Source organism: Marinifilum flexuosum, from assembly GCF_003610555.1.
GTDB lineage: Bacteria > Bacteroidota > Bacteroidia > Bacteroidales > Marinifilaceae > Marinifilum > Marinifilum flexuosum.
In genome coordinates, this window is record NZ_RAPQ01000010.1 from 57672 (window position 1) to 115342 (window position 57671).

Here is a 57671-nt window from a genome sequence, read left to right on the forward strand (position 1 = left end):
TGAGCTTTGGACAAGTGGATTTTTCCCTGGTTCTTTATGGTATTTGTATGAATTAACTGGCGATAACAAATGGAAAACTGAAGCTGAGAAAGTCACTGAAACATTAGACACCGTTCAGTATCTAACCTGGCATCACGATGTAGGTTTCATGGTATACTGTAGCTATGGTAATGGTTACAGACTAACCAAAAAACCTGAATATAAAGATGTCATTGTTCAGGCAGCAAAATCACTAAGTACCAGATATCGTCCAAATGTGGGAGCAATCCAGTCTTGGAATGTTCACCGCGGATGGCAAGCCAAAAGAGGATGGCAATGTCCAGTGATTATTGACAATATGATGAACCTGGAACTGTTGTTCGAAGCTACAAAACTAAGTGGAGACAATAGCTTTAGAGATATTGCTATTAAGCATGCTGAAACAACTATGGATCACCATTTTCGTGAAGATTACAGCTCGTATCATGTGATCGACTACGATACCATCACAGGCCAAGTACGCAATAAAGTAACTGCACAAGGTTATGCTGATCATTCTGCATGGTCACGTGGACAAGGTTGGGCTATCTACGGATATACTCTTTGTTACCGTGAAACCAAAGATCCAAAGTTTTTGAAACAAGCGGAAGCTATTGCCAACTTCCTTTTCTCACACCCAAGAATGCCTAAGGATCTTGTTCCTTACTGGGATTTCGATTGTAAGGACATTCCAAATACCCCAAGAGATGCTTCAGCTGCTAGTGTAATTGCTTCTGCATTGTATGAGTTAAGCACTTATAGCCCTGAAAAATCAGCTAAATACAAGCAATTGGCCGATGAAATTGTTGTAAATCTTTCTTCACCTGCTTATCGTGCTAAATTGGGCGAGAATAACAACTTTTTATTGATGCACAGTGTAGGTAGTATCCCTCATGGGGCAGAAATTGATGTTCCTTTAAACTATGCTGATTATTACTTCCTGGAAGCTCTTTGCAGAAAAAGAGAATTGGAAAAACTAGCAGCCAAATAAATTCAAATTGTCCCCGACTTATTAGCGGGGACAAGCTTTACTTTTATTTATTGTAATGGAAAAGTATCAAATAATGATTTTGGTACACTTTACTGCTCAATCATTATCTTGCATCCGTCAGGTATTCTTTTCTTGCAACAGCAAAAGCCAATACATATTACAATGCATACAAAAAAATATACCAAATTACTTCACTGTTTAAGACAGACTTTATTAATAGCCTGTGTTCTAATTAGTGCCAAGTTATCAGCTCAGGATCTTTTTGTGCCTGAAATCATCTCCTTCGAAGGAGAGCAAGTAAACTCTCAATGGAATGCTGATTCAAAATCAGAATTACAAGTTAGCGAACGTCATTTTAAGCATGGCAAGCAAAGTTTAAAATGGACATGGGAACGCAAAGGTTTTCTGGAATTGGATGAAAATATAAATTTTACTCCCTTTAATCCTGAAGCGGTTGATAAGTCAATTCCAACCTTCTGCTTTTGGGTTTACAATGAAACTCCTAAAGATGAAAAAATCACTGTTCAGTTTGCTACTAATGAAACTGTAAACTGCGAGTTTGAATTCGGATTAAACTACAAAGGATGGAGAGCTGCCTGGGTAGCTTTCGAACGCGACATGAAAGGTACTCCAGTAACCAGCATGAACAAGATGAGAATCATCGCTCCTGAAAATACTTCTGGCAGCTTGTATTTCGATCACATCATGTTGTGTACCCCTGCCGACAGCAGATGGAATACTCCAGACTACCAGGTTCCTTTTGTGAATGCAAAAACTGAAAACCACTGGCTGGTTCTTTACAAGTCGAGCTTAAATAATCCAAGCCAAAAACTTGAATCTTTGACTGACAAACAGATCAAAGGGATTCAGATGATCAACAAAAGGTATAGTAAGTCTGTCATCAAAAAAGTAAAAGTTACTGACAAGTTGATGAAGCAAATCAGAAAAGACTATGCCAAATACAAGATTTCCAGAAATGGGAACCAAATCACTGGAGAGAACATCTGGTTCTGTCGCTTCTCGGAAATATACCGCCCTTACTCTAAGGATTGGAAAAACTATTTCAACAAGCATAACAAAGGCTTTAAGAAATATACAAAACTGATGTTTGATGTTGCCTGTGCCTACAATCAAACTGACAATAGTGAGTATAAAAACGAATTGGAGGAATTGTTCTTCAATCTATCTGATCATATTATTGACCAGGGTTGGGCAGAAGGTAGCGCCAACGGAACCCTTCATCATCTGGGATATAGCATGAGAACGTACTACTCAGCCTATTTCCTAATGCGAGAATCATTAATCAGAACCAAAAGAGCAGACCAGGCCCAAAAAGCAATGGAATGGTACTCTGGCGTAAAGGAGGTGTTTGCTCCTTTCCATGGTAAAGGCATGAGCATTGATGCTTTCAATACTTCTGTAATGGGAAGATTGGCAAGTATCCTGATGCTGGAAGATTCTCCTGAGAAAGTACGCTACTTGAAAGCATATGTAGCATGGATCGACAACGGATTGGCAATTGCTCCTGGTTTGAAAGACAGTTTCAAAGTAGATGGTTCGGTTTTCCACCACGCCAACAATTACCCTGCCTATGCTACCGGAGGATATGATGGCGCAACAAGAATGGTTTACTATTTTAGTAAAACTCCATTTCATGTTTCAGAAGAAGGGCATAGAATCTTAAAAGAATCATTGTTAAAGACACGCCTTTTCTGTAACAAAGAAACCTGGCCAACTTCAATGTCGGGACGCCATCCTAATGGGAAAGGAAAACTATCTGCTACTCATTATGAGTTGATGGCCCTGTCAGGAACTCCTGATGGAAAGAAGAAAATTGACAAGGATATGGCTGCTGCTTACCTAAGATTAATGGAAGGTAAGAAAGCAAGCGGAAGTGTTAAGAAATTCCAAAAAGCCGGAATTCAAGCTGAAGCTGATCCTAATGGTAACTGGACCATGAACTATGCTGCTCTGGGAATTCACCGCAGAGACAACTGGTCGGTTACAGCACAAGGACACAGTCGTTACCTGTGGGCAGCCGAGCACTATATAGGCGCCAATTACTATGGCCGTTATATGAAACACGGGCAAGTTCAAATTTTGGCCGGAACCGATAAGCCAAGTGTATTCACTGCCGGGTTTAACGTAAATGGTTGGGACTGGGGCCGATTTGCCGGAACCACTGCCATTCACTTGCCAATAGAACAATTGCGTGCCAACATTCTTAATGTTGATCAGGTAACTGGCTATGAGGAAATGCTTATGTCTGATGAAGCATTTGCAGGAGCCATTTCTTTGGAAGGAAAGAATGGTGCGTGGGGAATGAAACTGCATGAGCACGACAAATACAATGGATCTCACCGTGCTTTAAAATCAGTTTTCTTTTTCGACGAGAAAATCATCTGCCTGGGTAGTGATATTGAAAACATCAATGCCGATTTTGAAACGGAAACCACCCTATTCCAAAACTATTTGAAGCAAGAGTCTGATGCAGTTCAAATGAATGGCAAGGAGATTTCTAAATTTCCGTTTGCTTATGTAGGTAAAAGCAAAAAAGCGAATCTATTAACCGACAATGTTGGGAACAGCTTTTACATTCCTTCAGCCTATACTGTGGAAGTAGGCAAGCAGTTGCAACATTCAAAAGATCAGAAGAAGGAAACTCCAAACCAAGGAAACTTTGCGACAGCAGTGATTCGCCACGGCAAAGCTCCAAAAGGAGAATCATATGAATATGCCATATTGGTTCAAAGAGGACACAAAGAGTTACAGAAGTTTGCCAAGCAAATGAAGAAAAAGGCTAAAGCTCCTTACACCGTTCTTCAAAAGGACAGCAAAGCACACGTTGTTCGTGAAAATACAAGCAAAACAACTGCCTTTGTTCTGTTCGAAGCAAATGAACAAATCAACATCTCTGGAGTGAAAGCTGTTGATGCTCCGGCATTGGTAATGCTGAAAGATAAAAAAGATACCAAAGTACTTAGCCTTTGTGATCCTGATCTGCACCTGTATCAAGGTCCTGCTGATGTGGTCATTGAAAATGATAAAAGAAAGGAAAGAAGTATATATTCTCGCGAATGGAAAGACAACGAAAGTAAGATTTCGAAAGTGAGAATAACCATTGAAGGAAACTGGTCTGTTCCAAACAACAAATACTGTACATTGATTAGCAACGAAGACAATCATACGGTATTGGAATTCAGCTGTCAGCATGGCTTGACCAGAGAAGTTGAACTACAAAAAAAATAGATCATGGCTAAAGATATTTCAAGAAGAAACTTTATACGTAATACCGCCGCAATTACTGCAGGTATGACCCTGATTCCACAGGGCTTACTAAGTTCTTGTACCAGAAAAGTAAAAAAACCAAACTTGCTTTTCATCTTCCCGGATCAATACAGAAAGCAAGCCATGGGATTTATGAAGCAAGATCCTGTGTTAACACCAAATATCGACAAGCTGGCAAACGATGGTGTTGTATTTAGCAATGCTGTTAGTAACCATCCATTGTGTAGCCCATATCGAGGTATGATGCTAACAGGAAAGTATCCATTGTCGAATGGTGTATTGTCGAACTGCCACTCGGGTAGAACAGAATTTGGAAACTTCCTAAAACCAGATGATGTTTGTTTTTCAGATGTATTGTCGAACAACGGTTACGATGCTGCCTATGTAGGTAAGTGGCACCTTGACGGACCTACTGCAACCAAAAAGGGAGAAGCCAAAGTATGGGATTCCTATTGCAAACCTGGCAAACACCGCCACGGATTTAATTTCTGGTATTCTTATGGTGCTGATGACAACCACTTGACTCCTCACTATTGGATCAACGATGCAGGTGAAGATCAGGCACAGTACTTTAAGCAATGGTCTCCTGAGCATGAAGCTGAAGTTGTAGAGAAGTACCTGGAAAATGCTGGTGACAAATTTAGAAATGATGACAAGCCATTTGCCATGTTCTGGGCCATCAACCCTCCTCATCATCCTTTTAACCTGGTACCTGAAAAGTACAAGGAGCGTTTCGAAGGCAAAACAGAGAAAGATGTACTGAACCGACCAAACGTACAGTATACGGACAACAGAGAGATGGGAGACAAAGGTTTTGGAGATATGTTCGTTGAAAAACGAATCGATCAATCCATTGATTACTTCTCTATGTGTGAAGGAGTAGACCTACAAATTGGAAAGATTTTGAAAACCTTGAAAGAACAAGGTTTAGACGAAAATACCATTGTCATCTTTACTTCTGATCACGGAGAAATGCTGGGAAGCCAAGGGATGATGCACAAGAATATTTGGTTTAGCGAAGCCTATGATATTCCATTCATTATTCGTTGGCCTAAGAAGATTAAACCTGGCACCGATGATTTGTTGATGAGTGTACCTGATGTGATGCCTACCCTACTTGGTTTGATGGGTATGTCGGATGATATCCCTTCGGAAGTGGAAGGAAAAGACTACTCAGGAATTTTCAGAAATGAGAAAGTAGATCGTCCGGAAGCGGCCTTGTATTTCTTTGCCAAACCAGAAGACGATACTGAAAAACGCAGAGGTGTGAAAACACATACCCACACCTATGTGATCGCATATGATAACAAAGGAGAGAAACATCACTTCTTGTATGATGATGTAAACGATCCATATCAAATGGAAAACATTTATGGAGAGAATACGGAACTGGAACAAGATTTAACCGAAAAGCTTCGTGAAATCTTAATCCGCACAAACGATCCGTTTGTTTCCTATTTATAATACCAATTATCACACCAAATGCGCCTAATAAATCACATCTTTTCTTCTGTAGCTGTACTAAAAAATACAACGTAACCTTGCTATGTCTTAATTTTTTAGTTTTCGCTACAAAAGAAAATCTATTAATTTCTTTTAGGCTCATTTAGTATTATAATTGGAATAAGACTTAGCATATCTTGATTCAAAAAAGGGCTGAGTAGTAAATTTGCACTTTGCGTAAAAGTGCCATCCAATTGTTTCATTGAAATTATCGCTTCATATTTACTGGATGTTTACTACTGGCCCTTTTTCTAAACTTTAAAGTAATGAACAAAATTCATCTATATCTTCTCACCATAGTTCTCACTTTTCTTACGCTTCAAGTAGTGGCTCAAGAATCTCTGGAGAAGGGAAAAGAGAAGAAATTGGTATACGAATGTGACTTCAATCAAAAATCATCACTGGAGGATTGGGTGATGGAAGGCCCGGGAATTGCCAAAATCAATAAAGGTCGTCTGGAGCTTTATTCCCGTTATCACAAAAAAGTGAATCGGAAGATGAAAAAGGGTGATATTGTTTTTGAAGAAGGCACGGACAAATGGTATCAGAACTACGTAGATGGCCTTGCTTTAAAAACAGAACCGCACATGTATCCTTCCTACAAATTAGGCAATACCTTTAGAGGTGGACACCTGGTTTACTGGAACAAAACCATTACTCCTGAAAACTACGTGATCGAATTCGATTTTCAGAGTCCAATTCCCTACCCATTGCACATGATCATGTTTTCAGCAACAGGTACAAAAGGGGAAAATGTATTCCATCCTTCCCTAAAGAAGCGCTGTGGTGTAGCCGCTCAGTATACAAAGGGTGACATTTACAATTACCGAATTTCCTTTTTGGCTCCCAAACGCGCTACTGCCAATATGCGCAAATGTCCCGGCAGAAGATTGGTAACAAAAGGACCGGATCTAACGCTTAAAAACCTTACCGGAAAACATCACATAAAGGTTATTAAATGGAAAGACCAGATTGAATTCAGGATAGATGGTCAATTGGTTTTCCAGTATCATGATAAAGAATCGGATGCTGCCCTGGGAGCTGGTCAAACAGCTATTCGATTGATGGTTCCTGCAAGAGGCTACTACGACAACTACCAAATCTTTGAACTAAAATAGAAATTTAGCACATAAGTACCTTCCCCTTTTCCCTTACGGCAAAGGGGATTTTTTTGCACTCATACCTTGTATCACTTTTTAAAAAGAAAAGTGCATAAGTAAACTATGGCTCTGTATGATTTATAGTGGGTAAATATTATGAGTGACTAAAGTATTTGGAATACTTGCAGTACTTAAAGTGAAAATGTTAGAGATAAAAAGAGATCGTGAAGTAATCTACAATAAACTGCTCAATTCGAGCGGGCTTTGCGGGCATTGGAAGGTCAAGCTGATTAGACGCAGAAAACATTTAGAGAGAAGGGGAAGCTTCGAAGAATTGAGAAGATCACCCTGCCGAACTTAATGTTTTCAAGTATAAGTAGTTTGAGCTTACACGCCCTAGATCTTTTGCTTCTTTTCCAGCAATGGGAAAAGAAGAGCCTTGCGGCTTGAGCAAATAAAAATAAGCAATCATAAGCTATATGATAGAATACCTAATCTAATTAGAACTTATTTGTAGAAATGATAAAGTTTTCTAGAATTCAATTACCCAACGTATTCTATATAGCACCTAAACTATTAATCGTTTCTGATTTCAGGAAAACAAAAAAACTACTATTCCTACCACTTCTAATAAAAGAGTTACAGTATCCTTGCTAATTGAGCCTGAAAAAGCTTCCATTCTATCCCAAATCCCATTTTTGGCACTTCCCAGCACTCTAAATCCACCTGAAACACATTCTATTTCCATTTATTCGTGCTAAGCTAATTTTCAAAATATTAATTCAGGAAAAATTAAAGTATGCGTTCAAGCCTCCTATTCCTTTTTTTCGTTTGTCTGTTCTCTGCAAATATGCAAGCTCAGGACCTAAGCATTAAAGGACAAGTTTTCGATACAAAACTAAATCAATCCTTACCTTTTACACAGGTTGCCATTTCCAATATTAATTCGGAGAGTGGCATGAGTGGAACCCTCACCGATGACGAGGGAAGCTTTTCCATTACCGTACAACAGAACAGTACCTATAAAATCATTATCCAATATCTGGGATATGAGACCTACGAGAAGCTCCTGAATGTAACAACTGAAAGCATAGACCTGGGTGTTATTCCTCTCTCCCCATCGGCTCACAACCTACAGGAAGTATTTGTAACCGCCGAGAAAAAGTCAATCGGTAAGGAAAATGGAAATTGGGTGTTGTATCCCGATAAATTACCTGAAGGGGGAACCAACTCTGCCATTGAATTGCTAAGTTCCATTCCATCTGTTTCGGTTGATATGGAAGAGGCTGTCAGTATTCGAGGACGACAAGCCAGCATCTTAATCGATGGTGTCAGAATTGACGATCAATCGGAATTAGATCAGATCTCTCCCTCCTCTATTGCTAAGATTGAGGTGATTCAGAACCCCTCGGCAAAATACGATGCCGATGGAAGTGTAATTAACATTCAGCTCAAATCGCCCATACAATCACGCTCTTCAAGTAAATTCAGAGCTTCAGTTGATCACTTTGGAAATCACCAGGAGAACTTCTCAACCAACAAAAAACACAATAACTGGGGCGGATTCTTTCAGGCCAACTCCAACATCAACGAATTCAATACTACCATCAACCAGTTGCGCCAAAATCTTTTGCCAGGAAACTCTCCTTATATCAGGCAAACCAGAGACCAATGGCAAAAAAGCAACAGCCAACAAGCCAGAACCGGGATCAACTACCGACCATCGGAAAAACACCTTTTTAAAATAGATGGGCTGTGGCAAAACAACCTGGTAGATCCTGAAATCAACATCTTTAAAGAGCTATTAAATGAAGAACAAATTCTGACCAAATACACCGAACAAGAGCAAGTATTTGAGAAGGATAAATTTACCCAGCAGTATCGTGCACAATACATCGGCAAATGGGACAAACAGACTTTAAAAGTAAGTAGCAGCTATCGCAAACAAAAACAGTATGAAGACAGGCTGATGAGCAGCTTGAATTTTGATCCTGAAGGGAAGCCGATCAATACCTTTCCGGCAGAGAAAAAAGATGATATTAATTTATCGGTTGAAAAGTTTCAAGGCAAGCTGGACTACGAAAGAGAATTGAATGAGAATATGAAACTGGAAGGAGGAGCTGATTGGAGCCTGGAAAAGCAAACACAGAACTCTATTCAGGAAAAGTACAATCACAGCGAGCAGGATTGGATCATGGTTCCTTCTAAAACATTCAATTACCAATACGAAAACAGCAGTTCTGCCCTTTACGGGATTATTGATTTTAAAACCGACAAATGGTTCGTTACAGCCGGATCGAGATTACGATATGTTGACAGGTCGACCAACAATGCTCAAAATGAAATTGTGAATCAACAACACAACTCTTACCTGAGCCTTTTACCAACCTTTCATGCAGGCAGAAATTGGGAACATAGCGATATAAGTATCTCTTACAAGAAAAGCCAAAAACTACCACGTTCAGGCCAGTTGAACTCTTATAAAAACGATGCCAACCCACTGAATATCTATTTTGGCAATCCTGATCTAAAGCCAGAAAAAGAACATTCTGTTTCCGTGGATTATGCTTTGCACAAAGAGAAGTTTCAAGTGGGAATTGCCATCTTTCACCGCTTTGTCGAAGATGTAATCATGCAAGAATACTATACCAGTGGCGATACCCTTTTTAGAACTTTCGACAATTTGGCCAAGCAGTATGTGATCGGTAATGAGTATACTTTTAACTACCTGCCTGCCAAATGGTGCAGAATAAACGGAAGTGGCACCATCTTCCATCAAAAGTTCTCAGGAAAAGGCATTTCTCTGCCAAAAAAACACTTGTGGAGCTACAGCTACAAGCTTACCGGACAATTTAAATTGCCCCGAAGAATAAACATGCATGTGAACTACACCTACAATTCCAAAACCTTACAAGCAAACGGACTGAAAGGAGAACTTTATAATCTGGACATGGCATTTAGTCGCGACTTCTTCAAAAAGAAACTAAAGATATCGGTAAAAGGAGTGAATTTACTTGATAGCAAAAAGCAATGGAACGAAGCAGAAAACATACAGTTTGTTTCACGAAGTTCAAGGTATATGGATACCAGAAGACTTATTGTAGGCTTGGTGTACAAATGGCATCATTCCAATTGATTGCAACAACTAAACTACACAGACAAACATAGACTTTACAAAACAATAAGCCAATCAGCCTTGGGGTAGGCTTAGAGTTTTTTCAGTGTTTGCATTATTATTAGGTCATCGTAAGCATAGTTACTGAGACATTAGAAGCATAGTTGTAATGACTCAGTAATACTAGAATTAATTCTATTCAGGAGTCTGAAATATCATTCCGGACTCCCTCTTCCAGTTTTATGGAGATATTTAAAATATACCAGACAAGCTACTTCTCCTGCTTTTCAAGGTATTCACTAGGAGTTAAATCGGTGAACTTCTTAAAAATCCTGTAAAAGGAAGTTTTCGAGTTGAAACCACAATCTTCGGCAATTGCCAGCAGAGTGTAATCCTTATTCTGGGGATCCTGTAAACGGCTCTTTACCTCATTTACCCGATAAGTATTAATAAAATCGTTAAAACTGATTTGTAAACCATCACGCAGGGTATTTGAAAGCTGTACTTCACTCCAGGAAAGCTGAATGGCCAATTGTGACTTGGTCAATCGTTTATCGAGATAAGGCTTTTCTTCCTCCATAAATTGATTAAGTATCTTAATACTTTCCTCCCACTCCTTCTTTTTACTTGCTGGAGCTGCCTTTTTTGTAACCACCTTAGCTTTTATGGATTTTCTTTCTTCTTTCTTCCTACGATTTGCATACACTAAAGCTCCTGCCGATAAAACGGATGCAAGCACTAAGAGATAAAGCAACCATGAATATTGTTTCCAGTTCCTGTTCACAACAATCATTAAGACTGCAGGAGTTGAGCTCCAATTCATATGATTGTTGGACACCAATACTTCAAGCTGATGTTCACCAATAGCCAGTTCAGGAATTACAATTTTGTGTTCTCCCAAAGGCAAAAGTGTCCAAGTGGTATCTAATGAGGAAATACGATAGCGAATTCTGTTTTTTTCAGGTTCCCAATAAGACATGGAAGCTACCGTAACACTTAAGTTCTGATCGGTATGATACAATTCAACTTTCTGCTGCAACACATCTCCTGATTCCCCTGAATTTGAATAAGAGACAAACTCAGCCTCCGGAATGAAGGAATTCATTTTAAAGTGTGAAGGATAGAAAGAGTTTAATCCATTATTTCCTCCGAAATACATTTGTCCACTAGTATCAATGCAAGCCACTTTGTATTCAAAAATATTCCCTTGTAAGCCATCTTCCTGATAAAAATTGGCAAACTGCTTTTTCTCCACATCAAAGCAGCTTAATCCTTTATTGGTGCCAAGCCACAAACGGTTCTTTTCATCCTCCAATATACTCAACACTACGTTTCCGGGTAGTCCGTCCTTCTCATCAAAGCTGGTAAAGGTGTCTTCTTTTTCGTTGTAGAGGTTGAGTCCATTGCTGGTAGCAATCCACAAGCTTCCTTTGCTGTCTTCAAAAATATCGTACACCCTGTTGCTCGACAAACTTCCTTTTTGATTTGATGCTCTATAGCTCTGAAACCTGCTCTCTCCTCTTTTTAATCGACAGAGACCTCCCATATGGCATGACACCCAGATGTCACCATTGGTCACTTGCGAGATCACTTTTACATTTTGATTTGTCAGATCATTTTTCTCCTTGTTCAGAAGTTCTACGTTTCCCTTTTGGGGATTCCATTTCCAGATTCCCTTATCCAGTTCGGAAAACCAGTAGTTCCCTTCATCATCTTCCAGGATCTCAAATACACTCTTCTGGAAAATCAGTTTTCCCTTTGCCGTAAAGTTTTCAAATACCTTACTCCTTGCGTTGTATTTTAACACTCCTGCATCGGTACCAAAGAACACCTGCCCTTTGCCATCTACATAAGCCGTTCTAACCGTCTTATGTTTTTTCTTCCTCTTGGTAGCTTCGCTTACTTTGGCTGTCTTAAACTCTTTTTTAAGCGGATCAAAGTGGCTTATGCCATCCCTCATCATGCCAACCCAAACATTACCCAATTTATCTGAAACTACTGTACGTAAGGTATTGTCGGGTAAGGAATATTTATTTTTTGGAATATTCTGATACAATTCGAAAGGCAGGTTGTTAGGAGAAAAGTGATTGATTCCCTGCATGGTTCCCACCCAAAAACTTCCAGATTTCTCACTCATAACTGCTAGAATGTTATTGCTTGAGATACTCTCTTTCAACAGGGGGTGATGCTGGTAATTGTAGAATCTTTCTTCCTTACGATCAAAAAAATTCAATCCCTTTTTGGTTCCTATCCAAAGGTTTCCTTTTTCATCATTATTAATGGCAGTGATGTAGTTGTCAGACAAGCAATACTTATTTCCTTCCGAATGACGATAAGTAACAAAACTCTCATCTTCGTCCTGAAACAGGTTCAAACCTCCCGCTGTAGCAATCCACATGTTGCCTTCTCTATCCTTAAACAAATCCTCTACATAGTTAGAAATCAGCTCCCCCTCTTTTCTTTTTCTGGATCGACGAAAGTGCTGTTTCTTTTTCTTCTTTATATCTAAAACCGTAATTCCATTTCCTGCCGTACCAATCCACAGGTGCCCATTCTTATCGAAACACAACTCATTAATTAAGCGCTCTCCTTTCGAGTAACTTACAGTTTCACTATTAAAGGGAAAGTGCTTATATTGTTCAAACTGATCTTGTTCTCTATTGAATTTAAACAATCCATTACGTGTACCAGCCCATATTTCATCGCTTCCTGAAACGGCCAAATCATTCACATAAAGGCTTTGTGCTTTATTAACTTTATAGGGCATCAGATAGTATTTCATCTTCCCCGTTTCCCGGTTCAGAAAAACCACCCCAATTTGAGTAGCCATCCAAATATTCTGATCCTTATCCTCTATGAGAGCATTGATTCTTTGATCGGCAATTCTGGCAAAAGGAACCTGAGGTAAGGGGTAATTGACAATTTGATAACCATCGCAACGATTCAAGCCTTCTTTGGTTCCCAGCCATATCAATCCTTTTGAATCTTGCAGTATGGAGTACACAACGTTCGAATGCAAACCATCAGAAGTGGTAAACTTTTGAAAACGAATCTCCTTACCCTTTGCATTTGTATGCATAAACAGCAAACAAGCAAAAACCAAAGCCAATATGTACTTTATCAATGTCATTCCTCTATTTAAACGATTACTATATTTAAGAACAGCCTAAAAATAATATTTCAATCTCTGACAAAGAATCAAAACCATTATTATTATAAAAAAAAAGCTCTCTAAAGTAAAATACCTAAGAGAGCTTTGTACCAAATGAATGTATTCAACCTGAAGGTGTCACACATTTATTTCATAATAATTTCATATTTGTACCATCGTACCTACATCTCAATAGTCAATGCTTTTCTTCTTCTTAATGCTTCCAGGTAATAGTAGTCAGCATAAACCAGGGCCACATCAATTTCATGGCGCTGTGGTTTTGCTCCTGTACTATGCAATAGGAAAGCATCGTTCACACCTTTTGCAGAATAGTTTGGTGATGCCAAAGAGTTCAAAATGGCATCAGCAGCCTTGCAATAGCGTTCTTTCAATTCCGGTTTGGTAAGCAATGAACTAAGTTCCACCATACCTGAAGCTGCAATAGCAGCAGCCGATGCATCACGTGGTTCACCTTTTTTACCTGTCAAATCAAAATCCCAGTAAGGAATATGATCTTCTGGTAAACCAGCAATAAATCGTTCTGACATCTTCATGGCAAAGTCTAAAAACTTAGGATCTTTGGTTTCACGATAAACCATGGTGTAACCATAAACGGCCCAAGCCTGTCCTCTTGCCCAAACACTTTCGTCAGCATAGCCTTGAGAAGTGTTTTTATTTCGAACAGCTCCCGTATTTTCATCGTACTCTACCACATGATAACAACTGTAATCATTTCTAAAATGGTGCTTCATGGTAGTCTCAGCATGCTTTACCGCAATATCTCTGTAAACAGAATTCCCAGTCTCTTTCGATGCCCAAAACAAAAGCTCCAAATTCAGCATGTTATCAATAATAGTAATGTGTTGCTTCCATTGTGGATGCAGCTCATTCGACCATGACTTAATGGTTCCTACCTTAGAATTGTACCTGGTAATTAATGAGTTTGCAGATTCTATCAATACATCACGGTATTCTTTCTTTCCGGTCAATCGATAAGCCTGTCCGTAAGAGCAATACATCATAAAGCCAACATCGTGGTGTTCCTTGTTGTATTTATACGGTTCCAAAGGCAAAGTTCTCTTCAGAGCCTCCTCTTTCCAGTACTCATTTTTGGTTACATCGTACATCTGCCAAAGAATGCCGGGATAAAAGCCAACTGTCCAAACAAGGACTCCATTTTCAGGCATTTTCCAATGCTCTTCTCCACTCTCAATTAAGCGAGGATGTGTTTCAAAGTCGGTATGCAAAGCCACCGATTTCTTCAACTGTCCTTCGCAAAATTTCATCTCCTGCTCTATGTTCACATTAAGCTCTTCCTGGAAAATTGGCGACATTTCCTGTTTGCTGGTATCTTTTCCTTTTGAAGAAGCAGATTGCATGCAAGAGGAGTTTACCCCCACCAGTAATCCTAATGCGATAAAAAGTATAATCTTTTGCAACATTATTTTCTTTTAAACAGCTTGGTAAAAGAACAGGGAGAAGCTCCCTGCTCAATTTATCTTTATTTCCACAATGGATTTTGTTCCATCAACTTGTTCTCGTTCATTTCCTTCAAAGGAATTGGCATTAAATAGTGCTTCTCAGCAACATTAATCGATGAACGGTACAACCACTCTCTCGAAGAAGCAACATTAGCAGCTTCCATTTCTGTTTTCAGTTCTGTCAATTTTTCAACCAACACCCCCCAACGAATTAAATCATGCTTACGAATTCCTTCAAAACAGAATTCTCTCAATCTTTCAGTCATCAACTCCTCATGGAAATCAGCAGCAGTAGCTACCAAATCAGCTTCCACATTACCTAATCCTGCACGGTTACGAACCTGATTCATAAACGGAACAGCTTCAGCAGTTTTATCCAACTCATTCAAAGCTTCAGCTTTCATCAATAGAATATCAGAGTAACGAAGAATTGGGAAATTAATTCCAGTATAGTTCTTATCCAAATCGCCAGGTTCCAAACCATACCAGCTGTATGATCCATCAGCATTGTCCACTTTTTGAATACGACGGAACTTACCTGGAAACCACTCGTATCTGTTTTTCTGAATCTTTACAACACCTTTCTTATCCACTTTAAAGTTGGCAACATTCCAGTCGTAACGCTCATCATTATCCTGATCGTAAGCATTAATTAAAGATAATCCTGCATAAGTAAATGCATAAGCATATGGAGAATCTTTTTGCTGACACATGATTCCGTTTAGGTTACCATGCTTACCATCTTCACGAATACCTGCACTTCTTTGGTTCTCAAACTGAACTTCGAAAATAACCTCGGTATCATCATTAACACCTTTAATTTCGTTCATGAAGATATCTTCATAGTTCTCAATTAAATTGTGCTCACCACTGTTAATAATTAGGTCGCAATACTCATTCACCTTGACATAAGATTCTGCTGGCATGTGCTTTAATGGCTCCCCAGCTTTTGTCATATACACTCTTGCCAACAATCCCCAAGCAGCAGTTCTGCTAACTCTTCCGTATTCAATCTCCTCAGAAGGAAGTGGCAAGTTTGGCGCAACAGCTTCCAGTTCAGTAATAATAAACTCGTAAATATCTTCAGCCGAAGTACGTGCAATATCATTGGCAGTCGCATCGCCAACAGAAGCAGTTCTCAAAGGAACTCCACCCCACCAACGAACCAAGTCGAAATAGAAGAAAGCTCTTAGGAAACGAGTTTCAGCTTCATATCTCAATTTTCTACTTTCCTCAGTAAACTCTGCATCTGGCAAGTTCTCCAACAACAAGTTGGCACTGTTGATTCCTCTGTACAAGGTTCTCCATGTGTTTTCTAAATCAACAGTAGAAGCATTGTGAATATACAAACCTACAGTCCATGAGTTATAAGAACGTGAGAAAACAGCCTCGTCTGTTCCTACCATAAATTGAATAGGCAACTGTTCTCCATAAGTGTAACGGTTTCCAACATCACTGTAAACAGCATTTAATGCTAATCTACAATCCGCCTCATTGCGATAAAAATTATCAGGACTTATTGTTGAAAGTGGTGTCTGGTCTAACTCCGATTCACAAGAAGTAAAAAGGACAGACAGAACTGCGAATATGATTAAAAATGATCTTTGCATTTGTTAATTTTTTTAAAATGCCATTTCAAAGAATGATTCTGCTTTGAAATGGCAGTTCATAAGCTTTTAATTAAAAAGTTAAGTCAACACCAAAAGTTACTGTTGAACTTACAGGATAAGCAGAGTAGTCCAGACCTGGAGTTAAAGCACCATACTTACCTACTGATACCTCAGGATCATAACCAGAATAGTTGGTTAAAGTCCATAAGTTTTGAGCAGAAGCATATACTCTTGCTTTCGAGAAACAAGTTTTCTTCAATAGTTTCTTGCTAAAGTTGTATCCCAAAGAAACAGTCTTCAATTTCAGGTAAGAGCCATCTTCCACTACTCTATCAGAAACTTTATTTCCTTCCGGAGCATAACCTAACACAGCCTTCTCACCACGAATAATGTGAATATCATTTGTTGGGTTTGTAGGAGTGTAACGATCCGCTACAGAAGCATAAAAGTTGTGATTCTCTTTAATAGAAGGACTTTCAAATACAATTCTGTTGGCATTTAAAATATCATTACCATAAGACCATTGGAACAAGAATGAGAAATCCCAGTTCTTATATTTGAAAGAGTTATTGATACCACCGAAATGCTTAGGTTCCGGATTACCAATTACAGTTCTATCGCGCTCATCAATGGTGTTATCGTTATTCAAATCCTTGTATTTCACAGAACCTGGAACAACCGCTCCACCGTTATCTGTAATATTTTCTTTTAATACATATCCTTCACCATTCACATAGTTGAAATCATCAACCTGATACAATCCATCAGACAACAAACCGTAAATCTGCCCCACAGGGCTACCAACTTCAGTGATATACTGATATTCTGTATACTTGTAGTTCCACTCAGGATTTGTCAACATGAAAGACTCTCCATCATTCAACTTAACTGTTTTGTTTCGGTTGAAAGAGATATTAAAGTTGGTTGTCCATTTGAAATCCTCGGTATCGATGTTTCTTGAGGTAATGGCAACTTCCAGACCTTTATTTTCAATCTCTCCGATGTTGGAAACAACACTTTTGAATGATGTTGAAGGAGCCATTGAACGCATTAATAATAGATCTACAGTATTCTTTTTGTACACATCAACATTCACATTTAATCTGTTGTCGAAGAATCCCATATCCAAACCTGCATTGTACTGGTAAGTAGTTTCCCACTTCAGGTTCTTGTCAGCAAGATTGGTCATGTAAATCCCTTTTGAATACTGACCTGCGAAGTTGTAACCATTATCAGTATCCGCATTCATCTGGCTGTGTGCTGAATAAGTTGGGATTCTGTTGTTACCCGTAGCACCCCAACCAGCTCTAAATTTCAAATTCGAGAACAGGTTCAAGTCTTTAACAAACGACTCTTCAATCATTCTCCAACCAAATGAGAATGATGGGAAGTATCCCCACTTGTTCTTTCCTAAAAACTTCGAAGATCCATCCATACGGAATGAAGCAGTCAACAAGTATTTTTCACGGAACGAGTAATCAACACGTGAGAAATATGACAATAAAGTTGACTTCTCAGCATATGATTCAGGAACGATTGGTTCTTCACCCAATCCAATATTATCAACACCCAGGTTATCCAAAGGCATGTGAGTATTCTTTGCTCTAAACCAATCACTGTCTCTTGAACTGAACTCATATCCTAACATTCCAGTGAATTTGTGATCCTGAATTTTAGTCTTATAAGTCAATACATTCGAAGTAGAAAGAGTGTAGTATCTTCTGTCAGTAAGCGTAGCATTGATACCATTGGCTCCTTTGTATCCTTCCAGGGTTTCTTGTCCATAGAACAATTCCTGACGACGGTTGTCAGATACATATCCCCCTGTAAGCTTTAAGTTCAAACCTTTTGCCAACGTAAAATCAGCATAAGCATTTGCACGGAAAACATTCCAGTCAGTCTGACGATCGGTATTTTTCAATGTCTTAACAGGATTGAAACGCATGTTATTTGGATCTTCCAAATCGATACCATTCTGCAAGCCATCATCGTTTACAGGCTCTACCGGACGGAAAGTAATCGCATCAGCCAAAATACTTACTCTGTTGTTACCAGCAACTTTATCACCAGTTTGCTTCATTACAGAATAGTTCATATTCACACCTACCTTAATCTTGTCAGTTAAGTTGTGATCTAATTTTAATCTTCCGTTGTATTTTTCGTAGCCAGTTTCAATCATGGTTCCCTGCTGGTTAAGGAAATCAAAAGAAACGTAGTGCTTTGTTTTGCTGTTACCACCACTCATTGATACATTGAGGTTCTTCATGATTGCTTCACGGAAAATTTCATCCTGCCAGTTGGTTCCTTTTTTATTTCGATACAATTCAGGATCTACCCAATGTTCTTTAAATTTATCAATAGACTCACCACCTTTGGCATTAGCAACTTCCTGCTGAAGAACAACAAAGTCATAAGGGTTCATCACATCCAAACGTTTCTGAATCCACTGTACACCTACAGATGAATTAACACTTACTTTTGAAGGGCCTGACTTACCACCTTTTGTTGTAATGATGATTACACCATTGGCACCACGAGAACCATAGATAGCTGAAGCAGAAGCATCTTTCAATACATCATAGCTTTCAATATCGCGAGTTGAAATCATACCTGGATCAAAACTCTCCATAGGAATTCCATCAACCACATACAATGGTGAATTATCTCCTGTTACCGAGTTAGCACCACGAATAACAATCTGCATTCCCGAACCTGGCTGACCATCGGTACTGGTAACCTGTACCCCTGCCATACGACCTGACAATGCCTGGTCGAAATTCGCTACAGGAGCTTTTGCCAGTTCATCAGGACGAACCGATACGATTGATCCGGTAACATCCTTTACACTCTTGGTTCCATATCCAACAACTACTACTTGTTCCAATTGCTGAACATCAGAAGCCATTTCAATTTTAAAATCCGTTTGATTTCCAACAGTAATTTCCTGAGTTGCAAAACCAATAAAAGAAACAACAATGGTTGCATTCTTACCAACAGACATTTGAAATTTCCCATCAATTGATGTTACTGTACCATTGGCAGTTCCCTTTTCCAGAACACTAACACCTGGTAGTTCCAGTCCAGTATCGTCAAGTACAATCCCACTAATTTTTTTCCCTTGCGCATAAGACAGGGAGCTTGTAAATGTTAGCACCAATACCAACAAGCATTGTACTACATTTCTCATTCTATTTCTTGAATTAATGAAGTTCATTTCTACAAATTAAGATTCTTCAATCAGCTAAATCTACTTGCGAATAGCTGTAACTTTAACATTCGACAAGAATGTTGTTCTTGTCATATTCTTCACGGATTTGCCACTATGAATGGAACGAAAAGCAATAACAACACTTTTCCCCATGTATTTTTTCAGACTAATCTTTCTTTCCACAGCCTGGTTTTGTTTGTGAATACTCTCCATCCACAACTCATCCCACTGTGCAGCTTCAACATCTCCGTTGTAGTTGTCCGAAATCAATACTTTCAGTTCATTGGCACTGTCAGTTCCATACTTAGAATAAGCCTCTATCACCAAATCTGCTTTTTTGCAATCGGCAAGCTCAATCTCCTCAGACACCAACCAGTCATCATTTACCGATCGGTTTGGAACCATAATTACACCACGCTTTGAGTTTCCATCTTTACCGTTCACACTCCAGTTTCCCCATCCACTTGTCCACTTTTTATTATCGGACTGAACAGGTTCTCCTTTTACACTAATGGCTGTAAAATTACCAGTTTGGTGTTCACCCTCTACTGCTTTTAATTCTTGCCAGCCATCCTCAAAGATGCTTACTTTTCCCTTTTTCTTATTCTTTGGTGCTTTATCTCCTGCCATGGCAGTCGCTCCAAAGAATAGAAGAGATACCAGCATTACTGCTGATACCTTTCTTGTGATATTTTTATATGCTATGTTCACGTCAATCTGAATTATTTGCGCAATGCTTTTACTTCGAAATTATATATGCAATGATTACGAGTTGCACTATCAATATTGATTCCTGAAGAAGCAAGAGTCTCATGATGTAAAGCAATGGTTACTACTTTACCATCGAATTGACTTAAATCAACAATTCTTTCCTGACAGTTTCCATTTGCTAAACCATCATAACTAACTTCTACCCAAGTAGCAGTAGTAACATCACCTGTAAAATCTTCAGACACCTTCAATTTTAAAGTCTGTCCATCTAATCCATACTTGTAATAACCAGCAAATGTTAGTTCTGAATTAAGACAATTACTTAAATCCACATTCTCAGCTAGCAACCAATCATCATTTTCTGATTTCTTAGGGATAATAATTGCTCCTCTCGAACCAATTACTTGATCAAGATCTAAAACAGTCCAATTACCCCATCCATAAGTCCACTTATTATTACTAGCCTGAACAGGATCTCCTACAATTGAAACGGTAGTCATATTTCCTAATCCTTTTTCACCAACCTTAGGAGAAACATCATCCCAACCATCTTCAAATACAACCTCAAAAGTTGGCACCTGAATGGTTACAGTAATTACATCAGTAAAAGTAACCTCACCTTTAATGTTCGTAGCTTTCACAGATAATGTATACTCTCCAACTGCAAGACTGTTTCCTTCAGCAAGGCTAATCACACCAGTGTTCTGATCAATTGAAAATGCTCCTTTATCATCAACAAGTGCATAAGTAATAGGTGTTGTCCCTACCACTGTTGGCTGTACTGACTGGAATGCGAAAGATTCGTTAACCACATATGCTGACTTTGAATATTGTAGGTCAGAAGGCAATACTGCTTTGATTTCCACAATCTGGAAAGAAGCTGCATTTGCAAACTCTGCACTTCCGTGAGCATTAGTAGCCACTACAGTAAGATTGTAGGTATTAATATCCAATGGATGATTTTCAGGCAATGAAATTACTCCTGTATTTTCATCAATAGTAAATGTTCCAAAATCATCTTTCAAAGAGAAGGTAAACGGACCTGTTCCCTCGACAGTAGGTTGAGCACTTTGCTTTGCCTGCAATTGCTGAACATCCAAATACTCTTGAGGTGAGTAAACCAAATTGTATGCTTTGGTTTCAACTTTCACCATAACAACTTCTTTAAACTTAGCTTCACCTGCAGCATTTGACACATTCACCGACAGCTTATAGTTTCCAGCTTCAATATCTGAATCCAAAGCCAATGAAATCTCACCGGTTTCAGCATTAATAGCAAAATCACTTTCTCCTTCTAATGAAAAAGTAGCAGGTTGACTTCCTTTAAATAAAGGCTTGCTTGTTTTCTGACCTTCAGCTCCACGAACAATGGTTTGCACATATGGTGCATATTGTAATCCCTCAATTGCACTTGGAAGAATTCTGAACTCAACAGCTTCAGGAAAAACTTTCTCACCAACTTTGTTGCTTACCTTCACATTCAATTTGTATAAACCAGCTACCAACTCGTTGTCCATAGCTAAGCTAATTACCCCAGTTGAATCCTTAATGGTAAATACATCCTCCACATAAATACCACCATCTTCGGCAGTACCTTCCACAATTTCAAAAATTGGTTGAGAATCTGAAAAAACTACAGGTTGTGCAGTTTCCATTGCCTTTCCTTCATATACTTCGGTAACTGAAGCATAACGTAAACCACTTGGAGCCAAAACGTCTTCTGCAGATTCACTGTCATCATCGCAAGAATATGCAATTACTGAAAGCAAGGCCAATGCCACTGCCAACCATTTGGATCCAAAACGCCATTTGTTTTTACAATCGTTTGAATAATTCATTGAATTAACGTTTTGATATTAGATTAGTATTAGATTTTCAACATCGTTCCGAAAACGACTGCGTAAATGTATCTTTGCTGGTAAAGGACAATGTGACATTTTTATTCAAAACATGTCCAATATCATTCAACTACCACCTTTCAAGTACGATAATCCAACTAACCACACGTTTTTCACCCATATATGAATAATTTTGGATGCAAAAATATCAAAGTTAAAATCTTCTCAAACTTTTTATAGACAGAGCACTATAAAAAAGAATCATTACAAGCAGGAAGGAAATGCTCTAAGCAGTTGGTTTCACCTGTTGCACGAAACCATAATCAGGAAACAAAAGAATCCCATCTCCAAACTGTATTGGAAATGGGAATAGAAAATAAAAAGTCGGCACTTAGCGCACCGACTTTCTTATATTATAAATCAGGATTAATCAGAATATCCCTTGCCGGAATCGGGAACAGGTATTTATCCTCTGTAATGGTTGACGGATCAAAATCACTGCGCTCATCGGCATGATTCATATTTGCCTCTTTAACCATTTTACGACGAACCAAATCGTGCCAACGCTTCATTTCGAACGCAAACTCCCAGGCACGTTCCTGAAGTACCACTGCATCGAACTCTTCTTTGCCAGCACCGGCAGCTAGCTTTTGACTTTCTACTTCACTTCCCAGGTAAGCACGATCCTGAACCTCCCACAAAGCTGCATAAGCTTCAGCCGATGGAGATCCTTCTGCCAGGTTGGCTGCTTCAGCATAAATTAATAATACATCAGCATAACGGAAAATCGGGAACAAACAGTTCGAAGTAGCTTCTTTCCAGGTAGCACCACCAATATCTCTGAATTTAGCAATGAAAGGGTGTGCTTCCACAGAGTTCTCCCACGAGAACCATTTAGACTCAGGCATCAGGTTCCCCTTCTTGTCATATTTAATGGTTTCATAAATGGTCCATTCCTTACGGTTATCATTAGGATAGTTACGAGCAAACTCTTTTTCTACAAGAACTTCTCTCCAACCGCCTTCATCCTTACCACGGAAAGCCTTGTTTCCAAAACTACCATAGTTTCGATTTGAAGCAAAATCAGTATAAAACGCAAAAATGTGTTCACTTTCAGAAAGTCGATCTTCATAAGTCCAAAGGGTAGAAAAATTATTTTCCAATTGGTAATTTCCTGCGTCAATCACCTCTTTTGCCTTAACAGCAGCCTTTTGGTAGTATTCAGCACCTTTCTCCAACGGCCAACCTGCCATGTGAAGATATACATAGGAAATCAGAGTCTTTACAGCTCCCAAGGTAGGACGTCCTTTTTCAGCCTGCGTTGCTGGCAATGTCTTTTCTGCTTCCAAAGCATCAGCCAAAATAAACTCATACACCTCTTCAACAGACGATTTTGTTACATTTTGTGCATCGCCGCCATTCATTAACTCTTTTACAATTGGCACTTCACCCCAGTAACGCACCAGGTTGAAATAGGCAAAAGCTCTCATAAATCGAACTTCGGCAATACGATCCTCTTTTAACTCATCTGACATTGGAATCTCCTGAATTCTATCCAGATTATTCAGTACATTGTTGGCAGCACCAATTCCTCGGTACAAAGCCTTCCAAACCATTTCCAGATCATTGTTCTCGGTAGAAACTTCGAAATCATCGAATTCAAGCAGTCTTTGCTTGTTCAAGCCTCGCGTTGAAGTAATATCATCAGCACCACAATTCAATCCCCAGCCTCTTCCACTTAAACCACTCAAGCGACTGTTATCCTTATAGATGTAGGTGTAAATAGGGTAAATTGCAGCATCTAGTTCCTGCTGTGTGGAAAAATAGTTGTCCGGACTTAAAAGGTATGCATCCTCTTCCTCCAGAAAATTACAGCCCCCCAACAGGCCCAAGCTAATTACCAAGCCAAAGCCAATATTTAATTTATTTATAAATCTTTTCATTTGATTATCATTTATCTTCAATTGCCAAATGGAAGCCTAAAGGAAAATTGAGCAAGCATTTTCCATATTCAACTCCATAGCTTCTGAGTTTTATTTAAAAAGTAAGGTTAATACCAAAATTAAACACTTTAGCCAAAGGATATGGAGCACGGTCAAAACCTACAAGGTAGTCAGTATTATTTGCCCCTCCAGGGTTATTCACTTCAGGATCGTAACCTCTGTAATCGGTAGATGTCCATAAATTCTGTCCACTTACAAACACACGCATCTTTTCAATGTTATAACGCTTTAGTACCGATTTACTAAATGTATAACCCAATGAAATATTGCTTAAACGGATATAAGATCCATCCTCTACAGTTGCAGATGAATTATCCAGATAAGAAGTTTTATAAGTCGTGCTAAATGCAGGAATTGAATTGCTTGGATTTTCAGGAGTCCAACGGTTCTGAATATCAACATTTGTAGGGTCTTGATTTCCCCAACCCATTGAGCGGCTATACACTTCATTCTTGATATCATTTCCGAATGTACCTGTAAACAAGATATCCATATCGAAATTTTTATAGGTGAATGAGTTTGACCAGCCCATATTCCATTTTGGATATCCATAACCAATAATCGTACGGTCGTCAGCAGTAATAGACTTGTCATTATTCACATCAACAAATCTTGCATCACCAGGCTTGTTACCATATACCGCTGCCTGATCAGCTTGATCTTGCTGCCATACACCGTCAAATTTATATCCATAAATCAAACCTAAAGATTTCCCTTTCTGAATCAATGCAAGTGCATTATTCTCTCCCATGATGATCTTTTCAGAATCTCCCAAATCCATCACTTTGTTTCGGTTGATACTCACAGTAACATTACTACTCCACTTCAACTCGCCAAACGAATGATTTGTTCCCAGGTCAAATTCAATACCCTTATTCTCAACCTCTCCCAGGTTCTTGAATTCCGATTTGAACCCTGTGTAGTAAGGAACAGCCACTTCCAACAACAAATCTTTTGTTTTCTTATAGTAGTAATCAGCAGTTAATGACAACTTTCCGTTGAATAATACAATATCGAAACCAAAGTCTACCTGAGTGGTTTTCTCCCACGATAGGAATGGATTATTTGAACGAGCAGGAGCAATTCCTACACTAACTCCAGAACCATCAATAGGATAATTTACACCTGTGCTCATTAAACCTTTAGACTGATATGGAGCAGTAGCCTGAGAACCTGTAACACCAAAGCTGGAACGCAATTTCAGGTTATCAAGGAAATCCAAATCTTTCATAAATGATTCCTCAGACAGACGCCATGCGAAAGATCCACTTGGGAAATATCCCCATTTGTGATTGTCAGCAAACTTCGACGAACCATCAGCTCTCATGGCAAGAGTCACCAAATACTTGTTATTGAATACATAGTTTAAACGTCCTAAAAATGACATTAACTGCCAATCAACAAAAGAAGAAGATGGCGACAATGGCTCTTTACCCAAAGACACATCATAAAATCCATTTTCAACATCAAAATTTTTCACTCCCAAAGCTGAAGCTTGTGTCTTCGAACCAGTTTGCTCATTCACAAAAGTAAAGTTGATTTTATGTTTTCCAACTTGATTCTTATAGGTTAAGATATTGGTATTCTGCCAAACAAATTCCTTACGGTTATTAATATTGGCTCTACCATTGTCTCCTTCACCAGCGTAAAGATTCACACTTGAATACATGTTAGAAACGTAATCTCTGGTGCTATAACCTCCAGATACTCTCACATTCCATTTATCATTGATTTGATAATCGAAATATGCATTGATATTTTGCTTCACGTTATCGATGTAATGGTTTTGCTCCTTATAGTCTGCTACCGGATTCGATACCGTTGCAAAAGATGAACGTGTATAATTTCCCTCCTCGTCGTAAATAGGAAGAGTAGGCTCCATGGTAATGGCATCATTAGAGATAGATCCGTTTGGCCAGCTCAACTTGTGAGGTCTGTCCTTACTAAGGATTCCATTGATACGAACCCCCATCTTCAACTTCTCAGAAAGATCTACATCAACATTAGCACGATAGCTAAATCTCTCATAGTTTGAATTTTTAAGAATCCCTTCCTGATTCAAATACTGACCAGAAAACAAGAAATTGAATCCATTCTTTTTCCCACTTACCGATAAATCATGATTGTGAGTCAAAGCTGTACGATACACCTCATCTTGCCAGTCTGTACCACCATTTCTTTTGAAATTCTCAATTTGCTCAGCAGAATACTCTTCAGCGCCTCCTGTTTGAACACGTTTTTGGTTGATTACCTCAGCATAAGAAGCCGCATCCAACAAATCCATTTTATTTGCTAATTGCTGAACTCCCATGTAACCATTGTAGCTCACCTGCATTTTTCCATCTTTTCCCCCTTTTGTGGTTACAAGAATTACCCCATTGGCGCCTCTGGAACCATAAATTGCAGTTGCCGATGCATCTTTCAACACCTCCAAAGATTCAATATCATTCGGATTCAAATCAGAAAGAGATTGACCAATAAAACCATCCACAATTACCAAAGGAGCATTGCTACCATTGATAGAATTTGTTCCGCGAATTCTAATTTTAATATCTCCACCAGGAGCGCCACTGTTCGACTGAACAGAAACTCCAGATAGCTTCCCTTGCAGCGCCTGACTTACATTTGGTGTTTGGATGTCCACAATCGATTCCGCTGAAACACGAGAAGTAGCCCCAGTCAGGTCACTTTTGCGCATGGTTCCATATCCAATGGCAACCACTTCATCCAATCCCACATTATCAGCCTGCAACTCAACATTAATGCTTTGCTGAGTTCCTACTTTAACCTCCTGTGTTTTCATCCCAACAAAAGAGAAAATCAAAATATCCTCAGCAGTAGGGACAGTCAATACATACTTTCCATCTAAATTGGTGGTAGTACCAATAGAAGTTCCTTTCACAATAACGGAAGCTCCAGGCACTCCTAATCCATCTTCAGCCAATGTAACGGTTCCGGTAACGGATCGTTCTTGTGCTTGTAGAAATTGTACCCCTACAATAAAGAGGCATACAAACAGTCCAATAGTTTTTTTCATTAGATCATAAATTGTTTAGAGCGGTAGATGGCATCCAAATCATCAATACATAATTTGAATACTTCTCTAACCAGGTTTAGTAAAAGCAAGTCATCACAAATATTCTACTCCCAAAGACAGTTTTTGAAACCATCAAAACGTTTCCGTCTGCTTCATTTCAGAATATTTGTATAACTTATAGTTTCGCAAACGAATGCATAAATGTATGATCAGTACAAAATGAGCCTTTATAATTTTGTTCAAAACATTTCCAAAATCATTCAAGAAGCAAAAACAAACCGCTTACAGCCTGATTATTGGATGATTTGAGCATATGGTTGGATAATAATGGATGTTGTTTTTCACATAAAAAACAACAATCCTCTTTTAAGATAAACAGCTGTTAAAATTATGTTGGTGCTGAAAGCAAGTCTGAACATCGTCTGAAATAACCAAACAAAACTTCAGAAAAAGAAAAACCGCATTTTTAAAGGCTTGGCAATTACTTCTATTCAAATTACAGCGTCTCCAAGCGAATTTGGCGATCACTTTATGCGCATAAGGTGTTGTTCACCAAATTACCATTAACTACTTCCCTGCCGTTCTGTTAGGCTTTTTTTGAAATTAAATTTCAATTCCTGATGATAAACTGAGTCGGATGAAAACCAGATGCAATACTAAAAGGAAATCCGATTTACCTGTAAAAAGAAAATCCCATACTCTACAAGAGTGCGGGATTTTCCTTGAATTCTATTTCAATCTATTCATTTTCTAACTTAGGATCTTCTCCTTTGGCATACCTCGATGGAGAAATCTTAAAATGATCGCTAAAGCATTTGCTAAAATATCGGGGCGTTGTAAAACCTACCGAATAGGCAACCTCAGAAACACTCACGCCCATTTCCGATCGGAGCATTACAGCGGCCTTTTTCAATCGACTACTCAATATGAATTCATTCGGAGTTTGCCCTGTAATTCCTTTTATTTTGGCATATAAACTTGTACGTCCCAAGCACATTTCCTGTGCAAACTGGTTGACATCAAACTTAGAATTATCGAGATTCTCTTCAATCACCTTCATGGCCTTCTCCAAAAGCTCAGCATCCAATGAATTGGAAGTAATGTTTCTCACCCCAATACCTGGATTTATTCTGAACTTATCTTGCAGCAAGGCTCTTGATTTGATTAGGTTTTTACATCTCGCCTGAAGCAGTTTCATATTGAAAGGCTTGGTAATGTAATCATCGGCACCAATCTCCATTCCTTCAATTTTATATTCCAAGGCATCTTTAGCAGTTAAAAGGATGATTGGAATATGACTTGTATTCAAATCCGTCTTTAATTTTTCGCACATCTCAGTACCCGTTAATACAGGCATCATCACATCACTAATAATTAGGTCGGGCTGTATTTCAATGGCTTTCTCCAAGCCTTTCTGTCCGTTTTCAACCCCAATTACCGTGTAATGTTCGGCAAAGGAAGAGCACAACATATCGCGCACTTCAAAATTATCTTCCACGATTAACAAAGTCGGATTTGTTGATAAGCCAGTTGTTTCAGGCAATTTACTGTCTGATTCCTCCATCTGATCGGCAAGTATTTTTGTATTGGAACTAAGTTCAAATTCGAACTCTTCGTCCCAAATAACATTTTCGTCATCGAAATGCTCTTTCCCCTTAGGCAAGTACACTTCGAAACAAGAACCCTCGTCGGCTTTGCTATCAACCTTTATTTCGCCTCCATGAAGGTCTACAATCCCTTTTGTTAGCGCCAATCCGATTCCTGATCCCAGGTGTTGATGTTTTTGCTGGCTCAAATGGTCAACCTGGTAGAATCGATCAAAAATCTTATCCAAATATTCCTCAGGCATTCCTTTTCCAGAGTCCATTACTTTCACAACCACCTGTTTTTCCAAGTTATCCAGCAACAGGTACACAGAGCCTCCATCGTCGGTAAATTTAAAGGCATTGGAAAGCAAGTTAAAAAGTACTTTCTCCAACTGCCTTGCATCGAACCACAAGGGAATACTGTCCTGATGACATACCAGTTTAAAACTGATATCTCTTCGTTGTGCATACTCTTTAAAAGAGTCATATATACTATTGGTAAATTCTACGAAATCATGCTCATTCACCCTTAATTTCACATATCCAAGCTCCTGTTTTCTGAACTCCAACAACTCATCAACCAGGTTCTTCAATCGATAGGAATTCTTAAATGCAACCAAAATTTTATTGTAAATTTTGGGAGCGATGCCCGATTCATCCAGCAGTCCTTCCAATTGGCCCAGGATCAATGTAAGGGGCGTTCTAAACTCGTGAGATATATTGGTAAAGAATCTCAATTTTGATTGATTCAACTCTCTGATTCTTTCCTTGTCAACCTGCTCCTTTTTCAAATTTTCTTCCAAAATGGCTTTTGAAATTAATACTCGGTTGATATAAATTAAAATACTGGCAACAAATGCCAAATACAGCAAGTAAGCCCACCATGTATTGTAAAAAGGAGGATCAATTTCAATATCCATTTGTGCCATTGGCCCGTGCGTACCGTCTCGATACACCTCTCTTACCATAAAGGCATAATCTCCCGGAGGCAAATTGGTATAGCTCACAGTTCTTCGGTATCCCGCATCTACCCAGTGTTTATCAAAACCTTCCATTAAATACTGGTACTGCGATTTGTTTGCTTTCAAATAATTGAATGAAGTAAAATCGAAAGAGATTACGCTATGTCTGTGATTTAGGTTGATTTTCTCAGTAAAAGGCAATGTTTTGCTTAAAATCTCACTCTCATCACCCACATGTACCACTTTGTTGTTTACTTTTAAGGCAGTAAAGTAGAGAGGATGGCTAATACTTTGACTTTGCAATTCCTTCTCCCAAAAGGAAACCATACCATGAATTCCGCCAACAAAGACTTCTCCATCTGAAGTAATATACAATCCTCTTTCATTGATTTCACCAAGCGGGAAACCACTTTCGTAGTCGTAAGCTCTGAATACTTCCTCTTCAACGTCGAACTTACTAATCCCTTTACTGGTAGCAACCCAAAGAAATCCGTATCTCGATTCTGTAATCCCATAAATAAAATCAGACGGCAAGTCATAATTCTTGCTAGAGTATACTTTGAAACTATCATCTTCGGGCAGATAACGATTCAAGCCTCCACCAGAAGTAGCAATCCAAATTCGTCGCATATGATCCTGGTAGATCTGATAAACGAAATCACTACTTATATTGGCATGCTGACTATCTCTTCTGTAATTCTTAAGATCTCCTGACTTTACATCAAAAACACTTAAACCTTTTGTTTCTGAACCAATCCATAATCTGTCATTCTTATCGAGTAGCAAAGCAAGGATTTTTTGCCCTACCAGCTGCCTTTGTTCCTCGTCTTCGAAGAAATCAGTAAACCTTTCCGTTATGGGATCGAACAATACCACTCCCTGGTTGGTTCCAAGTATTAGTTTCTTTTTATAAGGGATAATAGCTGAAATGATGTTACTAGGGATGGAATATGACTGCTGATCGTTTTTTAAATACTTTTTGATTCGGCCGGTTTTAATATCCAGAACATTAAGACCTCCCATATGCGTTCCTATCCACAAGCTATTGTCATTATCTAAATATAAACTTTTGGCATTGTTATTTGATAAACTTTTAACACCTTCCCCTTTGGTGATATAGGTAAAACGTTTTTCCTTTCTATCGTAGAAATTCACACCTCCCCCTTCTGTTGCAATCCACAGATTCTTTTCATCGTCCTCTAACATCGATCCCACAACACGGTAATTGATAGACTTGTTATACTCGGGATCAGCAACAAAATATCTGAATATATTGGTTTTAGGATTATAGATATTCACCCCACCAAAATAGGTTCCAATCCAAATACTCCCCTCATGGTCGCGAAACATGGTATAGATTGAATTATGACTAAGGGCATTGGGGTTTTTATCAGACTGGTAATAATTGGAGAACTTCTGACTTTTTGTGTCCAAAACACTAACACCAAGGAAAGTTCCAATCCAGATTCTCCCCTCACGATCTTCTGAAATATCACGAACTACATTGTGAGCTAAGCCTGTATTTTGAGTATGGTGTTGTAATACCTTTTCTTTATAGATTTCATATACCCCATTGTTCTTTGTTCCTACCCAAATGGTATCTGTTTTACTTTTATAAATACAGGAAACTTCATCTTTTAATATGGTCTTAAGGCTCCCATTGTTCACTTGACTAATCAAGAGTCCTTTGTCCTTCATTCCCAAAAAAAGATCTCCATTATCGTCCTCATAAATCTCAACTACACTGTTCTCTTCTGTATGTATATCCTTAACAGGAGTAAATTCAGATTTTGTTTCATCTAATCGAAACAATCCGATATTAGTTCCCACCCAAATGTCTTTTTTGCCAATGAAAAAGCAATTTACATCCTCATGAGGGTAGTTAATCAACTCGTCAGTCTCAATGTTATAAGTTGATAAACCTTCCTCTGTTAAGATCCATATTCGATTTCTGGAATCAAATTGCAGATCCCGGATATTATTCCCCAAAATACTATTGGGATTCTCTCTCTCATGACGAAACACATCTATTTCGTAACCATTATACCTATTCAATCCATCACGTGTCCCAATCCACATGGTACCCAGATGATCCTGCTCAAGTGCAGTTACAGATATTTGCGACAAACCATCTTTCAAATCAATATGATCGAAATAGATATCCTGAGCCTGACAAATCAAGATCTCCAGCAAAAAAACGAATAGAAGAAAGGTTTTTTTCATAGGTTACAGGTGTTTTTTGACAACAAGATTGAGTCTTTCTTGTTGCAACAAATTAAATCATTTCCTAGCGCATTCAAAAATTAAATAGACCGGTATACTTATCTGATATACTGCTATTAAACATTACCACCAACAATTTTCACTTTATCTATTTAACAGTCTCAAGTTTTACTTGATAAATTCTATTAAATAGATCTAAAAAAAAGGCAAAGTCGATTCCAATGAATGCAACTTTGCCTTTAACCAAACAGATTAACAATTATTCAATCGTCAATTATAAAATTATTGTGAAGCTATTCGCTAAGTTGCAAATCCTCGTTCAATGGTTTCAATTTAGGTAACATTAAATGTATGATTCCTAGGATTACAAGGTATAGTAAACCTGCAACCAGGAACATCCAGAAATAGAATGAGTTTCCTGAAGAATCCAATCCAGTACCTAAAGCAAAGTCAACCAACATACCTGCAATGGCACCAACCATTCCACCTATACCGACTACAGAAGCTACCGCTTTTTTAGGCATTACGTCTGACACAAGGGTAAACAAGTTTGCCGACCAAGCTTGGTGACCTCCAGAAGCCAGAGCGATTAAACTTACTGCAATCCAAACATTACTGGTTAATGCTGCAAAGGCAACTGGAGCAATACACAATGCGCAAATCAATAAAGAAACCTTACGTGCTGCGTTCAAATTCCATCCTCGATTGATAAAGAACTTGGACAAGTATCCACCACCGATACTACCAAAATCAGCTACCAAATAAATAACTACTAAAGCTCCACCTAATTCTTTAATGCTATCCAATCCAAATTTTTGTTTGAAGAAAATTCCACTCCAAAACATAAAGAAGAACCAAACTGCATCGGTAATTTTACCTATAGCAAAAGCCCATGTTTGTCTTAGTGGCAATACACGAGACCATGATAATTTCTCAGCCTCTTTTTCAACATCTTTGGTTTCGTTATCTTGTAAAATATACTCTAACTCCTCTTTTGATACTTTTGGATGCTCTTCAGGTTTCTTATAAGTTCTCAACCATAGCGTAACCCAGATAGCACTAAATGCACCAGTCACTAAAAAGGCAAACTGCCAGTTGTCACCGTTAGAAGCAACTACTAAAGGAATAATAGCAGGAGCCAATACTGCTCCTACATTAGAACCTGCATTAAAAATACCTGTAGCAAAAGCACGGTCTTTCTTTGGGAACCACTCAGCAACCGTCTTCACCGCTGCAGGAAAGTTACCAGCTTCACCGATACCTAAACCAAATCTGGCACCAATAAAGCCAACCAATGCAAATGCAGGACGCACTGCTGCATGAAGCATACCAAATATACTCCAGATGGCAATAGATAATGTATATCCAATCTTGGTTCCAAATCGATCGATTACACCACCCATTGATACCATACCAATTGCATAAGCAGCCTTAAATGCCATATTGATGTACCCATAATCGGCGTTACTCCAATGGAATTTCTCCATTAAAGTTGGGCCTAATACTCCCATAATACTGCGATCCATATAGTTAATGGTTGTTGCAGCAAAGAGTAAGGCAAGAATTCTATATCTGTAGTTTCCTGCCGGCTTTTCTAAACCTGTTCCACTCATATTAATTTCTTTTAACGAGGTTATTCTCCTCAGGTTATCTCAATTTCTTAATAATTTCGAATGCTTTGGCTGTAGCCTTTTCAATTGCTTCGTAATCGAACGAACCATCTGCTTTTTTAATCATCAGCTGTGATCCCATTCCTACGCAATGAACTCCTGCATCAAACCAGGCTTTCAAATTCTCCTCATCAGGCTTCACACCTCCTGTTGGCATAATTGATGACCATGGGAAAGGACCTTTAACAGCCTTAACGAATTCCGGTCCACCAACCTGAGCACCAGGGAAAATTTTCACTACTTCAGCTCCCAGCTCTTCTGCATATGAAATTTCAGTAAGGGAACCACAACCAGGAGACCAGGCAACCTTTCTGCGATTACATACTTTTGCCATTTCTGCATTCAGAATTGGAGAAACTACAAAGTTAGCTCCCAACTGAATGTACAATGAAGTTGTTCCTGCATCAATAACAGAACCAACACCCATCATCATTTCAGGACATTCTTTAGCTGCCCATTTATTTAGCTCTGCAAAAATTTCATGAGCGTAATCACCACGATTCACGAACTCAAATAATCTTGCACCACCATTGTAGCAGGCCTTAACCACCTGCTTACACACTTCTATATCTTTGTGAAAGAAAACAGGAATCATTCCTGTCTCTTTCATCTTTAAAGCAACTTCTATTCTAGTAAACCTTGCCATTCCAATCAATTAGTAATTAATAATGAACAATTAATAATAGCTAGCGAGCTACACGTCCTGAAGCATCACCGTCCATTAGTTTCTCAACTTCTTCAACAGTTACCTGGTTGTAATCACCATAGATGGTATGTTTCAAACAAGAAGCTGCTACAGCAAAATTCAAGGCTTTCTGATCATCATTTGGCCATGTAAGCAATCCGTAAATCAATCCACCCATGAATGAATCACCACCACCAACACGGTCTACAATGTGTGTAATCTGGTAAGTATTGTTGGCTTTGAACAATTCCTTTCCATCATACAAAACTCCCGACCATGAGTTATGGTTTGCATTGATTGATCCACGTAAAGTTGTAATTACCTTTTTACAACGAGGGAATTGCTTCATGATTTGCTGAGAAACAGAAAGGTAAGCATCAGCTTCTACGTGACCTCCTGTTACATCAACACCTTCTGGGTGTATTCCCAACACCATGGCTGCATCTTCTTCATTACCCAGAACAACATCGGTACCAGCAACCAGCTCAGGCATTACTTCACCAGCTGATTTACCATACTTCCAAAGATTCTTACGATAATTCAAATCACAAGAAACGGTAATTCCTCTTTCGTTTGCGGCTTTAATCGCCTCCAAACAAACATCAGCTGCGCCTTGCGAAATTGCAGGAGTAATACCTGTCCAGTGAAACCAACTTACCCCTTCAAATACTTTCCCCCAATCGATCATTCCTTTCTCGATTTGAGAAATTGCAGAGTGTGCGCGATCGTAAACCACTTTACTACCACGGCTTACAGCTCCGGTTTCCAAAAAGTAGATTCCCAAACGATCACCACCATAAATGATATCATCAGTGTTTACACCATATTTTTTCAAATCCATTTCACAAGCACGTGCAATGTCGTTCTTTGGTAAACGAGTCACAAAGCTCGATTCAATACCATAGTTTGCCAAAGAAACAGCCACGTTCGCTTCACCTCCACCATATGTAGCAGTAAACGATGATGCCTGTGAAAATCTTTCATATCCCGGTGTTGCCAATCGCAACATGATCTCTCCAAAAGTAATTACCTTATTACTCATCTCTATCTATCTTTTCCTTATTATCTATTTTACACTTACCACAATTGGTGAACTCAACTCTTCAGCTTGCTTCGCCATAAGGCTTTTGAAACTTTCCTTTTTTGCCCAGTTTGCATTTTCTTTTTCCCACACTGCAAAAAAGTAATGTGTAGCTGCTTTATTATTCGAAATCTTCTGAGTTACGAAGTGAGTTTCTCCAACTGGTTGATTCCATCGGCTGCCTTTTATTACCTCTTTTGGCAATAAAGGAGCATCCCCTGTTCTTACTTTCTTAGCAGATTTCACAAGAATTCCCAATCCAAGGAAATCCTCATTCATTGATTGTTTATCGTGAGTAGCAACACCTGTGAATTCTTTGTTCGCTTCAAATTCAAATGGCTTTTCCTCTTTCAAATAACTGGTAACAATACCTGTTGCCAATTCAGCTTCATCGTCAAGACCTTCAACTGTAACATCACTTTGGAACCAATATTTTCCAGCCCAAATAGAGATTCTTTCGGTAGCACTTAACATCTTACCATCAACATTCCAACCTGATAATTTCAAATCAAAAATAGAACGCACAGGACCTCGTGATACAAGCTGAAATTCGAAACGCTCAACGCTTCCCAATCGATAAAGAGAATCTTTGTGAAACATTGCTAAACCACCAGCTCCCAACGAAGGACCAACGTGCAATACATCCATTCCCCAATCTGATAATTTGTGGTAAGAACCACTTGTTTTGGTTCCAATTTTATTCATCACCATTTCAGAAGACAGCTTACCGAATAAATCTTTTGCATTACGACAGTCGAAGTAGTTACGGAATCCCATAATGTCATTTTCCCAGCTTACACTTTCCGCCTGATATTTTACAGGAACACCAGTATATCCTTTTGGAGAAACTGCCTGATCAACACCTTCAAATCCTTCTTCAATACTACCTTCACCCAAACGAACATTGGTACGGATGGTATATTGTGGAACTTCATTTAACGAAACCAATTTTACTTGAGGACGTTTGGTTTCATTTGAGGCAAAATTGCTAACAAATACCAACTCATCCCAATTTCCATCACGGTCCAAATCATCAACCTGTGATGGTATATATTTGCCATCGGCTCCTAATACAACAGGAACCTTATCGGCAGGAATTTCACCTACTAATTTCTTTACATCTGCCCTGCTGATTACAACAGGTGCATCCGTTCTATTTTCAAGCAATTCATTTTTCAACTCTAAGGATGGAGTTGTACAGGACTGAAAAACAAAAGCCAAGGCAGCAACAACAAAATATCTTTTCATGGTCTTTTCTATCAAAAGTGCTTATTTAACTAGCTCTATAAAAGAGAATTTATAGCCAATTGGTAAACTAAAAAAGGAAAGGAAAAGTTATGGGTTCACTCCCCAGCAACGCCATTATATATTCACTCTTCCTTTCCGTATTGTACACAACTTTACTAACTATTCTTCGTTCGAAGGTTTTCCAATGGTAGCAAGAATACCACCATCAACATACACCACATGTCCATTAACAAAGTCTGATGCTTTTGAAGCAAGGAATACAGCTGTACCACCTAAATCTTCCGGATTCCCCCAGCGAGCTGCCGGCGTGCGGTTAATGATAAATTCGTTAAATGGGTGACCATCAACACGAATTGGTGCTGTTTGAGCAGTAGCAAAATAACCAGGGCCAATTCCATTGGTTTGGATTCCGTATTTCGCCCATTCTGTTGCCATATTTCTGGTCAACATTTTCAATCCACCTTTTGCCGATGCATAAGCACAAACATCATTACGTCCCAATTCACTCATCATTGAGCAAATGTTAATGATTTTACCTTCACGACGCTCAATCATTCTACGACCAACGTATTTACCCATAATGAAAGGCCCTACCAAGTCAATATCAATTACCTGACGGTAATCTTTTACTTCCATATCCTGCATAGGAACACGCTTGATGATACCAGCATTATTTACAAGGATTCCAATAGGACCAACCTCATCTTCGATTTGTGCAACACCAGCTTTTACTGCATCTTCATCGGTAACATCGAAAACATAACCATGCATTTCGATGCCTTTTTCAGCGTAAGCTGCTTTACCTCTTTCCAAAGCATCTGGCGAAATATCGTTTACAACAATTTTCGCACCTGCTTCTGCTAAAGCGGTTGCAATGGCCATACCAATACCATGAGTAGCACCAGTAACCAATGCAACCTTCCCTTCTAACCTAAATAAATCTAAAATCATAACAACTACTATATAATTAATAACACAACAACTTCTTAGCGCAATTCATCTGGTTGACAGATATCCATATCACCATAGTCAAGGTTTTCACCCCCCATACCCCAGATGAAAGTATAATTACTTGTACCGGCAGCCGAGTGAATTGACCATGTTGGAGAGAAAACAGCTTCTTCGTTCCCCATCCACAAGTGACGAGTTTCTTTTGGCTCTCCCATAAAGTGACAGATTGCCTGACCTTTTGGTACTTCGAAATAGAAGTAAGCTTCCATTCTTCTGCTATGCGTATGAGCTGGCATGGTATTCCATACACTACCTGGGTGCAACTCGGTCATTCCCATTTGCAATTGATTGGTTTTAATGGTATCCGAAACAATCAATTTGTTTAATGTTCTTCTGTTCGAATTTTCCGGCTCTCCCAATTCAATGATAATTGCATCTTCACGTCCAATTTTCACTGTTGGGAAAATTTCGTGAGCTGGAGCTGAGTTCATGTAGAAATGAGCAGGTGCTTCAGCATTTTCACTGCTGAATAAGATTTCCTTCTTTCCTTTTCCTACATACAAAGCTTCTTTATAGTCTAGCTCGTACACTTCACCATCAACCGATACAGTTCCTTTTCCACCTACATTAACAATTCCAAGCTCTCTTCTTTCCAAGAAATACTCCGCCTTTAATGGATCAATGCTTTCTAACTTTAATGTTTCATTTACAGGTACTGCACCACCAACAATCAAACGATCGTACTGTGAATAAGTTAGATTCACATTACCTTCTTCCATGATATTCTGCACCAAATACTCATCTCTTAATCGATTGGTATCGTAGTTTTTAGCATCCGCTGGATGGGTAGCATATCTTTCTTCGTATTTCAATCCCATTGCTAACTATTTTTATAATTTGAAAAATTTTAATCGAGTAATGTGACCTGTTTTATCACCTCTCGATGGATACAAAGAAAGAAAATGCAAATGAATTGTGCAATCGATTGTCTTATTATTCTTCACTTTTACTTTTTTTCGATCGATATAGAAATACATCCAAAAGCAATAAACATCTGCTTTTTAAAGCTTTTAAATGCTGTAATATTTTTTTTAATTTAAATTTAATCCGCGCAATCGATTACCTTTTATTTGTCACTTTTAGGCTATTTATAAAAATTAATTGCATCTTTGTACCGTGAATTAATACCTCTATAATCAAAATGAAGAACGAGAATAACGTTACCATACACGATATTGCCAAAGCATTAAACATCTCCGGATCGACCGTATCCAGAGCGCTTAATAACAATGCGCGCATCAGCGAAAAGACAAAAAAGGCAGTAAAAGACATGGCCAAACAGTTGGGTTATCAACCCAATGCACTTGCATCTAACTTGCGCACAAGTTGCACAAATACCATTGGTGTGATTATTCCCAGAATTAGCCGTTACTTCTTCTCTTCTGCAATTACTGGTATTGAGGAACTTGCACGCGAAAAAGGATTTAACGTTATCATTTGCCAATCCAATGATCTGGAAGAAAGAGAATCCGATTGTGTACAAACACTTTTTGCTTCGAGAGTAGATGGAGTAATCTCTTCGGTAGCTTTGAAAGCCGAAAACTACGACCACTACAAAACCTTCACCAGCAGAAATATACCGCTTGTGTTTTTCGATAGAGTTGTAGATGAATTAGAGACAAGCAAGGTAGTAGTGGATGATTTTAAGGGTGGATTTATTGCTGCCGAACACCTTATTTCGAAAGGGTGCAAACGAATTGCACACATTAGCGGACCGCAACATTTGAACATATACATCAATCGTCTTCAAGGCTTTTTAAAAGCAATGCGTAAACACCATATCGATATTAATGAAGAATTAATAATTGAAAGTCCATTAACGCGGGAAGATGGTTTGAGGTGTGCAAAAACACTTTTGGAATCAGACAATCCGCCTGATGCTATATTTGCCGGGAATGATACAACTGCCCTAAGCATTATTCTTTATGCCAAAGAAAAAGGGATTAAGATACCCGAAGAGGTAGCGGTAGTTGGATTCAGTAATGAACCTTTCTCTGAATTCCTTAGCCCTTCTTTAACCACAGTAGAACAATCTGGTTTTGATGTGGGAACCAAGGCAACAGAACTTTTATTGGATATTATCCAGAATAAAACAGGCAACAAGCAGGAAACCATTGTACTTCCTGTTAATTTAATTGAGCGAGAGTCGTCAGACAAGAAATAGGAATATCCAATTTATACTACAACTCCTCTCAATAAAAACACCCTTAAAGCAATGCTTTAAGGGTGTTTTTATTTCATATTATTCACAACATAAGGAGCAATTACAGTTTTTACATTAAACTATAATATTAAGACAGGCTGGTTGCTACATAAACATCCCACTATAAGCCATATATAGCATTAGAAAATAGTTTAATTCCCACTAGTCAAACCATCCTCAAATCCACTCTTGACATTAAAAGAGATCATACATTCACACTATATAATTGGCAATTGCAACCAACCTGTCTAATCCCACTATCTTTATCACAAAGGCATACACAAAAAATATTACTCTTATTCCTTTAAGAATTGTCTTTGCTTCATAAAACCATTTGTGAATTACTGCAATCGTATATCTCCAATTGCTTTATAATATTTTGCTTCGTTTGTTTTTACTTCAGCTTTTGCATTGATGTAATCGGCATGCGATGTTTGCCATTGCAACTGAGCATCCAACAATTCTCTTGTTGTAGATACACCTTCCATCAATCGATTGGATTCCAACTTTAAGTTTTCATTTGCTTGCTCCAAAGAAGTTGACGTAAAATCCAATTTCACCAAAGATTCTTTTAACCTAAAAATGGCCTGTCTGATTTCCAAAGTGATCATTTCAGAACTTTCATCAAGCTCTAATTCTGCTTTCTGAATTGCCATTTTATTTTGAACTTTCTTTAGCTTTTTCTCTCCCCAATGAAATACTGGTATACTCATAGTAACACCCGCATTAAAAGTAAATTCATTCTCTTGCTTAGCGTAACGATTTGGATTCTGAGATACATAGTTTGCAAAAGATACAATCTGTGGCAAATACTCTGCATTCACCATTTTCTTCTCAACCTTCGACATTTCGACTTGATTGTTTAGCAACTTAATCTCAGGTCTATTGCCCAAATGAGTATCATTAAAAGTAATGGCAGACAAACGACCCGGAATGTTGATAATAGAATCCTGAATTTGTATTGATGACAAAATACCATTCCCAATTCTTTGGTTTAAGCTCATCTTGGCCAACTCTAAATTGTTCGAAACTTCAATCAACGCCAGTTTGGAATTGTTTAGTTCAACTTGTGTTTTTAAAACTTCATTTTTTGTAACAATTCCAGTTTCATACCTGTTACGAACCTCCTTCAACACATCAGTCAAAAGAACAATAGATTTCTGCACAACATCCTTTTGTTCCTGAAGCGATACGACTCCCCAGTATTTGGTTTCCACATCAACCATCAGTTCAGATTTTGTCAAATCAACATTATCCTCAGCCATTGCCTTTCCTAATGATGACAATTTATTGGCATGCCTTAACTTTCCACCCATGTAAATTGGCAAATTCATTCCAATACTTGCTGAGTAGGAATTGTTATAGGCAAGATTCGAAGAGCTTCCTGGCGAATATACCCCACTTGGCTTACCATCAACTGTTGGCAATTCATAACCAGGCACTACCATTTTATTTGGATCCTTCAAATAAGTATATGAAGATGATAAGTCAAATGTTGGCAACATTGATCTTTTACTCAATGTTAAAGCTGCCTCGCTTGACTTCAAATCAGACAAAGCAGTTTTCACTGATTGGTTATGTTCCAATGCTTTTTGTTTGCAGTCTTGAAGCGTTAATACTTCTTGTGCATTTATTTTGAAAATCGTCAATAATCCCAATAAAAGAACCATTGAAATCTTTAATATGATATTATTCATAAGTTTATTTTCATCGGATTGTTACTACTTGATGCGAAATATGTGTTGGTCGTTTGAATTTTTCCTTTTTCGAATACAGCTTAATAAAAAGTCGTTCTCCTTCTGAAGGTACATGTCCAGTTTCTTCATTCTGGATTGTTCTATCATTTTAACTGCCTCGAACTCTACGTAGTCGAACTTGCTATAACGCATAGCCAGATTAAATACTCTTTCCTTAATATCTTCCTGGTCAATAGCCTCATCTGCAATATGTTTTTGAAGTAAATCGGATGAGTGCACCTTATCGTTCTGGAAAAGTATTTTTATAGGATTTACATACATCAAACTAGACTCAACAAATGTTGCTCCTCCTTTGGGAATATTCACAAAGTTGTAGTTGTCGTTATCTATATAAAAATTGCGCGAAACAATCCTTAGGTCGGAAGCCATACTCAAGCTAAACAGCATTGTATTTACAGGCTTGGAGTAAACCGAAAAAACAACCATATGCATAGATTTAATTTTCAGCAACAATTGATTAAAGGTTCGGAATATTCGTAAAATATTGCCCTCATAACCATTCGCTTCATATAAAGCATTCCACTTCTCCTTGTATTTCTCTAAGCTAAAATTCGGATGATTATTACTTATAACCAGCGTTTTGATCTCCTCACTATCGTTTACTTCGTCCAGAAACTCCAATAATTGACTTCTATGATCGAAGGTTTCCTGTTCCAGGATCAAATTGCAATCCAAGTGGAGAACCATTATTCTTTCGTTTTGCTCGGAATAGAAATATTTAGAATTTACATTCATCTGTCTATATTTTTTTTGAGTTGTCAGGTGGTTCGATAGTTATCGAAACCACCATAGGTTTTATTCTACCAATGAGTTTTAAGCATGCGCTTCATAGAATCTTTCTTGTGACAACAGTTCAATTATTCAACCTTAATTCCATAAAAGATAACATACAGCAGAGGCACCACAACCAAAGTAAGAACCGTGGCAAACAACAATCCGAAGATGATGGTAATTGCCATTGAGCCATACATGGCATCAGAAATAATTGGTAGCATCCCCAGTATGGTTGTAACTGCAGCCAAAGCCACCGGACGCAAACGGCTGATTGCAGCACTAATCACTGCTGGAAATGGTTTCATTCCTTCGGTATTCAGATTCAGATTAATCTGATCCATCAACACAATGGCATTTTTCAGAACCATTCCAATAAGTCCAAGAAATCCAACAATGGCCATAAAACCAAATGGATTATTGGTTACATACAGTCCAATTCCAACGCCAATAATCGACAAAGGAATAATGGCAACAACCACTAAGGATTGGCGTACACTATTAAACAACATAACGATGATAAACACCATCATCAACATGGCAAGAGGGAAGAATTTTCCCATACCTTCCTGTGATTCTTTAGAGGTTTTGTATTCCCCATCCCACATAAAACGATAACCTGCTGGCAATGGAATGGCTTCAATCTGATCTTTTACTTTGCTCAATAGAGTAGCACCAGTCATATCCGGATCAACAGGATCACACTGCACGGTGATGGCACGTTGACGATTGTAACGCTTAATTACACTATTTTCCCATGTTAGTGTAATGCTATCAACCACCTCTTTTAATGGCACCGAATAAGATCCGGTTTGTGACCATACACTGGTATTTTCAATGGCATCGATACTATTCTTCGATTCCTGATCAACCTTTAGCATTACAGGCAATTTCTCTTCATTCTCGCGATACAAACCAATTCCTAAACCTGTACTGGTTAGCTGCTGAATGGAATTTCCCAGGTCGCTTCTTGAAATTCCTGCTCGCGATCCTTTTACATCTGAATAATGAGGAGCCCAGGTTAATGCTTTATTTCTCCAATCATCGCTAATATCTCCACAATCAGGCGTATTGTACATTATGCCTTTGGCTTGTTCGGCCAAATTTCTTAGAACCGCAGGATCAGGACCAATAAAACGTCCCTCTACTTTATAAGCAATAGGTGGTCCGGCAATGTATTTTTTCACCCTAACTCTTGCCTGAGGATAATTCTCCAAAAAATGCTTTGTAAGCTTAGGAACCATATTATCTGTTTCTTCCGGACTGTGGGTTTCAACCATTAATTGTCCGAAACTGGTATTGTAATTTTGGGCATGAGCCATCAGCAAATAACGAGGTGGTGTTTGGCTAATGCTGGTAATCACATTCACTACCTCAGGGTAATTCTCAAACAACTCTTTTTCGGCCTTCGCCAAATCATCTTCTACACTCTTTACCGAACTCCCCTCGGGCAACCAATAATCAACTACGAAATAGGATTTCTCCATTGCCATAAAGAATGCTTGCTTCAAGTTTGAAAATGCAAACAACGATATGGCCATAAACAGAATTACAGTAGCCAATGACAACCATCTTAATTTTAAAACCTTAATCAGAAAGCCTTTAAATACCTGGTAAAACTTACTCTCGTAAGGATCTTTGATTTCTTTAGGTGCTTTCAGGAATCTTTCGTTGGTTAAGGCTGTTTGAGTCATTGCAAAAAACCAACTTAAGGTAAGCGAAATGGCAAGCACAAGAAATAAATCCCTACAGATTTCCCCTGCATTATTAGGCGCCAAAAACACTGGTAAAAAAGCTAATATGGCAATCAAGGTAGCACCCAATAAAGGAAGAGACGTTGAACTGGAAATGTTTACAATTGCCTTTCTCCTATTCATCCCTTTCTGCAAAGAAACCAAAGCTCCATCGGTTACAACAATGGCATTGTCAACCAACATCCCCATGGCAATAATAATTGCTGCCAGTGAAGTACGGTGAAGACTAATATCCATGGAATTCATCACAATCAGAGTTCCCAAAATAGAGAATATCAATCCACTTCCGATTAGCAAACCCGATTGCCACCCCATAAACAACAGCAATACCACCACAACAATGGCTACCGAAGTAATCAGGTTTACGATAAAACCATCATTGGCATTTTCAACCTCTTTGGCTTCGTTGTAAATGGATGATATTTCAACTCCCAAAGGCAAATTAGGTCGTATGATATCCAACTGGGCATTTAAGTTCTCAGCTAGCGTTAGTACATTCCCTCCTTTTGTAGTAGATACGGCCAAACCAATGGCATTTTGCGTGTTTCTTTTCATTAAACCTCTAGCGGGCTCAAGAAAAGATTTCTTAATCTCAACCACATCTTTTAAGCGGAACTGCTCATCGCCAACCTGAACAATGGTATTCTTAATCTCTTCCAGATTCTTAAAGGCATCATTTCCTGAAACCCTGATGTATCTGTCATTAATTTCAATATTTCCTGCAGCGGCAATTTGAGCCTGCGAATTAAAGGCTTGTGCTATAATCCCCGGGTTGATCCCCAATTCCGATTTCTTCGATTCCTTAATGATAACATCAACTACTTCGGTACGATTTCCAAAGAGTGAAATTTTCCCCACCTGGTCAACAGGCAACAGCTCTTGCTTGATGTATTGCGCATAGTCGTTCAGTTCTTCGTAAGTAAAACCATCGCCGGTTATGGCATAAAACATTCCATACACATCACCATAATCATCAACCACCTGAGGAGCATGAGCTCCCGAAGGCAATCCTCCTTCAGCATCTTTTAGCTTTTTACGCAGAATGTCCCAAACCTGTGGCATTGCACTGTTACGGAGCTTTTCTTCATAATCTATTTCGACAATAGAAAGACCGGCGTATGAGCTAGAAGATATTTCATCTATATTATCCATACTTTGAGCCGCTCGCTCTATCACTTCTGTAACTTCCTGCTCAACTTCATGTGGCGAAGCTCCCGGATATTGCGTAATAACCAAAGCTGTTTTGATGGTAAACACCGAATCTTCCAATTTACCAATGGTAAAGTAAGATGAGATACCACCTACCAACACAAGAAGCAACAAGAAGTACATTACTACCTTGTTCTTTAGTGAATATTCTGTTAAACTCATTATTATATCCTATTTAAATTTAAAGCTTGGATAGCATTACAATTTGTTCCCTACATTGGTCTTTGAAAAACCTTTGTACTTTTTCACTTTAGTTCCTTCCGATAAGAAATTCACTCCAGAACATACAATGTTTTCTCCTCCACTTAATCCTTTCCTAATCTGGATCATATCATCTCCTACAATTTTACCTCTAAGTACTTCTTTTGAAGAAACCGTGTTTGTGCTTTCATTAAAAAGCCACACGTAAGTTTTATTCTCTTTGCTATAAATACTGCTTATAGGAATTTCTAAACTAGACGAGGTATTGTCGGTATCAATAATTTCCAAATGAGTAGTCATTCCGGCACGCAAATTCACATTTTCAGGAGCATCAATCAGGATGGAAATAGGATAAGACTGTTTCGACATACTGGTTTTGTGACCTACTTCTTTTAAATTACCCGAAACTCTAATTTTCTGATTGCCCAAATCGATTAAACAGGCATATTGCGTATTATCGTTTATCTTCGACAAATCCTCCAAAGAGATCCAGGCCTTTACTTCAAACTTCGACAGATCAATAAAAGATACAATTGCCTGTCCTGGATTTACCTCTTCGTAATTGTTTACAAAAACATCGCTGATATAACCCGAGAATGGAGCTTTCAATTCGGTATCTTCCAATGCATTCTTAGCCGATTCATAAGCTGTTTTGGCAGCCGTATAATTCGATTCCATCTGGTCGTATGTACTGGCAGAAACACTCTCTTTTTCCAAAAGAGTTTTGTAGCGCTTGTATTCGGCACTTGCCAATTTGTAGGCTGCCTGCGTAGACTCTACTGCGATTTTATAATCACGTGGATCGATTTTGGCAATCACCTGTCCTTTTTGCACATAGTCACCAATTACATCGTTTAGCTTCACCAACGGACCTTTTACACGAAAAGCCAGTTTGGTTTCACGTTTTTCGTTAATGCTTGCAGGTACAGTAGTTGCGTTCTTATTGCTTGTACCCACACCTATCTTAACTACTTTAACCGCTCGTACATATTCCTTCTCTTTGACCTTTTCTTTGCAGCCAACAAAAATCAACATCCCTACCAACAAATAGCTGATTCCCTTTAAATACTTCATTGCTTAATACTTATTGAATTATTTACTGATTTACTCTCTTATTATTACTTTCGATTGATGTAAACTATTTTGGTTTCTTTAGTTTACTTTTGTTCAAAAAATATAGGTTTCTATAGTTACTCAAGGTTCCTAAGAAGCCTATATCTTATTTATTATGAATTGATTCTATTTTCTTATAGAGCTAAAGAAAAAGTCTAACTGACGCTTTGTTGTTCTTCTAAATTCACTTACATCTCTATATTTAATCACATTGAAATTCATTAATGCATACAACATGTCCTTTATAATAGTAGCATCTGCATTATCCCTTAACAATCCCAGTTGAATTCCTTTTTCGAAAAAGGCAACCAATACTTTGTGATGAATACTTAATCTCTCTTCCACCAATTGAGATATCCGAGGATACTCTGTTCTGACATTCTCCGAAGTAACAAGTACAATTTGATTCACACTATTCACAATCTGAGTCGATAAACCATCAAGCAGCGTGTAATAATCTTCATCTTGTTCGATGAATTTCTTCACACCGCCCAATTTCTTATTAAAATTATCCTCATAGCATTTGTACAGCAAGTCTTCTTTATTTCCTATGATTTTATAAAGCGTTCTTTTCGACATACCGCACTCCCTGGCCAAATCGTCCATGTTCCATCCTTTAATTCCATAACGAATTAGTAGATTTAAAGTACTTTCATAAACAACTCTTTCAATATTTTCGTCTCCAATTTTCATTACAAAGTATACTACTTACCTGTTTTTAGTTTACTGGGTGTAAAAGTAGATTTGTTTTTCTAACCAAACAAGTCATTTTAGATAATTTAACAATTGGAAACACAAAGAAGCAAACTTCCCCTTTACATGGATCATTCATTTTGTAGCCTTCGAAAGAGAATGAACTTAAGCAGTACTTTATTTTCCTGTTTTTCAAGAAAGCAGATCCCATACAAATGAATAAAGTGAAGATCAATATTCACTTTTTAAATTCATTCTAAATTAATGCAAATAAATTATAAGCTAAATAGGAGGCAATCATCACTAAAAATCCGCTGAAAACATAAACAAACATTACACCTCAGCATAAATATCACACCAGGAAGAAGTAAAGGTATTTTACTGTTAACAACGATTAATTTTTAAAAGAGGGTTTGAAGCTAGTATTATTTTTTCTAGCTTTATTATTGATAAGAAGCCTCGCAGTCTTTTGAACAAACTTTGGACGGTTTACGACATCAGACTGCGGGCTAGTATTCACAGGTAAATATACAAATATTATGACATTACCTTTTTACTTGCGTAGAAATCCTCTCACACAGCGTGATGATGATTTTTCGGCGCAAACTTTGGTTTTCGAAACTTCCGAATTCGAAGCCATTGTTTCCAAAGCCGTAAAACGCCACTCTTCCTTAAACGAAGTTGATGCCACCTTAGCTGTAAATGCTGTGTTCGAACAGGTTTATGAAGAGCTATTGGCAGGCAACAATGTTATTACACCCATGTGTAACATTCGTTTAAGCATTGCAGGTGTTTTTGATGCGGACCATATGGATTTCGATCCGGAGTATCACAAAGTAAATTTGAACTTTACTCCTGGTATCGATTTTAGAAATTTAGCACAGGAAGTGAAGCTGAAGAAAATTACAGCTTCCGACGTGCTGCCTAAAATTGATGGATTCGAAGATTCGGAAAGCGAAAGCAAAAATGAAAAGATTACCCCAGGCAAGGGCGGTATTGTGAAAGGATCCAAGCTAAAATTGAACAAGGACAAAGCCGATGAAGGTTTGTTCTTTATTGCAGCCGACGATACCGAGCACAAGGTAACAACCTACATGCGCAACATGCCTTCTGAACTGATCTTTTCCATTCCCGATGGCTTAACGGCTGGAAAGTACCGTTTAGAAATTCGTACTTACTTGGAAGGGAAAACACTACGTACTGGACAGTTAGACTATGAATTGACCGTAGATTAATCGCTTCCATTTATTCAGGAAACTCTCCGAAGCTCTTTTTTCGGGGAGTTTTTTTATGCCCGTTATTCTTAAAATGTCCTTCTTTCAAAACTTAGTATACTTCTGGTCCGACTCTAAGTATGCTTCTGGTCGAAGACTTAGTATGCTTCTGGTCCGACTCTAAGTATGCTTCTGGTCGGAGACTTAGTATGCTTCTTCTTGGACACTTAGTATACTAAGTTTTTTATAACAAAAAAACCACTCACATAATATGAGTGGGCTTCCACAATTATTAAAGTACATTTATATATTTAAAGGGTAATCTTCGAAGACCTTTCCATCAAGCAATCTTCCATTATCTTTTTTACTTCGTTTTACTCCATCTGCTCCCCAAGTCCCCCATTGTTTAAAGAAAAATGCAACATTTTGTTCTTCACATTGCTCTTTGATGTTTATTGCCCATTCCCTTTTCATTGGTCGTGCTTTTGGACCGCTTTCTCCTCCAACAATTACCCAATCAATTCCCTCTAAATTTATTCGACCAAGATCTTCCAAAAGTGGTTCAACAGATAAGAATTTTATCGATGCATTTAGTTCCCTCAAACGGTCAATTCTACGCAACCCACTTTTTTTATCTTCAACTGTTACTCCAAGCCATACATTTTTAGGAATTTCTCGATCTTTAAAATAAGTATACATTGCATCTTCACGCTTAGTTAAAAGCTGATAGATATGATGTGGTGTTCTATTTATTACATCAACAATTTTATCCAAATATTCAATTGGCATTTGTTCATGAAACAAATCGCTCATTGAATTCACAAAATATTTAGTAGGTTTCTTCTTTTTTAAGGGTTGATCTAATCTTTCAGGCATTAATGAAAAATGAAAACCATTTTCATACCCAGGAGTCCGCATAGCTTTCAGTCTTTTAGCCATTACTTCTGCGTAACAATTGATACATCCTGCAGAAACTTTATTACATCCCGTTGTTGGATTCCAAGTTTCCTCTGTCCATTCAATTTTTGTTTTTTTCATCTTGAGTCCATTTTATAATGGTTTCCTTTTTTGGAGATTCTGATATACCCCACTTTCTACTATCCGATACAGTCTTATTATTTTCGACAAAGATACGCACCTTTTTCAATACATATAATTCTTTTATCACCTCCTTCAAATGCATTGGCCGGAAACCTTCCCTGATAGTAAAATCAATTGCAGCAGAATTAGTAACTACCTCTTCACTTTCAAGATATTTAATCAATTTCTTCCTAAACAAAGAATGAAATCTGGTATTTTCATGATTTGAAAACAAAGATGTTTGACTAGACTCCTTTACCTTAAAACATTTCCCATCATCTGTATTTTTAAAGGCAACTTTATTCATACATAACATTCCTGAAGGATGTCCTGTAATTAAAAAAAGAGAATTTTTACTACCTCCACCATCCAATAACACATAACGAACATACGGGACAGGATTCATTCTATTAATCTTTATCTCTGTAAGAAGCCTTGACTTAATATCCGTCATAAATTCATGAATATCGTTATAGTCTGCCATACCCTTTTGAGTAAACTCTTCGATAAATATTCGAGTTTTATGTTCCTTTTTAAATTTTGCAGACGTGAATCTATATGTGAAGAATACAGGTAGAAAAAGTAATACCTCAGAATGTGAAAGCAACATTAAATTCTGCAAATCAACCATTTTAACATTTGAATAGGTAAAAGGATCTAGAAAAAAGAATTTAGGAATGGAACTTTTCTCTGGTCGCCTCACCAAATCTGGCAATAAATCTTCGTATTTTTGGTTACGGATATGGATTTTTATAATATCTCTATTGAAAGAAAAAGCTGATATTTCTTTTTTTAAATTTTCTATATTTCCAAGATCCTCATCATTGAATAAAACATGGACTTTTAGATTTTCTTTGGAATTAAACTTAGGATTTTTAAGAATGTAATTAAGCCTATTTAAAAGAATCAATGGACTACCATTATGATCCCCATTTTTACCTGGTCCACAAAATAAATCTGCAATTAAACAACTTCCATAAGTCATTAATAACCTTGGTAAATATTCTATTATATACTCCTCGTAAATCTTTGTTTTCTGATAAGTTAAAACTGATTGTTTTTCAAAAAAAGCTTCGTTTTGCATTATATAGATTAAAGGTCTGTTATTATTTTTATTGATAAATATAATAAAAAAAAGGAATCCAAACATAAATTTAAACCCTTTTAGCTTTGTAAATATTATCTGTACACCACCCCTTTGCCTATCCTTACGAAAAAATCCATTCTTGTGGCTTTAAACCCAAATGCTATCACTCATAAATAGCAGAATACTTTTAATCAAGACTGAAAGTCTTGCAGCATCAGCAAAGGGCAACGCTCTTTGATCACAATTGTATAAAACCCCAAAGCCCTGAAGGGGCGAAAGCTCACGCCCCTTCAGGGCTATTCATTAATTTATTTGAAAAATAGGGCGTTGCCCTACTCTATTGCTTGCGCCTTTTCAAGGCTTACCGTAAATGACTTTGTTCTGTCTCCCCCGCTGCCGCACGAATCCTTTCGTGTGGCTTTAAATTCAATGCAAGCATTATCAGCTCATTTTGAATTTGACACTAAAAAAAAAGGTACTCGCATATTACTTACAAGTATTAACTGTTTACTCGCCACACGAAAGGATTCGTGCGGCAGCTTTGTGTAGAGCTATAAAACTAAAGTGCAACTCCTACGGAGTATTAGCCTGTTAGATGAATTGAAGGCTACAATACTTTATGTTCTACGGACAAATTAAAGTGGTGAACATACCGCGCAGCGGTTAAAGGATTGTAATCAGAATGATACGATTTTAATTATCCCTGTAGGGGATAAACCAATGCGATACAACTTTTATTGCCAATGCATTATAGAAAACACAAACTAAACTTGCCTGGCAAGTAAGCTAGCAAGAGTTTTTTCTCAATCATGACATTCAACATCTTTCCTATCAGCGATATTCTTTATCTTGTGCATGAAAATAAACACTAATAATTTACGATATCATGAAAAAACTTACTGCATTTGCTTTGCTATTGGTGAGCATCACCTTTGCAGCACAAGCACAATATGCTGAGTATTTTACGAACGCTACCATGCGTTTGGATTACAATCATATTGGTAATGCCAACGAAGAACACTTTGCTTTCGACCAAATGGTGAACGATGGCGAGTGGGCCGGAAGTAAAACTGCCTTGCTGGATGAACTGAACCTGGGCAAATACTTCTTCGAGATTAAAGATCCTAAAACTGGTAAATTACTATACTCACGAGGTTTCTCGAGCATTTACGGCGAGTGGGAAACGACTCCTGAGGCTGAAAAGGAATGGGGATCATTCCACGAATCGGTACGTTTTCCCTGGCCTAAGCAAGAGGTGGAATTAACAATCCTGAAAAGAAATATCAAGAATGGTTTCGATCCGGTTTGGACTTATATGGTAAATCCTGAACATCACCGTTCGTTCCGTGGCGAGGTGAAAAATCATTACACCACTCACGATATTGTGGTAAACGGAAATCCTGAAAAGCAAGTGGATATTGTGGTATTGGGCGAAGGATATGCAAAGGAAGACATGCCAAAATTCAAGAAAGATGCGGAACGTTTTGCTGAGGTTCTTTTAAGCACTGAGCCTTTTGCCAAGTACAAAAACAAATTCTCCATTAGAGCGGTAGAAACTCCTTCTCCTGATTCTGGTGTAAACCATCCTCATCAGGACATTCATACCCGTTCGGCTCTATCGGTTACTTACGGTGCTTTCGGTTCGGAACGCTATGCTTTGGGTTACGACAATAAAACCATTAGAGATGCTTCGGCAGCTGTTCCTTACGAGTTTACCGCAATTCTAATGAACGATTCGATTTATGGTGGTGGCGGTATCTACAACTTGTACATTACTGCTGCGGTTGACAATGCTTTCCAGGAGTATTTATTTGTTCACGAATTTGGTCATCACTTTGCTGATTTGGCAGATGAATATTACACATCGGCAACGGCCTATGAAATGGATGCTGAACACCTGGAGCCTTGGGAATTGAATGTTACCGCAAACACCGATCCTGAAACCATTAAATGGAAAGACATTGTAACACCAGGCACTCCAATTCCTACGCCTTGGGAAAAGAAAAAATACGACAAGCACAGTATCGAGGTACAGAAAAAGCGTGTAGAAATGCGCAAGGCCAAGGTAGAAGAAAAGGTAATGGAAGATTTCTTTATCAAGAAGCGCGAATGGGATGACAAGCTACTATCGAATATGGAACACAGTGGTAAAGTAGGTGCTTTTGAAGGTGCTCAGTACAAATCGAAAGGTTTGTATCGTTCTGCTGCCAACTGTATCATGTTTACCCGTCACAATCAGTTTTGTCCGGCTTGCCAGAGAGCTATTAAATTGATTATTGATCAGACCACGAAATAAGCTATTGGCTATTGGCTTTTAGCCATTGGTAATTGGTTTATAAACGGTTGTAAGTTTTACGCTTGCAGCCGTTTTTGTTACTTCTACAGCTTAAGCCGCTGGGGCTCTTTCTTTTTCCATTGATGAAAAAGAAAGCAAAAAATCTAGGGCGAGTAAGACCAAACCGCTTCTACTTGAAAACTTCAAGTGCGGCGGAGTGATCTTCGAACAAGTTCTCAGCTTCTCCGTCTTACTATAAGTTATTCTTCGTATAAGCAGCTTGTCCTTCCAATGCCCCGAGGGCAACATAGTAAATTGGATTTGTTTCCTTCTCCTTGAGGAGAAGGATAGGATGAGGTGATCAAATAGAAGATTGCATATTCCGTCGCAAATAAACGATTCACTCCAAAGCAAGATAGCAGTTGCGACGATTTACTTGTCCCTTCAACCCTGGGCCTTGCCCCGGCTATTAATATTTGAGCCCTTCAGGCTCTTTCTTCATGCAGTAAATTCGTAAAGACAGCATTAATGCTGTCTCTACTAAAAGTATTTCTATGTAAGAATTGAGGAGAGTGATAGAAAGAATTGGAACACAACTCATCCATTCTGCAACAAACGTGTTACAAAACACACCCACTTCAATTCAACTTTTTCAATCTACATAAAGAAAAATATAATACATTTGCCCTGATTTTGGTGTTCGATTCATCTTTTTCGGATGATAGAATGAAAAGGGAATCCGGTGAGAATCCGGAACAGTACCCGCTACTGTAATTCTCGTTTTACCAAACTGGTGAAGCATAGGTGCGATACCTCTATGCCACTCCGATCTTTAGGAAAGGGGGAAGGCCATCGCATTTGAGAAAAGTCAGGAGACCTGCCAAATAACAACTAATTACATTTTGCTTCCGGGAATCGAAGTACATGTATTGAACAAACGCGCGAGTTCGATATTTATATTCTTGTACCATTGTACTATGGTGTGGAGGTAAGGTGTTGTATTTTATTTATTACTAAAAAACAAGACCATGCTTAAACGAGTTAGTTTATTATTAATTACACTATTGTGTTTGCCAGCCGTTATTTGGGCTCAACAAAGTTTAAAAGGATTTGTACTCGACAAAGATTCGGGTAAACCTATCGAAGGTGCCAACTTGTACCTTAAAGAGTTAAAACAAGGAACAAGCTCCTTAAAAGATGGAAGCTTTCACTTTCCTAATATCAAAGCAGAAGAGTACTTATTAAGCGTAAGTTTTGTAGGATATGAAGATTGTAAGTTGCTTATTGACACACGTAAAGCATCTAACGCAATTAAAATTGAAATCAAAAGAAATGTTACCATTTTGGATGGTGTAAACATCTCGGCCCAAGCAGTAAGAGAAACCGAACAGGTGGTAAAATTAGCTGCTCCTTTAAAAGATATTCCTCTTACCACTTCATCGGTTGGACAGGATTTGATCAAACAAACCGGGGTAAACAGCATTCACGAAGCTTTAAAATACACTACTGGGGTAAAACCATTGGTAAACTATGGTGGTTTCCAAACCTTTACCATGAGAGGATTTGGTGCTCCTGTAATCATGCTTGATGGTGTTCGCGACGAAAGAATGAACTTCTCGAACAGTGCTCCTTTCACTTCTTTGGCTGCAGTTGAAAGAATTGAATTTTTAAAAGGTCCTGCTTCGGTACTATACGGACACACTGCAGTTGGTGGTATCCTAAATGTGGTTCGCAAACAACCTACCAAAGATTTTCATGCCAACTTCTCAGCTAGCTACGGAAGCTGGAATACAACAAGAGTAGAGCTGGGTGCTGGTAACAAAATTAGCGACAAGTTATCGTACCGTTTCGATGCTGGTTTTTCGAATACCGATGGCTGGAGAGATGCAGAAGACAAAACTTTAAATGGCTACCTGGCACTGAACTACGAAATGAGCGAAAACGATTTGTTTGAATTCCGTATAGCTGGAAACAATGATACTTATGGGACTGAAACAGGCTTGCCTTCGGTAAAGTACGATGTATTCGATACAAATGATAACTTGTTGTACAAGCAAGGTGAATTGCCAACTACCTTCGATCGTTCGCAACGCTACAACGACCCTGCGGATTTTCTGGATCATGAAAACTGGAATACTTCTATTAAATATACAAGAAAGCTGAGCGAAAACTCTAAATTGCAGGTTCACACCGCTTATTCTGATGATTTAATTGACTACTTCTCGACTGAAGAGCTTAGCTATTTGACTTCTGACAATGCAATTTATGATTCTTACTACATGAAGGGAGATGCGAAGAAATACATTTGCCTGGATAGTCTTCAAAGAACATTCCCACTTCGCTTTTCGCACGAAACCAAGACTTTCCAGAACACCATTGATTTCAGCACCAAGTTTGATTTAGCTGGTTTGGAGCACAATTTTAATGCTGGTTATTTCTACATGTATATTGATAGAAAGTCATATTCAGGTTATTCTGTTGGCACTGATGTAACAGGAGAAGGATTGTTTGCTAAGATCGCCGTAGTAAATCCAGTTTTGTACCAAGGTGATTTGGAAACTAAGTTTTCGAAAGTTAAGATTTACAATGAGAATGTACATGGCTTATTCTTTCAGGATTTGGTAAGTGTTAGCTCTAAAGTAAAAGTACTTTTGGGAGCAAGATACGACAGATTTGATATGGGAAATCAGTCAGCCAAAGTGATGTCTGGCAGAAACATCAGCGATAAAACCGGACAAAAATCCATTATCAACCACTCTCTCACTTACCGATTGGGAACCGTTTATCAGCCTTCTGAAAATTTATCGCTATATGCTTCTTACGCCAACTTCTTCAAGCCAAAAAGAACTGTCTTCAACGAGAATTACATCTATTTGGATAAGGATGGTAAAGAGTTTACCCCAACAAATGGTAAAGAAGTTTTTGAGCCTGAAGATGGTTACCAGTTAGAAGCTGGTTTTAAATATCAAAGCAACGCCAAACTGCACATCAATGGTAGTGTTTACTACATTAAAAAGAACAATATTGTTGAGTACCTAGGTAAATCAGATGAAGACAAACGAATTTACGGACAAGTAGGCGTAATTGATTCCAAAGGCTTCGATTTGGAATTAAACTACAAACCTTTCGATAATTTAAGCTTTATTGGAGGATATGGTTTCAACATTGCCAAGTATCGCAAGTTCTCTGATAATGCATATCAAAACTCAAAAGAAGGCAATTACATCAGAAACAATCCTAAAAACCATGTATTTGCATGGGCTTATTACAACTTACCAGAGAACATGATAAAAGGTTTAAGTCTTGGATTTGGTATGGATTACAATGATAAAATGTATGTGAACAGTTCAAATTCATACAGTTTGCCACGCTATTTCCTGTTCGATGCATCAATTGATTATCGTAAAAAGAACTTTTATGGAAAGTTAAAAGCAAACAACCTATTTGATCAGAACTATTACTCAAGTACTGTATATTCTAATCAGTATATCCCGGGAATGGAGAGAAATTTCACCCTTACCGTTGGTATGGACATCTAAATTTTAGGTTAATACACATCTATAGGCAATCTTACACTGTTTAAAAATTAGAAAAGAAAATAGAGATTTGCTTATATCCTTTGCTTAATTGCAAATAAAAAAGAAAAGGGCGACCAGTTTGGGGTCGCCTTTTTTCATCTGATTACCTCATCACCTGGGCCCGTCTCCTCCAGGAGAAGGGGAATTGTCTGCAACAAATGTGGGTTGGGTGTTCTCTTCCCCTTAAGGAGAAGGATAGGATGAGGTAAGAAAGAAAGGGCCGCAAGTATTTCAACTTACAGCCCTTTGTTCTATCTGGTAATATCGATTACCTCATCCCCCAACCCCTTCTCCTAAAGGTGAAGGGGAGTCGTCTGCAACAAATGTGCGTTTGGTGTTCTCTTCTCATTAAGGAGAAGAATAGGTTGAGGTGTTAAAACTCCATTGTTTTAAGATTCTCCTGCCATTTCCAGGCTGAAAGCAAGGTTTCATCCAATGTACTTTCTGCCTTCCATTTTAGTTCTTCGTTTGCAAAAGTGGTATCTGCATAAATCTGCTCGATATCACCTTCACGTCTGTCGGTAATTCTGTGTGGAACCTTCTCTCCAGTCGATCTCTCGAATGAGTTGATAATCTCCAATACCGAAACCCCATTTCCTGTTCCTACATTAAAGAATTCACAATTGGCTTTGTTCTGATCATTCAGTAATCGTGCAATGGCAACCACATGTGCTTTTGCCAAGTCAACCACGTGAATGTAATCGCGAATTGCCGATCCGTCAGGGGTGTTGTAATCATTTCCAAATACACTTAGCTCTTTGCGAATACCAGCTACAGTTTGTGTTAGGAAAGGAATTAAGTTGTTAGGAACACCCAATGGCAACTCACCAATTAAGGCAGTCTCATGCGCTCCAATTGGATTAAAATATCTCAAAGCAATTCCTTTCAAACTTGGGTTTGCCTTGCACACATCACGGATGATGTCCTCACAAATGCTCTTGGTATTTCCGTATGGCGATTCTGCTTCCTTTCGTGGAGTTTGCTCGGTTACCGGCAATTGATCCGGTTGACCGTACACTGTACACGATGATGAGAATACCAGGTTCTTCACCTCAAACTCCTGCATGCACTCCATTAGGTTCATTAAAGAGTTTAGGTTGTTGTGGTAATACATCAATGGTTTTTCAACCGACTCGCCCACTGCTTTCGAAGCTGCAAAATGAATAATGGCTTCAAGATTTGTATGCTTTTCGAAGAAAGCTTTTGTCTTTTGTTT

Annotated in this window: 33 protein-coding genes and 1 riboswitch (2 of these 34 cut by a window edge); of the genes, 9 read left to right on the top strand and 24 right to left on the bottom strand. The window is 38.3% G+C overall.

Going from position 1 to position 57671, the window contains the following annotated elements; translation table 11 throughout:
* From BXY64_RS13625 to BXY64_RS13640, 4 genes are all read left to right on the top strand, one after another.
* Nucleotides 1–1009: the 3' portion of a glycoside hydrolase family 88 protein gene (locus BXY64_RS13625; protein WP_120240561.1), read on the top strand. It extends 215 nt beyond the left edge of the window; the window shows 1009 of its 1224 coding nt (coding positions 216–1224); the start codon falls outside the window, past its left edge; it ends in the stop codon at nt 1007–1009.
* Nucleotides 1010–1171: 162 nt separating this feature from the next.
* Nucleotides 1172–4258: a chondroitinase family polysaccharide lyase gene (locus BXY64_RS13630; RefSeq protein WP_120240562.1), complete on the top strand. Its 3087-nt coding sequence runs from the start codon at nt 1172–1174 to the stop codon at nt 4256–4258.
* Nucleotides 4259–4261: 3 nt separating this feature from the next.
* Complete coding sequence (locus tag BXY64_RS13635) at nt 4262–5761, top strand: sulfatase family protein (RefSeq protein WP_120240563.1); 1500 nt, start codon at nt 4262–4264, stop codon at nt 5759–5761.
* Nucleotides 5762–6066: 305 nt separating this feature from the next.
* Nucleotides 6067–6918 carry a DUF1961 family protein gene (locus BXY64_RS13640; protein ID WP_120240564.1) on the top strand — a complete coding sequence of 284 codons (852 nt, stop codon included), beginning with the start codon at nt 6067–6069 and terminating at the stop codon, nt 6916–6918.
* Nucleotides 6919–7492: 574 nt separating this feature from the next.
* On the opposite strand, the gene BXY64_RS21370 is transcribed toward BXY64_RS13640, so the two are convergent.
* A complete protein-coding gene (locus BXY64_RS21370; RefSeq protein ID WP_170150663.1) occupies nt 7493–7648 on the bottom strand; it encodes a hypothetical protein in 156 nt (51 codons plus the stop codon).
* Between the two features lie 102 nt (nt 7649–7750).
* On the opposite strand from BXY64_RS21370, the gene BXY64_RS13645 reads away from it, so the two are divergent.
* Nucleotides 7751–10036, top strand: a complete 2286-nt coding sequence (locus tag BXY64_RS13645) for an outer membrane beta-barrel family protein (RefSeq protein WP_170150664.1) — start codon at nt 7751–7753, stop codon at nt 10034–10036.
* A 250-nt stretch (nt 10037–10286) separates the two neighbouring features.
* Here BXY64_RS13645 and BXY64_RS13650 read toward each other — a convergent pair whose 3' ends face one another.
* From BXY64_RS13650 to kduI, 15 genes are all read right to left on the bottom strand, one after another.
* Nucleotides 10287–13145, bottom strand: coding sequence for a ligand-binding sensor domain-containing protein (locus BXY64_RS13650; protein WP_120240566.1), 2859 nt, complete (start codon nt 13143–13145; stop codon nt 10287–10289).
* A 203-nt stretch (nt 13146–13348) separates the two neighbouring features.
* Nucleotides 13349–14608, bottom strand: coding sequence for a glycoside hydrolase family 88 protein (locus BXY64_RS13655; RefSeq protein ID WP_211334502.1), 1260 nt, complete (start codon nt 14606–14608; stop codon nt 13349–13351).
* Nucleotides 14609–14667: 59 nt separating this feature from the next.
* Nucleotides 14668–16257, bottom strand: a complete 1590-nt coding sequence (locus BXY64_RS13660) for a RagB/SusD family nutrient uptake outer membrane protein (RefSeq protein ID WP_120240568.1) — start codon at nt 16255–16257, stop codon at nt 14668–14670.
* A 70-nt stretch (nt 16258–16327) separates the two neighbouring features.
* Entirely contained in the window at nt 16328–19471 is a 3144-nt protein-coding gene (locus tag BXY64_RS13665; RefSeq protein ID WP_120240569.1) for a SusC/RagA family TonB-linked outer membrane protein, read from the bottom strand.
* 33 nt (nt 19472–19504) lie between these two features.
* The gene (locus BXY64_RS13670; protein WP_120240570.1) at nt 19505–20176 is read right to left on the bottom strand and encodes a choice-of-anchor J domain-containing protein; all 672 of its coding nucleotides are present in this window, start codon (nt 20174–20176) and stop codon (nt 19505–19507) included.
* Between the two features lie 11 nt (nt 20177–20187).
* Nucleotides 20188–22014: a surface glycan-binding family protein gene (locus BXY64_RS13675; protein ID WP_120240571.1), complete on the bottom strand. Its 1827-nt coding sequence runs from the start codon at nt 22012–22014 to the stop codon at nt 20188–20190.
* Between the two features lie 413 nt (nt 22015–22427).
* Nucleotides 22428–23957 carry a RagB/SusD family nutrient uptake outer membrane protein gene (locus BXY64_RS13680; protein ID WP_120240572.1) on the bottom strand — a complete coding sequence of 510 codons (1530 nt, stop codon included), beginning with the start codon at nt 23955–23957 and terminating at the stop codon, nt 22428–22430.
* A 94-nt stretch (nt 23958–24051) separates the two neighbouring features.
* A complete protein-coding gene (locus BXY64_RS13685) occupies nt 24052–27054 on the bottom strand; it encodes a SusC/RagA family TonB-linked outer membrane protein (protein ID WP_120240573.1) in 3003 nt (1000 codons plus the stop codon).
* A 739-nt stretch (nt 27055–27793) separates the two neighbouring features.
* Nucleotides 27794–31825, bottom strand: a complete 4032-nt coding sequence (locus BXY64_RS13690) for a hybrid sensor histidine kinase/response regulator transcription factor (RefSeq protein WP_120240574.1) — start codon at nt 31823–31825, stop codon at nt 27794–27796.
* Between the two features lie 293 nt (nt 31826–32118).
* Nucleotides 32119–33438: an MFS transporter gene (locus tag BXY64_RS13695; RefSeq protein ID WP_120240575.1), complete on the bottom strand. Its 1320-nt coding sequence runs from the start codon at nt 33436–33438 to the stop codon at nt 32119–32121.
* Nucleotides 33439–33472: 34 nt separating this feature from the next.
* The gene (locus BXY64_RS13700) at nt 33473–34141 is read right to left on the bottom strand and encodes a bifunctional 4-hydroxy-2-oxoglutarate aldolase/2-dehydro-3-deoxy-phosphogluconate aldolase (RefSeq protein ID WP_110360516.1); all 669 of its coding nucleotides are present in this window, start codon (nt 34139–34141) and stop codon (nt 33473–33475) included.
* A gap of 40 nt (nt 34142–34181) precedes the next feature.
* Nucleotides 34182–35222, bottom strand: a complete 1041-nt coding sequence (locus BXY64_RS13705) for a sugar kinase (protein ID WP_120240576.1) — start codon at nt 35220–35222, stop codon at nt 34182–34184.
* A 24-nt stretch (nt 35223–35246) separates the two neighbouring features.
* Complete coding sequence (locus BXY64_RS13710) at nt 35247–36509, bottom strand: DUF4861 domain-containing protein (protein WP_120240577.1); 1263 nt, start codon at nt 36507–36509, stop codon at nt 35247–35249.
* Between the two features lie 159 nt (nt 36510–36668).
* Nucleotides 36669–37460: a gluconate 5-dehydrogenase gene (locus BXY64_RS13715; RefSeq protein ID WP_170150665.1), complete on the bottom strand. Its 792-nt coding sequence runs from the start codon at nt 37458–37460 to the stop codon at nt 36669–36671.
* Between the two features lie 35 nt (nt 37461–37495).
* Nucleotides 37496–38338: a 5-dehydro-4-deoxy-D-glucuronate isomerase gene (kduI, locus tag BXY64_RS13720; protein WP_120240578.1), complete on the bottom strand. Its 843-nt coding sequence runs from the start codon at nt 38336–38338 to the stop codon at nt 37496–37498.
* A gap of 323 nt (nt 38339–38661) precedes the next feature.
* Between kduI and BXY64_RS13725 the strand changes: the two genes are divergently transcribed.
* Nucleotides 38662–39684, top strand: coding sequence for a LacI family DNA-binding transcriptional regulator (locus BXY64_RS13725; RefSeq protein WP_120240579.1), 1023 nt, complete (start codon nt 38662–38664; stop codon nt 39682–39684).
* Nucleotides 39685–40064: 380 nt separating this feature from the next.
* Here BXY64_RS13725 and BXY64_RS13730 read toward each other — a convergent pair whose 3' ends face one another.
* From BXY64_RS13730 to BXY64_RS13750, 5 genes are all read right to left on the bottom strand, one after another.
* On the bottom strand, nt 40065–41420 hold the full coding sequence (locus tag BXY64_RS13730; RefSeq protein WP_120240580.1) for a TolC family protein: 1356 nt from the start codon (nt 41418–41420) through the stop codon (nt 40065–40067).
* Between the two features lie 24 nt (nt 41421–41444).
* Nucleotides 41445–42215: a Clp protease/crotonase-like domain-containing protein gene (locus BXY64_RS13735; RefSeq protein ID WP_120240581.1), complete on the bottom strand. Its 771-nt coding sequence runs from the start codon at nt 42213–42215 to the stop codon at nt 41445–41447.
* A gap of 122 nt (nt 42216–42337) precedes the next feature.
* Entirely contained in the window at nt 42338–45376 is a 3039-nt protein-coding gene (locus tag BXY64_RS13740) for an efflux RND transporter permease subunit (RefSeq protein WP_120240582.1), read from the bottom strand.
* Nucleotides 45377–45412: 36 nt separating this feature from the next.
* Nucleotides 45413–46489, bottom strand: coding sequence for an efflux RND transporter periplasmic adaptor subunit (locus BXY64_RS13745; protein ID WP_120240583.1), 1077 nt, complete (start codon nt 46487–46489; stop codon nt 45413–45415).
* 165 nt (nt 46490–46654) lie between these two features.
* Nucleotides 46655–47221, bottom strand: coding sequence for a TetR/AcrR family transcriptional regulator (locus BXY64_RS13750; protein WP_120240584.1), 567 nt, complete (start codon nt 47219–47221; stop codon nt 46655–46657).
* Between the two features lie 539 nt (nt 47222–47760).
* Between BXY64_RS13750 and BXY64_RS13760 the strand changes: the two genes are divergently transcribed.
* On the top strand, nt 47761–48456 hold the full coding sequence (locus BXY64_RS13760) for a DNA-binding domain-containing protein (protein ID WP_120240586.1): 696 nt from the start codon (nt 47761–47763) through the stop codon (nt 48454–48456).
* A gap of 282 nt (nt 48457–48738) precedes the next feature.
* Here the strand turns inward: BXY64_RS13760 and BXY64_RS13765 are convergent, their stop codons facing one another.
* Nucleotides 48739–49473: a phage Gp37/Gp68 family protein gene (locus BXY64_RS13765; RefSeq protein ID WP_120240587.1), complete on the bottom strand. Its 735-nt coding sequence runs from the start codon at nt 49471–49473 to the stop codon at nt 48739–48741.
* Entirely contained in the window at nt 49454–50599 is a 1146-nt protein-coding gene (tcmP, locus tag BXY64_RS13770) for a three-Cys-motif partner protein TcmP (protein ID WP_170150666.1), read from the bottom strand. Before tcmP ends, BXY64_RS13765 begins: the two co-directional genes overlap by 20 nt.
* An 889-nt stretch (nt 50600–51488) precedes the next feature.
* Here tcmP and BXY64_RS13775 point away from each other — a divergent pair.
* The gene (locus tag BXY64_RS13775; RefSeq protein ID WP_120240589.1) at nt 51489–52898 is read left to right on the top strand and encodes a M64 family metallopeptidase; all 1410 of its coding nucleotides are present in this window, start codon (nt 51489–51491) and stop codon (nt 52896–52898) included.
* Between the two features lie 656 nt (nt 52899–53554).
* Nucleotides 53555–53776: riboswitch (cobalamin riboswitch) on the top strand.
* Between the two features lie 129 nt (nt 53777–53905).
* Nucleotides 53906–56416: a TonB-dependent receptor gene (locus tag BXY64_RS13780; protein WP_120240590.1), complete on the top strand. Its 2511-nt coding sequence runs from the start codon at nt 53906–53908 to the stop codon at nt 56414–56416.
* 412 nt (nt 56417–56828) lie between these two features.
* Here BXY64_RS13780 and galE read toward each other — a convergent pair whose 3' ends face one another.
* A protein-coding gene (gene galE, locus BXY64_RS13785; RefSeq protein ID WP_120240591.1) for a UDP-glucose 4-epimerase GalE crosses the window boundary here: on the bottom strand, nt 56829–57671 show its 3' portion. Its footprint extends 189 nt past the window's final position; the window shows 843 of its 1032 coding nt (coding positions 190–1032); its start codon lies beyond the right edge, outside the window; it ends in the stop codon at nt 56829–56831.

Coding starts and splice junctions, on each gene's coding strand:
- BXY64_RS13730 (WP_120240580.1), bottom strand. CDS start 41,420: ATGAATAATATCATATTAAAGATTTCAATGGTTCTTTTATTGGGATTA.
- BXY64_RS13630 (WP_120240562.1), top strand. CDS start 1,172: ATGCATACAAAAAAATATACCAAATTACTTCACTGTTTAAGACAGACT.
- BXY64_RS13650 (WP_120240566.1), bottom strand. CDS start 13,145: ATGACATTGATAAAGTACATATTGGCTTTGGTTTTTGCTTGTTTGCTG.
- BXY64_RS13695 (WP_120240575.1), bottom strand. CDS start 33,438: ATGAGTGGAACAGGTTTAGAAAAGCCGGCAGGAAACTACAGATATAGA.
- BXY64_RS13690 (WP_120240574.1), bottom strand. CDS start 31,825: ATGAAAAAAACCTTTCTTCTATTCGTTTTTTTGCTGGAGATCTTGATT.
- BXY64_RS13705 (WP_120240576.1), bottom strand. CDS start 35,222: ATGAGTAATAAGGTAATTACTTTTGGAGAGATCATGTTGCGATTGGCA.
- BXY64_RS13725 (WP_120240579.1), top strand. CDS start 38,662: ATGAAGAACGAGAATAACGTTACCATACACGATATTGCCAAAGCATTA.
- BXY64_RS21370 (WP_170150663.1), bottom strand. CDS start 7,648: ATGGAAATAGAATGTGTTTCAGGTGGATTTAGAGTGCTGGGAAGTGCC.
- BXY64_RS13775 (WP_120240589.1), top strand. CDS start 51,489: ATGAAAAAACTTACTGCATTTGCTTTGCTATTGGTGAGCATCACCTTT.
- tcmP (WP_170150666.1), bottom strand. CDS start 50,599: ATGCAAAACGAAGCTTTTTTTGAAAAACAATCAGTTTTAACTTATCAG.
- BXY64_RS13660 (WP_120240568.1), bottom strand. CDS start 16,257: ATGCAAAGATCATTTTTAATCATATTCGCAGTTCTGTCTGTCCTTTTT.
- BXY64_RS13645 (WP_170150664.1), top strand. CDS start 7,751: ATGCAAGCTCAGGACCTAAGCATTAAAGGACAAGTTTTCGATACAAAA.
- BXY64_RS13740 (WP_120240582.1), bottom strand. CDS start 45,376: ATGAGTTTAACAGAATATTCACTAAAGAACAAGGTAGTAATGTACTTC.
- BXY64_RS13715 (WP_170150665.1), bottom strand. CDS start 37,460: ATGATTTTAGATTTATTTAGGTTAGAAGGGAAGGTTGCATTGGTTACT.
- BXY64_RS13700 (WP_110360516.1), bottom strand. CDS start 34,141: ATGGCAAGGTTTACTAGAATAGAAGTTGCTTTAAAGATGAAAGAGACA.
- BXY64_RS13665 (WP_120240569.1), bottom strand. CDS start 19,471: ATGAACTTCATTAATTCAAGAAATAGAATGAGAAATGTAGTACAATGC.
- BXY64_RS13710 (WP_120240577.1), bottom strand. CDS start 36,509: ATGAAAAGATATTTTGTTGTTGCTGCCTTGGCTTTTGTTTTTCAGTCC.
- BXY64_RS13675 (WP_120240571.1), bottom strand. CDS start 22,014: ATGAATTATTCAAACGATTGTAAAAACAAATGGCGTTTTGGATCCAAA.
- BXY64_RS13750 (WP_120240584.1), bottom strand. CDS start 47,221: ATGAAAATTGGAGACGAAAATATTGAAAGAGTTGTTTATGAAAGTACT.
- BXY64_RS13760 (WP_120240586.1), top strand. CDS start 47,761: ATGACATTACCTTTTTACTTGCGTAGAAATCCTCTCACACAGCGTGAT.
- BXY64_RS13735 (WP_120240581.1), bottom strand. CDS start 42,215: ATGAATGTAAATTCTAAATATTTCTATTCCGAGCAAAACGAAAGAATA.
- BXY64_RS13765 (WP_120240587.1), bottom strand. CDS start 49,473: ATGAAAAAAACAAAAATTGAATGGACAGAGGAAACTTGGAATCCAACA.
- BXY64_RS13680 (WP_120240572.1), bottom strand. CDS start 23,957: ATGAAAAGATTTATAAATAAATTAAATATTGGCTTTGGCTTGGTAATT.
- BXY64_RS13685 (WP_120240573.1), bottom strand. CDS start 27,054: ATGAAAAAAACTATTGGACTGTTTGTATGCCTCTTTATTGTAGGGGTA.
- BXY64_RS13635 (WP_120240563.1), top strand. CDS start 4,262: ATGGCTAAAGATATTTCAAGAAGAAACTTTATACGTAATACCGCCGCA.
- BXY64_RS13655 (WP_211334502.1), bottom strand. CDS start 14,608: ATGTTGCAAAAGATTATACTTTTTATCGCATTAGGATTACTGGTGGGG.
- kduI (WP_120240578.1), bottom strand. CDS start 38,338: ATGGGATTGAAATACGAAGAAAGATATGCTACCCATCCAGCGGATGCT.
- BXY64_RS13780 (WP_120240590.1), top strand. CDS start 53,906: ATGCTTAAACGAGTTAGTTTATTATTAATTACACTATTGTGTTTGCCA.
- BXY64_RS13640 (WP_120240564.1), top strand. CDS start 6,067: ATGAACAAAATTCATCTATATCTTCTCACCATAGTTCTCACTTTTCTT.
- BXY64_RS13745 (WP_120240583.1), bottom strand. CDS start 46,489: ATGAAGTATTTAAAGGGAATCAGCTATTTGTTGGTAGGGATGTTGATT.